Origin of the sequence: Avibacterium volantium (assembly GCF_049366555.1) — a bacterium.
Classification (GTDB): domain Bacteria; phylum Pseudomonadota; class Gammaproteobacteria; order Enterobacterales; family Pasteurellaceae; genus Avibacterium; species Avibacterium volantium_A.
The window spans coordinates 57672-106002 of record NZ_JBMMGT010000005.1; the positions used below are offsets into that span (position 1 = coordinate 57672).

The window sequence follows — 48331 nt, forward strand, 5'->3', positions numbered from 1 at the left end:
AAGCTTGCGGAGCAATAATGCGGCGGAAGGTTTGCATATAGGTCATACCAATGGTGTAACCTGCTTCCCATTGTCCTTTCGGCACAGATTGAATGGCTGCACGCACGGTTTCTGAACCGTAAGCCCCCACATTTAGGGAGAAGCCAATAATCGCCGCAGGAATGGGATCGATAAACACGCCCAGCGCTGGCAAGCCGTAAAATACCACAGAAATTTGCACCAACATTGGCGTACCGCGAATAATCGAAATATAGACTTTCGCAATCGCCAACAAAATACGGTGCAACCAGCCATTGACAGGGGTAACGCGTAATAACGCCACGCCCACCGCGATAATCATTCCAAAAAAGAAAGAAACAACAGCAAGCGGTATTGAAACCAATACCGCTGCTTTAACCATTGGGAGAAAACCATTTATCACCAGCTCAGCACGAGCATCGGTCATAAAGGGTAAGGAAGCTAAGAAATTATTTAACACTGATATCTTTACCGAAGAATTGTTCACCAAGTTTTTTCAATGTGCCGTCATTACGAAGTTCTTCAATGGCTGCACTAATTTTCGCCAGTGCTTCCTCGTTGCCTTTATTTACAACGAAGCCCGCCCCCACTTTGTCTGCGGATTCCCAAAATGGTTTTAAGCCTGAATTTGGGTTTTTCTTCAAATAATCCAATAAGGCTAAAGAATCATTAAAGGTTACATCAGCACGTTTTTGTTGAATTAGCAATAAGCCTTGTGCCATTCCATCAATCGGCACAATTTCTGCACCGTATTTCACTGCAAGCTCACCATAGTTTGAGCTGAGGGTTTGTGCTGCTTTTAAGCCTTTCACATCTTCTACTTTGTGAAGACGATCTTCATCTTGGCGAGCAAGCAACATTGCGCCCGACCAGCTATAAGGCTCAGATTTATCAAAAGTGGCTTGGCGTTCAGGGGTGGTCAATGCCACTTGGTTTACTACTAAATCGAAACGACCGCCTTTTAAGCCAGCGAGCATTGCGTCCCATTGGGTTTCTTTAAATTCTACGGTTACGCCCAATTTTTCTGCCACAGCGCGGGTAACTTCCACATCATAGCCAGTTAATTTTCCGCTTGCATCGTGGTAAGTGAACGGCGCATAAGTGCCTTCTGTCCCTACCGTGATCGTCCCTTTATTGTTAATACGTTCAATCAAACTTTCCGCTGCAACGGCTTGGCTTGCAGTAGTGATAGCGAAAAGTGCGGTGGAAAAAAATGCTAATTTTTTCAACATAATATTCTCCTTTGAATAGATTTCATTAAGTGCTAGGCATTGTAAAAGAAACAAAAGGATTTACAAATAACTTAAAGGAATATGTTATAAAAAAGTTAAATATGCAGAATTTCTTTGACTAGCACGATACTTTCAAGCCCACCCTTGATCCGCCCAAAACAATCTTTTGAGCGGATTATTTGAGATTAAATAATTCTCGAGAACTGTTGGCGTCTGGCTTGTTGTCTTGAGTAGGTGTCAAAACATAAGCAAATATTGCGAATCAGCAAATGCCCAACAGGGGAAACCTGTAATCCTTTTTCGCCGATTTCAATTAAGCCATCTGCGGCAAGGGGCGCGAGCAATTCTAAATCTTCCGCAAAATGGTTTTTGAAATCAATGCCATATTGCTGTTCAAATGGGGCGTAATCCAGTTTGAAGTTGCAAATTAGCTGTTTGATAACATCACGGCGCAAGCAATCTTCTTGGCTCATTACAAAGCCTTTATGAAGTGCGGTGCCTTTTTGCTCAATATCTGCGTAATAATGTTTTAGCTCTTTTTGATTTTGTGCGTAAGTATCCCCTAACAGGCTAATGGCAGACACGCCAAGACCAAGCAAATCGCATTCTTCTTGGGTGGTGTAGCCTTGGAAATTGCGGTGTAGCACGCCATTTTGTTGTGCTATCGCAAGTTCATCATCAGGTTTCGCAAAGTGATCCATTCCAATAAAGCGGTAGCCTGCCCCCTCTAAGGTTTCAATGGTTTTTTGCAAAATGGTGAGCTTGGTTTCAGGTGCAGGCAGCTGATCCTCTTTAATCTTAGCTTGCCCCGCAAAACGGCTTGGCAAATGGGCATAGTTAAACACGCTCAAACGATCAGGGTTTAATTCAATCACTTTTTGCAGGGTGAACATAAAGCTTTCCACATTCTGCAATGGCAACCCATAAATCAAATCCAAATTGGTGGATTGAAACCCTAAAGCGCGTGCGCGTTCTAGCAAGGCTTGAATGAAGTCTTCATCTTGCTCACGGTTTACCGCTTTTTGCACCGCTTTATTGAAATCCTGCACGCCCATACTAATACGGTTAAAGCCGATTTTCCGCAGATGATCAAGGGTTTCCAGCTCAATTTTACGCGGATCCATTTCGATACTAATTTCGGCGTTATCGGCAAAATGAAAATGCTCACGCAACATTGCCATTAAACGGCTGGATTGTTGCTCGGTGAGATAGGTCGGTGTGCCGCCGCCCCAATGCACTTGGGTTACCTTGCGATTGCGGAAAAGTGCGGCGCGATTTTTGATTTCTTTTTCCAAATAATCAAGATAAATATCTGCTTTGTGCTGATGACGCGTAATAATTTTGTTACAGGCGCAGAAATAGCACAATTTATGGCAAAACGGGATATGCACATAAAGAGAAAGCGGACGGTCCGGGTAACGCGCTGCCGCCGCTTGGAAATCTTGTTCAGTATAATTTTCGTTAAATTCTAACGCCGTTGGGTAAGAGGTGTAACGCGGCCCAGAATAGTTATATTTTTGAATTAACGCGGAATCCCACATAGTTCCAGACATTAATTTCCCCCTAAAAATTTTCAATATCCAACAATAATTGATTTAATTCCAACAAAATTTTGCTTTCAAGATCGGCTTCGGCGCTTTCACGAGTGAGATCTAAACGCATACGCTCGTTCTTTTTTAATTCCTTGCGCGCTTGATGCGTTGGCATTTCTTTCACCACATCATAAAGCTCAGCCAGCGCAGGATAAGTGGTGATTTTTAAGCCTAAGGGATCGAGCAACATTTTTAATCGAATAGCCCCTTCAGACAAATTGCAATCGCCATTTTGCATTGCCCGCGCGATAATCTCAATACTCTCTTTTAGGCGTTTTACACGCGCCAAGCGTGCATTTTCTAACGCTTGCTTTTGGCTTTTCAACGCACGCAATAATTTCACCGCATAAGCGGCCATTCCCACAATAATCAAAAGCCCGAGGGCAAGTAAAAGATAAATCCACATAAATTATTTAAACTGATTAATATCAATGGCTTCAAAAGTGCGGTATAAATCTTCCGCGTTTTCTTCTTCATCTTTAATACCAAGCTCGTCCATTAATTGAGCGATGCGATCAAGGCATTCGTCCACAAAGGCTTGATCTTTGGCATTTAAGGTTTTGCCTGCTTCAAGCTGATCCAACAAATCATTTAAACATTCGTTGTTTTCAAGCTGTTCAAGTTCCACCATAGGATCAAGGGCTTTCGGTTTTGTAACTTCCACGGGCGGAATGGTCATTCCTTTTTCAGGCTTATTGACAAACTCCACCACTAATGGAATTTTTTTGCGACTGCCTACGCGGGGATCTAACTTGGCATCTTGCTCAAGAGCTTTATTTTCTTCTTGGCGACTATGGCGAGAGCCAGCCACGAGACCTTTGTGTTTTTTCTTTCTTTTTTCTTCACGCGCTTTGGCATCTAATTCATAACGTGTCAATTTACGCCCACGCCCAGTTGGGGCGCTTTGCGCGGGTTTATCCGCCTTGCGTGTTGGCATAATATCCGTAATACGGCGTGTTTTCTTTTGACGGGACATAATTTCTCTACTATTTGGTAAAAATGAATCGGGGAGAATTGTAGCATTAAATCACCAATTCTCCGCATTATTTCTGTGATTGGTTAGAACGAATTAAAACGGCACATCTGCCGTGAAATTCATTATTTCCCCCGTTAAAGGGTGGCGAATTTGTAAGGATTGTGCGTGCAAACACAAACGTGGCGACATCGCTTTCGCTTGTGGGTGAGCATAAAACTTATCGCCTAAAATAGGGTGGCCAAGGGCAAGCATATGTAGCCTTAATTGGTGCGAACGCCCTGTAATTGGGGTGAGCTTTACCCTTGTGCTGTTATTCGGTAGGCGTTCTAAAATTTCAAAATTTGTTACCGCACTTTTGCCCAGTTCAAAACAAATTTTCTGTCTAGGACGATTTTCCCAATCGCAAATTAGTGGCAAATTCACCGTGCCGCTATCTTGCGCTAAATGCCCCCAAACGAGCGCTTGATAAGATTTCTTCGGCTCACGCTCGCGAAACTGGCGTTTGAGTTCTTTATCCGCCAGCTTGCTCATTGCAAACAGCAAAATCCCACTGGTTGCCATATCAAGACGGTGCGCCGGCTCGCAAAAGCCATATCTTTCTTTTACGCGCGACATTGCGCTGTCGTAATATTGCGGTTGGTTACCCGGCACGGAAAGCAAACCGCTCGGCTTATTTACCAATAAAATATGGTTGTCGTGATAAATCACATCTAACCAAGGCTCGCGTGGGGGATTGTAGTCAATTAATGCCATTATTTACTCTTATTGCTGATAATCACACGCAGGCTATCCAAGCGCCAAGTGGCTTTGTGCAAATGTTGTAAAATTTGCTCACGCTCGGCACTGAGTGCGTCAATTTCATCTTGGCGAATGGTTTTATTCACTTGTTTTAACGCCTGCAAGCGGGTTAATTCACTGTCCAAACGCTGCGCAGCTTGCTGCTCTGCGTGCTGAATTAATCTTTGCGCTTGTTCGCCAATTTGACGTTCACCTGCTTTTAATAATTGTTCAATATTGGCGCGCAACATTTTGATTACCTTGCTCGCCATTTGTTTTGCCATCGGTTTAAGCTGTTTTTGTAGCAGTTCAAAGCCCACTTTATCTGCCAAATTATGACCTTTGCCGTCAATTAATAAGCGCACTGGCGTTGGGGGTAAGAAACGAGTAAGCTGCAAACCGCGTGGCGCTTGGGCTTCCACAATGTAAATGAGTTCCAACCACAGCGATCCCACAGGCAATTCATTATTGATTAGCAATGATACGGCAGTTTTGCCAATCTCGCCATCAGTAATCAAATCAATGCCGTTGCGGATCATCGGGTGATCCCAAGTGAAAAACTCAACGTCTTCGCGCGCCACGGCTAAATTGCGATCAAAGGTTACCGTTAAGCCTTCTTCTTTTAAGCCCGGGAAATCTGGCACCAGCATTGTGCCTGTGGGGTGAATGACAATGCTCTTTTCGCCGAGATCTTCTTGCTCCACGCCAATAATATCGAACAAATTCAAGGTGAAATTAATTAACTCGCTTGAACCATCTTGCTCGCCAATGGCTTGTGCCAAGGCTTGGGCTTGTTCGCCACCGTTAGAATTAATTTCTAATAGGCGATCTCTGCCTTGATCAAGCTGCACTTTTAAGGCATCACGCTCGGTTCGGGTCTGAGCGACAAATTCATCAAACGCCGCATTCTGTTCATTATGCTGTAAAAAATCTTGCAATTTTGTACCGCACTTTTCAAACAAGGTTGCCCCCATCGGACTGGTTTCTTCAAATGCGTTTAGCCCTTGATGATACCATTTTGCCAACAGAACTTGCGGACTATCCGCAAAACAAGGGGCGTAAATTTCAATGTCTTGCGTTTGCCCAATGCGATCTAAGCGTCCAATGCACTGTTCCAATAAATCAGGATTATCTGGCAAATTAAACAGCACCAAATGATGGGCAAACTGGAAATTTCGCCCTTCTGAACCAATGCTGGACGTAAGCAACACCTGCGCGCCCTCTTCCTGTTGAGCAAAGTAAGCCGCGGCTTTATCCCGTTCCACAATGGACATATTTTGATGGAACACGGCGCTGCGAATGGCTTCTTTTTCGCGTAAGGCTTTCTCTAGCTGAATGGCGGTTTTGGCTTGATGACAAATCACCAACACTTTTTCTTCGCGGTGAGATTGTAAGAAATCAATCAGCCATTCCACACGCGGATCAAAATCCCACCAGGCGGCATCAGGGTTCATTTTTTGGAAGATCTGCTCGGGGTAAAATAAATCGCTGGTTTTCACTTCGCCAAGCATTTTCAGCACGCCAATCGCATTGCGATATTGCTTTGGCATTGGCAAGGTGATTTCGTGATAATGACGCAGCGGGAAGCCTTTCACGCCTTGGCGGGTATTACGAAATAACACACGACTGGTGCCGTGGCGATCGAGCAAGTTTTCCACTAAGGTTTCACGCGCTTGAACTTTTTTCTCGCTATGATGAAGATCCGCTAATAATTCGTTAATATCTTGATCAGACAGCAATTCCGCTAAATGTTTTTCTTCTTGCGTGCTTAATGGCTGCTCGCTTAGCAATCCATTCACGGCTTCAGCCACTGGTTGATAATGCTGCTGTTCTTGCACAAAAGCGCTGTAATCATAAAAGCGATCGGGATCGAGCAATTTCAAACGCGCGAAATGGCTTTCTTGCCCTAATTGTTCAGGGGTTGCCGTCAGCAATAACACGGCTGGAATATGGCTCGCCAACTGCTCGACAATTTGATAAGCCAAACTTGGCGCGTGTTCCGACCATTCAAGATGATGCGCTTCATCAACAATCAATAAATCAAATTCCGCATTCATCAGTTGTTCTGCGCGTTTAGGCTTTTGCACCAGCCAATCTAGGGCGTAAATAATTAAGGATTCTGTTTTAAACGGATTGGCTGCCACGCCCCCATCAAGCCCATCAAAATCCGCACAACGTTCTTCATCAAACAAGGAAAAATGCAAATTAAAACGGCGTAGCATTTCCACAAGCCATTGATGTTGCAAGGTTTCTGGCACGATAATAAGCACGCGATCGACCTTTTCGGCAAACAATTGTTGCTGCAAGATCATTCCTGCTTCAATGGTTTTGCCCAGCCCCACTTCGTCAGCTAACAACACTCGCGGCGCAATGCGTTGCCCCACTTCTTTGGCAATATGCAATTGGTGGGGAATTAACCCACCGCGAATACCGCGTAAGCCACGCAATGGTGATTGATACTGCGCTTGGCGTTGTTGCAAGGCACGATAACGCAACACGAATTGGCTTGCGCGATCAATCTGCCCCGCGAATAAACGCTCCTGCGGCTTACTAAAGGCAATTTGCGCACTGAGATCGGCTTCTTGCAATAGGGTTTCTTGCCCATCTTCTTTTTGCACCAAATAGAATGCCAGCCCGTTATGATCTAACACTTCAAGCACCTTGCCCTGCCAGCCCTCTTTATGACGAATTTCATCACCCACTTGAAAAACCACACGCACTAACGGGGCATTATCTAAGGCATAAATACGAATTTCTTCGGCGGCAGGAAAATTTAGCGTAACCGTACGGTGATTGACTTCCGCAACCACGCCCAAGCCAAGATCATTTTCACTTTCACTAATCCAACGCTGACCAACTATAAAGGACATAAAATTTACTCTTATTATTGTTATAGCTAAATGACGTATGCTTATAACAAGCCATTTAGCGAAGATTTTATTACGAAAAAGGGCGGCTATTTTAACGATCTTACAGTGAAAAAGAAATGAAAATATATACAACAAAAACACAACATCAATCACAGAATAAAAAGAAAAATGTAGCCTATCCTTGACTTTTAAAAAGTGCGGTGCAAAAATCGCAAGGTTTTTATTTCACTTATTAAGGATAATGCTATGCGTTTTTCTCAAACTCTTAAAAATGAATTTTTTGGCGGCTGGAAACCTTTTGAAGTTGTCTGGCTTTTCTTATTTATTGCTGCACAGCTTTACGCCTATGCACAATCGCCTGTGTCTTGGTTAGAAGCGCTCGCAGGGATTTCAGGTATCTTATGCGTAGTGTTTGTGGGCAAAGGAAAAATCAGTAACTATTTCTTCGGTTTGATTTTTGCTTATAGCTATTTCTATGTGTCGTTAGACAACAAATTTTATGGCGAAATGACCACGACCCTTTATGTTTATATTCCTGCGCAATTTATCGGTTATTTCTTATGGAAAGAAAATATGCGTAACAGCGCAGAACAAAGCGAAACGGTAATCGCTAAATTCTTGACTGTAAAAGGTTGGGTCACCCTAATCAGCCTTGTGGTACTGGGTTCTATTGCCTTTATCAGCATTTTAAAAACAACTGACGGCAATTCTATCGGCTTAGATGGCGTCACCACCGTTCTGGTTATTGCAGCACAATTATTGATGATTTTGCGTTATAGCGAACAGTGGATCTTATGGATTATCATCAATATCCTTTCTATCATTCTCTGGGCTGACACTCCAGCAATGTATTTAATGTTCGGGGCTTATTTGCTTAACTCATTATACGGCTATTACAACTGGTCGAAGTTAGCGAAAAATTCGTAAAAAATGACCGCACTTTAAAAATAAAAACTTGGCATAATTGCCAAGTTTTTTGTTTTTCAGTAACAGTTAAAGTTTTACTTTTCTATAAAAATTCTTTCTATTTATCTTTCCCCAAAAACTCCACCGCAGTATCCGGGAAATCGGTGAAAATACCTGTTGCGCCAGCTTGGTTTAATAAGGCATCGTACATTTGGTTTACGTTAGTAAAAAATGCAGGTAAGGCATCTTTGCGTACGGTGTAAGGGTGTAGTTCCATATTGTATTTTTTCAATTCTTGCACAAGTGGGGTGTAAACCACTTTGTCTTTTGTGGATTGATCTTTATCTATCAACATATACCAACCTGGCCCTACGCCGTCTGCATATTTTGCTACTTCTGCCATTGCGCCATCTTTGAACATCCAACCATAATCATAGTTTACCCATTCGCCTTGCGGATTTTTTTCTTCCGTTTCGTGCCAATCGGTGTAGGCGATAAGCTGGACTAATTTGAGATCCATTCCTAGACTCGGCATTAGCTCAGTTTTGATGCGTTTAAGTTCATTAAAGTCAAAGGTTTGCAAATAAACGCGATCGGATTTTTGCGTATAACCATATTTTTTCAGCACTTCCAAGGTCGCTTTGGCAATATCTTTCCCTTCTTTATGATGTAGCCAAGGGGCTTTGATTTCGGGGTAAATGCCGATTTTTTTGCCTGTGGATTTTTCTAGTCCTTGGATAAATTCGATTTCATCTTCAAAGGTGTGAATTTTGAAATGGGATTTCCACATTGGGAATCGATCAGGGTAAACCTGTACCTGTTTACCATCTACCACTTTGAAATTTTCGGTCATATTAAGCGATTGGATCTCCGCAAGGGTGAAATCCACCACATAATAACGTCCATCTGAGCGTTTACGATCGGGGAATTTTTTCGCCACGTCAGTCAGCCCGTCTAAAAAATGATCGTGGATCACGATTAAATGATCGTCTTTCGTCATCGCTAAATCTTGTTCTAAATAATCCGCTTTTTGTCCAAAGGCAAGGGCTTTACTTTCTAGTGTATGCTCAGGCAAATAGCCACTTGCTCCGCGGTGAGCGATAACAAGTTTTTCATTATTGTTCATTGTCGGCATTGCATTTGCTGATTGCACACAAGTAAATGCCAAGGTGGATAAGGCAACAACTTGGGCTAATTTTTTTAATTTGAATGTCATAAAAACTCCTTTTAGTAAAGTGCGGTGCTTTTTCACCGAATTTTTATCAATAAAAAAGGAAGGGCATTGCTGCACTTCCTTTCTGATTATTCACTATTTACCGTAGTGATCGCTTAATGTAGCTTTATGTTTTGCTTCTTGAATGGTTACGATTAAGAGTAATAATACAGCTAAGATGCCGCCGGTGATCATTACATAGAAACCACCGTCCCAACCGTAGTATTCCGCAGCCCAACCTACAACGGCTGAAGCGGAAACGGTACCACCGAGATAACCAAATAAGCCTGTGAAACCTGCAGCTGTACCTGCCGCTTTTTTCGGTGCAAGTTCAAGAGCGTGTAAACCAATTAACATTACTGGACCATAAATTAAGAAACCGATAGTGGTCATTAAGATAAAGTCAGTTAATTGATACGGATTTTGATACCACGCTTTGCCTGCATATTGCGCAAGTTCAGATTCTGGTGTTGCTGGGTTTAACCATAATGCTACTACCGCAATGGTGGTTAAGATCATAAAGATGAAACCCGTTAAACCACGTTTGCCTTTAAATAGGTGATCCGATACCCAACCACAGATAAGCGTTCCCGGAATCGCCGCTAATTCATAAATGGTGTATGCCCACGCCGTACCTTTGATATTGAAGTGTTTTACTTCGCCCAAATACACTGGCGACCATTTTAATACGCCATAACGAATGAGATAAACGAACACGTTAGCAATGGCGATGTACCATAACAATTTGTTTTTCAATACATAAGTAACGAAAATATCTTTGGTGCTGAGATCGTTTTCGTAGGTTTTTTCGTTGTAATCATCTGGGTAATCATTACGCCATTTTTCAATGGCAGGTAAACCACAAGATTGAGGCGTATCTTTCATTACTAAGAATACTGGAATGGCCGCAATCATTGCCGCAATACCCGGATAGTAAAGTGCTTGTTGCCATACATCTTTTGCAGTGGCTTGCACGCCGTGCTCACTGAAATAAATCGCACTGGCTAATAGCACCATTGCGCCCGGCACCATTCCCCCTAGATTGTGCGCGGTATTCCAGATAGAGACGATTGTTCCGCGTTCATTTTTCGACCACCAGTGTACCATTGTACGTCCGCACGGCGGCCACCCCATACCTTGGAACCAACCATTAAGGAAGATCATCACAAACATCACTAAAATGCCTGATGTCGCCCAAGGCATTAAGCCCATTAGGGTCATACATAAACCTGAAAGCAACAAACCACAAGGTAAGAAAACTTTCGGATTTGAGCGGTCAGAAATGGTTGCCATAAAGAATTTTGACAAACCATAAGCTAAACCTGCCCCAGTCCCGATAATACCCAGTTCAGCTTTGTTATAAAGCCCTGCTTCAATTAACCCTTTTTGTGCTAAATCGAAATTGGCACGCACGAAATAATACGCGGCGTAACCAAAGAAGATCCCTGCAAACACTTGCCAACGTAAGCGTTTATAAGTGGAATCAATTTTCTCTTTTGGCAGCTCCGCAATATGGGGAGCTGGTTTAAACGGTCCAAACATAGAAATTCTCCAAGTTGTTATTTTTTATAGATGAAAGACGTTCTTTTACGAACATTTCCAACATATCATAGCGAGAAAATAAAAAACGAAAAGCAGATAAAGTTTAAGATGTGATGTTTATCACAAAAAAATAACAAAAACTTTTCAATGACGGATAAATAGTGATCTACCTCACATAATTTAATACAAATTCGCTCATTTTATTTTCTAAAACGAACATTTATCGTATGATAGAGCTATTAATCTTATCTTTTTATTTACAAATTTGACGTGGGGGAAAAGCGATGAAAAAATCACCGCACTTTTATCAAAATGCACAGGACTTTTCGCCTATTAATACAGACGTAATCATCATTGGCGGCGGAGCAACGGGGGCAGGTATTGCACGAGATTGTGCATTACGCGGTATTGATTGCGTGTTATTAGAACGCCGCGATATTGCCACAGGGGCAACGGGGCGTAATCACGGACTGTTGCACAGTGGCGCCCGTTATGCGGTGAATGATGAAGAATCTGCGCGCGAATGTATTCAAGAAAATCTCATTTTAAAAAATATCGCTCGTCATTGTATTGAAGATACCAAAGGGCTGTTCATCACCTTACCCGAAGATGATTTGGCGTATCAAAAAACCTTTCTCACCGCTTGTGATAAGGCAGGTATTGAAGCGGTGGCAGTTGAGCCTGATCTTGCTCGCCGTTTAGAACCGTCGGTTAATCCCGATTTAGTCGGGGCGGTGGTTGTGCCTGACGGTGCTATCGATCCGTTTCGCTTAACCGCGGCAAATATGCTTGATGCAAGTGAAAATGGGGCGAAAATTTTTACCTATTGCGAAGTAAAAGGGCTAATCCGCGAGGGTGATCGTGTGATTGGAACAAAAGTTTACGATCATAAAAATAAAGTAGAACGTTTGTTTTTTGCTCCTGTTGTGGTGAATGCTGGCGGAATTTGGGGGCAAGGCATTGCCGAATATGCGGATCTTAAAATCCGAATGTTCCCAGCCAAAGGGGCGCTGTTAATTATGGGGCATCGCATTAATAATTTGGTGATTAACCGCTGTCGCAAGCCTGCCGATGCGGATATTCTCGTGCCGGGGGATACCATTTGTGTGATCGGCACAACCTCGAGCCGTATTCCTTATGAGCAAATTGATAATATGGTGGTAACGCCTGAAGAAGTGGATATTTTATTCCGTGAAGGGGAAAAACTCGCCCCTTCCCTACGTCATACCCGCGTGCTGCGTGCTTATGCAGGGGTACGCCCACTGGTTGCTACTGATGATGATCCCTCAGGGCGAAATGTGAGCCGTGGCATTGTGTTGCTCGATCACGCTGAGCGTGATGGCTTGGAAGGTTTCGTAACCATTACAGGTGGCAAATTAATGACCTATCGCCTAATGGCGGAATGGGCAACAGATTTGGTGTGCAAAAAACTCAATAAATCCGCCACTTGCACCACCGCGAGCCAACCTTTACCCGGTTCAGGCGTAACACAAGAAGAAACCTACAAACAAATTATTTCACTGCCAACACCGATTAAAATTTCTACGGTATATCGCCACGGCCAGCGCGCCACCAAATTGCTCGATCAAGAACGCTTAGATCGTTCCTTGGTTTGTGAATGTGAAGCGGTGAGCGCAGGGGAAATTCGTTATGCCGTTGATGAACTCAAGGTGAATAATTTGGTAGATTTACGCCGCCGTACCCGTGTAGGAATGGGAACCTGCCAAGCGGAACTTTGCGCCTGTCGTGCAGCAGGCTTAATGGCACGTTTTAATGTTGCCACACCACGCCAATCCACTACTCAACTGGCTTCTTTTATGGAAGAACGTTGGCGCGGCATTCAGCCTATTGCGTGGGGAGAGGCGGTGCGCGAAGCAGAATTTACCAGCTGGATTTATTACAGTTTACTTGGTTTAAATGATGTTAAACCGCTTGATGAACAAGCCACACAGGGGACAGATAGCAATGAAATTTGATGTAATTATTATCGGCGGTGGCTTAGCAGGCTTAACCTGCGCCATTGCGCTGCAACAACAAGGCAAACAGTGCGCCATTGTCAATAATGGGCAAGCGGCAATGGATTTTTCCTCTGGCTCGTTAGATTTACTTAGTCAGCTACCAAACGGAAGTGCGGTGGAAAATTTCGCCGAAATTTACTCGCACTTTGCTAAGCTGCTGCCGCATCACCCTTATACATTATTAGGCAAAGAACAGGTACTCGCCAAGGCCGAACGCTTTGAGCAATTAGCCCAATCGCTCAATTTGGATCTGATTGGCTCACATAAAGAAAATCATTTCCGTGTTACCCCACTGGGTGGCTTGCGCCGTACTTGGTTATCTGCCAACAGCGTGCCAACTTTGCCGTTATCACAAACGGAATTTCCCCATAAACGCATTGCGCTGCTAGGCATTGAAGGCTATCACGATTTCCAACCACAATTATTAGCGGATAACTTAAAACAAAATCCGCAATTTGCCCATTGTGATGTGAGTATTGGCTATTTGCACATTCCACAATTAGACCAACTTCGCAACAACGCACGGGAATTTCGTAGCGTCAATATTTCCCAAGTACTGGAGCATAAACTGGCGTTCGGCGATTTGGTGCGAGAGATCCAACAAGCCGCAGGAAACGCAAGTGCGGTGTTTTTACCCGCCTGTTTTGGAATGAGCGACAATCATTTCTTCAACAGCCTCAAACAGGCGACAGGGCTAAATTTATTTGAACTACCAACACTACCGCCTTCTTTACTGGGAATGCGTCAGCGAAAAGCCCTGCGAGATCATTTTGAAAAGTTGGGCGGTGTAATGCTCAATGGCGACAAAGCGTTGCGGGCGAATATTGAGGATCACCAAGTGAAAGCCCTTTACACGCAATTACATCAAGATGATGCACTTTATGCTGAGCATTTTGTGCTGGCTTCGGGGCATTATTTTAGCTCGGGGATTGTGGCGGAATTTGAGCGGGTTCTCGAGCCTATTTTTGATCTCGATATTATCGGCAACGGCGATTTTGACAATGGCAACCGACTTTCTTGGACAAGAGATCGCTTTTCCGCTCCGCAACCTTATCAAAGTGCGGGGGTAAAAATTAATGAAAAATGCCAAGTGCAAAAGTGCGGTGAGATTTTAGCGAATTTATACGCTATCGGCTCAGTGATTGGCGGTTACAATAATTTAGAACTCGGTTGTAGCTCGGGCGTAGCAGTGGTTACCGCACTCACCGTAGCAGAACAGATTCTTGCAGGGGGCAAATAATGAACATTCAACAATTAATTGAAAACGCAAAACAAAACGCTACCTTGCCACCTAGCCACCAATATGTGGATAACAGTTTTGAGAGCTGCATAAAATGTACGGCTTGCACGGCGGTTTGCCCTGTATCAAAACAAAACCCACTCTACCCCGGCCCAAAACAAGCTGGCCCAGATGGGGAACGTTTTCGCCTAAAAAGTGCCGCCTTTTATGATGAAGCACTGAAATATTGCACCAACTGCAAACGCTGTGAAGTGGCTTGCCCTTCTGATGTAAAAATTGGAGATTTGATCGTTCGCGCGCGTAATAACCATTTGAAAGAGCAGAAAAAATCGCTGATTCATAAATTACGTGATGCGGTGCTAAGTAACACCGATATTATGGGCAAACTCAACACGCCTTTTGCCCCAGTGGTAAACACCATTACCGGCTTGAAAGCCACAAAATTCCTACTGGAAAAAACCTTACAAGTCAGCCAGCATCGCAGCCTGCCGAAATATTCCTTCGGCTCATTCCGTCAATGGTATAAAAATAATGCCCTTGAGCGTCAGCGTTATTACAAAGACAAAGTGGCGTACTATCACGGTTGTTATGTGAATTATAATAATCCACAACTCGGTAAAGATTTAATCAAGGTTTTCAACGCCTTAGATATTGGCGTAATGTTGCTAGAAAAAGAAAAATGTTGCGGCTTGCCATTAAGCGTGAACGGATTTCCAAAACGTGCTAGACAACTTGCCGAATTCAACCTTGCTCAGCTAGAAAATACCATTATTAATCAAGAGCTTGATGTAATTGGCACCTCTTCTAGCTGTACAATGAATTTGCGTGATGAATATCATCATATTTTAGGTATGGATAACGCCAAAGTGCGTCCGCATATCAATATTGTAACCAAATATTTATATCAGCTATTCCAACGCCAAAATTCACCGCAGTTTAAATCAATGGCGTTAAAAGTGGCGTATCACACCGCCTGCCACGTTGATAAAGCAGGTTGGGCGCCTTATACGCTTTCGCTACTGAAACTGATTCCTGATTTAGAGGTGGTAATGCTACCAAGCCAATGCTGCGGTATTGCTGGCACTTACGGCTTTAAAGCTGAAAACTATGAAGTTTCTCAAGCCATTGGCAAAACCTTGTTTGAGCATATTGAAGAAGGCCAATTTGATTTTGTGATTTCAGAGTGCGAAACCTGCAAATGGCAAATTGATATGTCCACCAGCCTAACCTGCCTGCATCCAATCACGTTGTTGGCGAAGGCGATTTAATCTTCGCACCTATTATAAAAAATTGGGCAAATTGCCCAATTTTTTATTCACAAATATGCACTAACGTATTACTTGCTTCTAACAGCTGAATAATGCTCTCTGACGGTGGGGTATCGGTAAACAAATGGCTCAGCTCGGTGAGTGATCCCAAACATACCATTGCGCGGCGGTTAAACTTGGAATGATCCGTTGCCAAAATAGTGCTGCGCGAGCTTTCCATAATCGCACGTTTTACTTGCACTTCGTGATAATCATAGTCCAACAATGTGCCATCGCTATCAATGGCGCTAATGCCGAGAATACCAAAATCTAAGCGGAATTGTTTGATAAATGCCACTGTGGCTTCACCAATAATGCCGCCATCTTGACGTAGCGATCCACCCGCCATAGTGATGTCAAAACTTTTATTTTGCATCAGAATATAAGCAGCGTTCAGGTTGTTGGTCACAATACGTAAATTTTTGTGATTTAACAAGGCATTCGCCACCGCTTCTGGGGTTGTGCCAATGTCCATAAATAACGATGAACCATTGGGAATAATTTTCGCTACTTCTTCGGCAATGCGTCTTTTTTCTGTTGAAAAGAAGTGCTTACGTTCCACATAATCAGAATTTTCTGATGTGGAAGGGGAAGCCGCGCCACCATGATGACGGCTGATTAAATTATTTTCTGCCAGTTCATTCAAATCACGGCGAATGGTCTGTGGACTGACCCCAAGCAGGCTAACTAAATCTTCCGTGCTTAAATAACCATTTTGTTTCACTAGCGAAATGATCTTTTTATGACGAAGGGATTGTTTCATTGCTTCTTCCTGATGTTGTGTTTATTTTTAAATTGTTTTTTGTGGCTTGGCAAACAAGATTTTTACCCCAGCTAATACAACGCCCGTTAATAAGCCCGTGATGTGCGCGGTGTTTCCCATAGAAACGCCAATCAAGGGGCTAACAAAACCAAAGGCGATACCAACAAGAAGCATTGTAAAAAAGCCTTGCGGTAAATGAAAGGGGTGCTGACGACTAAATTTATCCAATACCAGAACATAACCTAGCACCGCATACACCACACCAGATAAGCCAAAAAATGCAGGCCCTGATGCCATATTTTGCGCAAAACCACTAATAAACGCAGAAAGCAGATACAATAGCACCAGCATTGCTGTGCCAAATTTCTGTTCAATTTTCCCAGCAAAAATCCACCACCACACTAAATTAAAAGTAATGTGCCAAGGGGAAAGGTGAACAAGGCTATGCGTGAAATAGCGCCAAAGTTCGGATTGTTCCGCATGGCTCTCTGGATAATGGGTAGCTAGCAAAATATCTTGGTTAAAACCAAGTAGCTGAAAAAGATAAATAATCAGACAAAGTGCGGTTAAAAAAACAGTAAATTTTTGTTGTTTCCACTGGGAAAACTGAGGAAATTTCCACCGCACTTTGTCTTCATCAACTTGTTCAAGTTTGCCCGTTTCCCAGCTGGCTTGTTGATACATCGCATCAAAAGGACGGCGCAGAAATTCATCGCGTTCTTGCTCTATTTGGCTTAATAATGGGCAATCTTCTGCCACATACACCGCAAGCATAATGCCATATTTTGTTTGCTCCTCTCTAACTTCAAGTGGGACTTGATATTTCTGTGCAATGTAATCACGAAAGTAAAAAGCAAAATTACTGATTTCACTACCAAATAGACGCTTCATTTGTTATATTCTTTTCTCCTGAAAAATTGAATAAATGATTGATATGAACAAACAAAAAATGCCCACTGGCTTTAGCCCTTTCACTTGGGCGCTCGCTATTTTTTGCCTGCCTATTTTGCTTTGGCCCTTGGCACTACTTATCTCGCCAAATTTACTGAAAAACCCCAGTTTAACTGATTTGCAAACTACGTTGATGTCGATTTTTTTCTGGGTTTATCCTTTTATTTTAGGCATTAGCGCAAGAATACTTTACCTCATTCATCAACGCAATGCCCAACAAGGCAAAGCCTTGCTTATCCTAAGTGCGGTGATTTTTTACGGCATTTTAGGCTATGTGGCAATGGTAGGGTTTCGGGTTGCATAGGCGTTAATTGTTTACGCATTTTTTGCCATTGCTTCATTTCTGCTTCGGAACAATTCTGCGTGCTCTAAAACCCACACGCATTCTCCACCGCACTTTATTCTTAAATAGGTAAGAAAGGCGAACCCTGTTCGCCTACTCGTTATAAAATAATTTCTAGTTCATTGTAAGCACATTGCACTTTTTTCAAGGCTTTTTCCACACTTTCATCGCGAGCTAGCACCACCCCCATTCGTCGATGGCCTTGAACTTCCCCCTTACCAAATAAACGAATATCCGTATTGGGTTCAGCCAACACTTTTTCTAAACCCGCAAATTGTACTTGGCTGGAATGCCCTTCAACCACAATGGCTTTAGATGCCGCTGGGCTAATAAGATTAATTTGTGGAATGGGCAAACCTAAAATCGCACGAGCGTGCAAGGCAAACTCAGACAGCTCTTGCGAGATAAGGGTAACCATTCCTGTATCGTGCGGACGCGGTGAAACTTCATTAAAAATAACATCGTCCCCCGCCACAAACATTTCTACGCCAAAAATCCCACGTCCGCCAAGTGCGGTAGTAATTTTCTCCGCAATTTGCTGCGCTTTGGCTAATGCCGCCGCTGGCATTGCTTGTGGCTGCCAAGATTCACGATAATCGCCATTTTCTTGACGATGACCAATCGGCGCAAGGAATGAAGTGCCACCAATATGGCGAACAGTAAGCAAGGTGATTTCATAATCAAATTTGACAAAACCTTCCACAATCACACGCCCAGCTCCCGCGCGCCCACCTTGTTGGGCATAATCCCAAGCGGCTTGTAGCTGATCAAACGATTTCACGATACTTTGTCCGTGTCCTGAAGAAGACATAATCGGCTTCACCACACAAGGAACGCCAATTTTTTCCACCGCACTTTGAAAATCTGCAAAATTATCCACAAATTGATAAGGCGAAGTAGGCAGCCCTAATTCTTCTGCCGCCAAACGGCGAATACCTTCGCGATTCATTGTTAAGCGTGTGGCTTTCGCCGTAGGAACAACATTAAAGCCCGCTTGCTCTAATTCCACCAAAGTTTCTGTGGCAATCGCCTCTACTTCTGGCACGATATAATCAGGCTGTTCTTTTTCAACCAAGGCTTTCAACGCCTCGCCATCAAGCATTGAAATGGTATAAGCACGGTGCGCCACTTGCTGCGCTGGCGCATTTTCATAACGATCCACCGCAATCACTTCCACACCTAAGCGTTGCAATTCAATTACCACTTCTTTACCCAGCTCACCAGAACCTAACATCATCACTTTGGTGGCTTTTGGTGTCAGTGCAGTCCCTAATGTTGTCATTGTGTTTTCCTTCTATCAGTGAGAATTTACTGTGCTAACAAACTTTCATCGAGTAGCAAATCTTCATTTTTGTTTACGCCTACGCCGCGTTCAAGAATGTGTTGCGCGATTTGATGGGCTTCGGGCAAGGAATGTTCGGTGTAAGTGCCGCATTGATATTCGTTTAATTCGGGAATCTCTTTTTGATCTTGCACTTGTAAAATATCTTTCATTGAAGCGAGCCACGCCTGCGCCACTTGTTGTTCATTTGGTGTGCCAATGAGGGACATATAAAATCCTGTCCGGCAACCCATTGGTGAAATATCAATAATTTCTACATTTTCGCTGTTTAAGTGATCGCGCATAAAGCCAGCGAAAAGGTGTTCTAAGGTGTGAATGCCCTTTGGTGGCAGAATTTCTTTGTTTGGGATACAAAAACGCAAATCGAAAATCGTAATATCATCGCCTTTTGGGGTACGCATTGTTTTGGCAACACGCACTGCGGGCGCGTTCATTTTGGTATGATCCACTTTAAAGCTATCGAGTAATGGCATAATTTTTCCTTTTCCTGAATAAAATGTAAATTTTTGTAAAAAAAATTCAACTTATCGTGAACTTTTCTGTTATTATTCGGTCTGACAGTATAGCAACTTGCAGTTGTTTTAATAAATTTGATTCCTTAAGTTATTTTTGCCACTCTTTATGAGTGGCTTTTTCTTTCCTTGATCAGCTAAAACGCCTTGCTCCACACCAATCTAGTATAAGCAAAGTGCAAAAAGCGAACAACCTGATTTATTTTTTGTAATTTTTTGTAAATTTTCTTAAATTTATGTTAGTATAGCGTTCCACAACAAATAGCAACTTGCAGTTGTTTAATAAAAATTGGTTCCTTAGGTTATTCGCCACCTTTCGAGGTGGCATTTTTTTACTTAAATTTGGCTAATTAATAATAACAACGTATAACGAAACAATTTCCCAATCATTATTAATAATAATGATTTCAACCAGTTAAAACGCAACCAGCCTGCCATTGCGCAAAAGGCATCGCCCACAATGGGCAGCCAGCTTAATAATAATGTCCAAATGCCATACCTCTGAATGTTGTTCAATGCCCAGCTGCGCTGCAGATTTTTTTGTTCTAATTTGGGAAACCAACGTCCAATCATATAAGTGGTCATTCCACCTAATGTATTACCAAGTACGGCAGCAACAAGCAATTCAAAAAGATCAATAGAGAAAACCGCGCCAATAAAAGGTGCGGTGAGAAAAAGGAAAATAATTTCCGAATTGCCGGGCAATACCGTGGCACTAAGAAAGGCGCTGCTAAACATTAGCCATAGACTATTTTGCGATCCCAATAGCCCATCAGTCAGCCAATCAAGCATAGTCTGCCATATATTTGTTAATATAATTTAGCCTATCTTGCTCGGTAATTTGGCGAATCACTTTGGCAGGATTGCCCACCACAAGGCTATTAGCAGGAATATCTTTGCTCACTACTGAACCGGCGCCAATCACCACGTTATCGCCGATGGTTACGCCACCTAAGATAATGGCATTTCCCCCAATCCACACATTATTGCCAATGGTGATCGGCAGCGCCTGTTCCCAATCTTGGCTGCGTAATTCCGCATCAAGGGGGTGGCCTACGGTATAAAGGCTCACATTCGGCGCGAGCATCACATTATCACCGATGGTGATGCCACCGTTATCCAACATTGTGCAATTATAGTTGGCAAAAAAGTTTTCGCCCACTTCAATAAAACAGCCGTAATCGCAAAAAAACGGTGCGTTAATATGGGGTTCATTTTTGCATTTGCCTAAAATTTGCTGAATTAGCACCGCTCTTTTTTCTGTTTCAGAAGGGCAAATTTGCGTATTGTATTGAAAAAGGCGCTTTTTATTTTCAATGCGAAGTTGCGCTAATTCCGGATCATTCGGTTTATGTGCCAGCCCTGCGAGCATTTTTTGCTTATTGGATAACATTTAATTGCCCTTAATCAGCTGATTGATACGCACATCAAACACGTCCATACCTGCTGCAAGCCCTGCTTTCACGCCAAGATCCGCATCTTCAAACACCACGCAACGTTGTGGATTCACTTTGATTAATTCCGCGCAACGCAAAAATGTATCGGGTTCTGGCTTGTGCTTTGCCACATCTTCTGCGGTAACCACGGCATCAAAATAAGCGTGTAAATCAAATTTATCGAGTAATAAATTGGTCACATTGCGGTGCGAGCCTGTTCCCAGCGCCAAAGGTTTTTGTCCAGCAAATTTCTTTACCACCTGCGCCGCTGGCAACAAGGTGGAATGCTGCATAATTAATTCAATTCCATATTGGCGTTTTAATTGGATTACTTCATCAAACAATTCCATTGGCATTGCAGCTTTTTTCATCATTTGCTCAGCAATCACTTTCACTGGCGCGCCACCCAATTGGTAAATCATCTCGCCATTTAAAGGATAACCTAAGGTTTCGCCCACTTTATCCCACGCTTTTTTATGGCTTGGCATTGTGTCGATGACAGTGCCATCCATATCAAAAATTAAGCCGTCATAATCGGCAAAAAACTCGAAATCCGTCATTCATTACTACCTTTTTTAAAATTTCCTGTATTTTGCTACAAATTTGTGATCCCTGCACTGTTTTATTTAATGAGATTTCGGTAAAGTTAAGCGTAAATAAAATTTATCGCAAAAAATCACCGCACTTTCTAACCTGAAAATGATGTCGAGGTGGCAATGAGGCTGCAACAGCAATTAACGTTTTTATTACAACGAAAATTGATCGATGAAGAAATCGTGCAATGGATGTTGCATATCCGAGATCATTTGCACACACAGTGGCACGCTGATGTGGAAAGCCCGCAAGTTTTTATGCTGTTTAATCATTTTGCAATGGCGTTAGGGCGAATTAAACGCGGTTATGCCGCCCACCCTTTAGCCCAAGAAATACTGGCTGAAATGCAAAGTGCGGTGGTTTTTCCACAAGTTTTTCAGCGTCATATCGAGCTAATGCAGCTTATTCCCCTTGCTATTCCTGATAGTGAACAAACGCATTTTATGGCAAATATTTATGCGCTGTCATTAAGCCAGCCACAGATTCTAGATTAAAAAATAATAGAAAATAAACAAAAGTAATAGAACTGTTTGGAAATAATAGTGAAAGAATATAAGAGGAATTAAAGTAGGATGGCGCACCCGAAAGGATTCGAACCTTTGACCGCTCGGTTCGTAGCCGAGTACTCTATCCAGCTGAGCTACGGGTGCGTATTTGAATGTTACTTACCAATCATTTAATCATTTTAATTTTGTTGTAGAGTTCAACAAAATGGCGCACCCGAGAGGATTCGAACCTCTGACCGCTCGGTTCGTAGCCGAGTACTCTATCCAGCTGAGCTACGGGTGCCCTGAGTAAATGGCGGTGAGAGAGGGATTCGAACCCTCGATAGAGTTTCCCCTATACACCCTTAGCAGGGGTGCGCCTTCAGCCTCTCGGCCATCTCACCGCAATCGGTTTGTGGGCGGTATAATACGGATTGCCCTCACATAAGTCAAACGATTTTTTGAAAATAATCGTTTGTTTGAATGATTTATCTACAACGAAGAATAAATATCAACTAACCTTTCAAAATCGCTCGTAAATTAGCAAGATTTTTCTTTGTTTGACTTTGTTTTTCTTCTGTGGTCATTGCTGGTTTGTCTTTTTCCCATTGCACATCATCTGGCGGTAATTCCTCTAAAAAGCGGCTGGGCGTTGGTTTAAAAATTTCGCCAAATTGTCGCCGCTCTTTACACAGGGAAAAGGTCAGCGTTTGTTGCGCGCGTGTAATGCCAACATAAGCTAAACGGCGCTCTTCCTCCACATTGTCTTCATCAATGCTGGTTTGATGTGGCAGGATATTTTCTTCCATTCCCACTAAGAAAACGTGGGGAAATTCCAGCCCTTTTGACGCGTGCAGCGTCATCAGTTGCACCTGATCGCTTTCATCATCTTCTTCTCCACGTTCTAACATATCACGCAAAGTTAAGCGCGCGACTACTTGGTTGAGTGTCATTGGCTCATTAAACTCATCGCCTTTGAGCATTTCTGCTACCCATTGGAATAAGGTCGCCACATTTTTACTTTGCACTTCCGCCATTCTTGGTGAAGTAGCGGTTTCGTAAAGATATTCTTCGTAATGCAATTGGCTCAACATTCGGCGAATAGCGTCTTCAGGCTCAGCACGCAAAATTTCATCATTGAGTTCCACAATCCAGCGAGCAAAATGCTGTAAAGCGTTATAGGCTTTTGGGGTAACACGTTGAATTAACTCAAAATCAAAAATCGCTTCAAATAAACTAATATGTTTTTCCGATGCCAACGAACCGAGCTTTTCAAGGGTTGCCGTGCCGATTTCTCGCTTTGGTGTATTAATGATGCGTAACAGCGCGGCATCATCATCTTGATTCACCAACACGCGCAGATACGCCATCATATCTTTAATTTCTGCCCTTGAGAAAAAAGATGTGCCACCCGAAATTTTATAAGGAATACGGTTTTGCATTAGCACTTTTTCAAACAAGCGCGATTGGTGGTTGCCACGATACAAAATGGCGTAATCACGGTATTTGGTTTTGCGCATAAAGCGATGGGCGATAAGTTCCCCCACCACGCGCTCGGCTTCGTGTTCTTCATTTTTTGCTTCGATCACCTGCAATTTTTCCCCTTCGCCTAAGGTGGAAAATAATTTTTTGTCAAAAACGTGATCGTTATTGGCAATCAAAATATTGGCGCAATGCAAAATGCGTCCTGTGGAACGGTAATTCTGCTCAAGTTTAATCACTTCTAGTTGCTGAAAATCATTTTTCAGGCGCGCCATATTTTGCGGTTTTGCCCCACGCCAAGAATAGATAGACTGATCATCATCACCCACTACGGTAAATCGCGCCGCTTCGCCCACCAACAATTTGATTAATTCATATTGACTGGTGTTGGTGTCTTGATATTCATCCACCAGCAAATAGCGAATTTTTGCCTGCCATTTTGACCGCACTTCTGCATTTGCACGTAACAACAAGGTTGGCTGCATAATTAAATCATCAAAATCTAGCGCATTATAAGCACGCAACTGCGTGGCATAACGTTGATAGCATTGCGCAAAGGTCTGCTCTTGCGGATCTCGTGCGGTGGCAAGGGCTTGCGCAGGCAAAATAAGATCATTTTTCCAACGCGAAATCCGCGTCATCAAGGCTTTCAACAGATCTTTATCTTCTTGTAACAGATCTTTGGTTAATTCTTTCAATAACGCAATTTGATCGGAATCATCAAACAACGTAATGGCCGATTTTAGCCCTAAATGCTTATGTTCGCGCTTTACAATGTCGAAACCAAGGGTGTGGAAAGTAGAGATCGTCAAGCCACGGCTTTGCTCTTTGCCGATGGAATGCGCCACCCGCTCTTTCATTTCGCGTGCGGCTTTATTGGTAAAGGTAACTGCGGCAATATGCTTGGCGGAATAGCCACAATTTGCGATCAAATGGGCAATTTTATTAATGATTACCCGGGTTTTGCCCGAGCCTGCGCCCGCCAAAACCAAGCAGGGGCCAGACACATAATGAACGGCTTGTTGTTGCTGTGCGTTTAATTTCATTTTGATTCTTCCGCCCACGCATAGGGCAATAATGCGGTGTCTAATAAAAAAGATAACGGCAAATCTAAAATTGGCAGCCCCCACTTTTGGGTCATTTCCCAATCGTATTTCGTGCCAGCATAACTTTCATAAGGTTCGGTAGGATCAACCAATTTTACCACCGTGCCACAACCGCTTAATAATAAAAGTGCGGTGGAAATTATCGCTATTTTTTTCATAATCAATGAGGTAAAAAATTTCGCGCATTATAGGGAATAGAACGTAAGAAATAAAATAGAAATTATCAAAATAGCTGTGTAAGCTGTGGTTTTTAATTGAGTTTAACTCAATTAATATACCCAAACCTATCTCATCAGCCATTGATTAACAAGCTCTTGTGTGGTTTCTTTGTGCACCCACATACTTTCAAAGTTTGGCTCAGGATATTTGCTGTGGTTGTAGCCGACAAATTGGTGAAAATCGAACACGGCGTGCGGGTAACCATTAATCAGTAAAAAGGCTTGGTAACCATTTTCTGACCAACAAATTTGTAGATCTCGCGGCTCAGCTAAAGAATTTTTATCAATATCACTCACTGCATACACAAAAAGGCTATCCACAACAGGCTGTGCTTTTTGGTGAAGATCAAGGGCATAAAAATAGCCTGTTTCGCCATCATCTTCAAAAATCACCAGTAAATGTTCGTGCTGTGGTGAATGTGCGCCACAACGGTATTTTTCACCAATTTTTAGCTTTTCATCAAGGACGGAATAAAGCATTGTTTCTCCTATTTTTAGGTAGTAAAAAGCCACCGAGAACTCGGTGGCTTAAGCGAATCAGGCAATAAATTACGCTTGACCTTTAACCGCTTTTAATCCTAAGAATGGCGCTTTGTCGCCTAATGCTTCTTCGATACGGATTAATTGGTTGTATTTCGCAATACGGTCAGAACGGCTCATTGAACCTGTTTTGATTTGGCCTGCTGCTGTACCCACCGCTAAATCTGCGATAGTTGCATCTTCAGTTTCACCAGAACGGTGAGAGATTACTGCAGTATAACCTGCATCTTTCGCCATTTTGATTGCTGCTAAAGTTTCAGTTAATGAACCGATTTGGTTGAATTTAATTAAGATTGAATTTGCGATACCGCGTTCAATCCCTTCTTTTAAGATTTTGGTGTTAGTTACGAATAAATCATCACCCACTAATTGAACTTTGTCGCCCAACACTTTAGTTTGGTAAGCGAAGCCTTCCCAGTCTGATTCATCTTGACCATCTTCGATAGAAACGATTGGGTATTCTTTGCAAAGCTCTTCAAGGTAGTGTGTGAATTCTTGAGAAGTGAATGATTTACCTTCACCTTTCATTTCGTACATACCATTTTCTTTGTTGTAGAACTCAGATGATGCACAGTCCATTGCAAGGGTAACATCTTTACCTAATACATAGCCTGCTTTTTCTACCGCTTCTTTGATACAAGCAAGGGCTGCTGCATTTGATTCTAAGTTTGGAGCGAAACCACCTTCATCGCCCACCGCAGTGCTTAAACCTTTAGATTTTAATACTTTAGCAAGGTTATGGAACACTTCAGCACCAATGCGTAGTGCTTCTTTTAACGTTTTTGCACCTACTGGTTGAATCATAAATTCTTGGATATCCACGTTGTTATCTGCGTGTTCACCACCGTTGATGATGTTCATCATTGGTAATGGCATTGAGTAAACGCCTGGAGTACCGTTAAGTTCTGCGATCCACGCGTAAAGTGGCAAGCCTTTAGAAGCGGCGGCTGCTTTGGCGTTAGCAAGAGAAACCGCTAAAATTGCGTTTGCACCGAATTTAGATTTGTTTTCCGTGCCGTCTAAGTCGATCATAATTTGGTCGATTTCAGCTTGGTTAGTGGCATCTTTACCCACTAAAGCTTGTGCGATTGGGCCATTTACCGCGTCAACTGCTTTTAATACACCTTTACCTAAGAAACGAGATTTATCGCCATCGCGTAATTCTAACGCTTCGCGAGAACCTGTTGATGCACCAGATGGCGCAGCTGCAAGACCTACAAAACCACCTTCAAGGTGAACTTCTGCTTCCACAGTTGGGTTACCGCGAGAGTCGATGATTTCACGACCAATAATTTTAACGATTTTCGCCATTTTATTTTCCTCTTTTAAGTTCAAAATGAATTCTTGAAAAATCGGGCTTATAGTAAAGCGTTTTTCCGAATTTGTCTTGTTAAAAATAATGCTTATTTGATCCAAACACTACTTTTTAACTATTTTTCTGATGTTCTCTTGCCGCCTTCACAAAACCTTCAAACAATGGGTGTCCATCGCGTGGGGTTGACGTAAACTCAGGGTGGAATTGACAAGCCACAAACCAAGGGTGCTCAGGCACTTCAATAATTTCCACCAGTTTTTTATCCGCCGATAATCCGGTGACTTTTAAACCCGCTTTTTCAATTTGTGGCAGTAGAGTATTGTTTACTTCGTAACGATGACGATGACGCTCTTCAATGGTTTCTGCACCATAGAGTTCACGCGCACGACTACCTTCGGCGAGATGACATTGTTGCGCGCCTAAACGCATTGTGCCACCAAGATCAGATTGATCGTTACGGGTTTCAATATTGCCTTCCGCATCTTGCCATTCGGTAATCAAACCAACCACAGGCTGTTTGCAGTCTTTATCAAACTCTGTGGAATTGGCTTCTGTTAATCCCGCTTTATGGCGTGCGTATTCAATTAACGCCACTTGCATTCCTAAACAAATCCCTAAGTAAGGAATGTTGTTCTCACGGGCATATTGCGCGGTGCGAATTTTGCCTTCTACGCCACGATAACCAAAACCACCTGGTACTAAAATACCGTCTAAGCCTTTTAGTACATCGGTGCCTTTGGTTTCGACATCTTCGGAATCAATGTATTTGATATTCACATTCAAACGGTTTTTCAAGCCACCGTGTTTGAGCGCTTCGTTCACTGATTTATAGGCATCAGGCAATTCCGTATATTTGCCCACCATACCAATGGTTACTTCACCCGTTGGGTTGGCTTGTTGATAAAGCACTTGTTCCCATTCGCTTAAATCCGCTTCAGGACAATCTAAATGGAAACGCTGACAAATAAATTCATCTAAGCCTTGCGATTTCAATAAGGCTGGAATTTGATAAATAGAGTTCACGTCTTTTAACGAAATCACCGCACGCTCTGGCACATTACAGAATAAGGCGATTTTGGCGCGCTCATTCGGTGGAACCATACGATCAGAACGGCAAATTAACACATCTGGCTGAATACCAATAGATAGCAATTCTTTCACCGAGTGTTGCGTTGGTTTGGTTTTTACTTCCCCTGCGGTTGGAATATAAGGCACAAGGGTTAAGTGCATAAAGATCGTGCGCTCACGTCCCACTTGCACCGCAAGCTGACGCAAGGCTTCTAAGAAAGGCAAGGATTCAATATCCCCCACTGTGCCGCCCACTTCGACAATCGCGACATCGTGGCCAGCAGCACCGTCAATCACACGGGCTTTAATTTCGTTGGTGATATGTGGGATCACTTGAATGGTCGCACCAAGATAATCACCACGGCGCTCTTTGCGTAACACTTCAGAATAAATTTTACCGGTGGTGAAATTGTTGCGTTTAGTCATTTTGGTGCGAATAAAACGCTCATAATGCCCTAAGTCAAGATCGGTTTCTGCTCCGTCTTGGGTCACAAACACTTCGCCGTGTTGGGTTGGACTCATTGTGCCGGGATCTACATTAATATAAGGATCCAGCTTCATAATGGTTACATTCAAACCACGGGCTTCTAAAATTGCCGCAAGAGATGCCGCAGCAATACCTTTACCTAGGGAAGAAACAACACCGCCCGTTACAAAAATATAATTGGTAGCCATAATCGAACCTAATTTGTTGAGATGAAAGTTGATAATCATTGTAATAAGACGGGACGTTAGTTTACAGCAAAGGGCAATTTAACTCAATCATTGAGGCAGATTTTTTATTTTTAAAGTGCGGTGGTTTTTTCTCAGATTTTTATAAATATTTCAAAAAATCTCACCGCACTTGTGCTAGTGTCCGACAATAAAAAAGCTACCCGAAGGTAGCTTTTGATTTTTAATGCTTAATTAATGCTGTGCATTATTTTCTAATGCAGGCTGATTTTCATCAAACTCTGGCAATGGTTTGTGTTCGCTTGCGATGTAAGTATAAATTACTGGCAAGATGAACAGGGTAAATAGCGTACCAATTGCCAACCCTGCTACGATCACAATCCCGATACTAAAGCGAGAAACCGCACCTGCACCTGTGGCGTAGAGCAATGGAATTAAGCCTGCGATCATTGCGGCGGTAGTCATCAAAATTGGACGTAAACGCACCGTGGCGGCGGCCATAATCGCTTCGCGGCGGTTTTTGTGGTGATAAAGCTGTTCTTCTTTTGCCACTTCACACATTAAGATACCGTGTTTGGTAATTAAGCCCACTAAGGTGATAAGCCCCACTTGAGAATAAATGTTCAAGGTTGCGCCTGCCACACCAAGCAAGCTGAATAAATTCAAGGCAAGTAATGCGCCACTCACGGCAAGCGGTACGGAAATCATAATCACCAATGGATCACGGATAGATTCAAATTGAATCGCTAGCACTAAGAAAATGATAATCACCGCAAGAGCAAAGGTTACCGCTAAAGCATTCCCTTCTTGTACTAACTGACGGGCTTCTCCTTTGAAATCGTAATTATAGCCTTGTGGCAAATCCTGATTCGCGGTGTCTTGTAACCATTTCACCACATCACCAATACTGGTGGTTGGTGACGGCACAGCGCCGATAATCGCCGAATTTAACTGGCTAAAGCGCGGTAATGAACTTGGTTGTGATTCAAGGGTTACAGTTAAGAAACTGCTTAACGGCACAGATTCACCATTGCTTGCTTTCACAAAGTAGTTATCCATACTTTCTGGTGCAAGGCGATCTTTACGTTTTACTTGCGAGATCACTTTATACGCACGGCCATCAATGTCCACACGGGTGATGGTGGCGGCAGAAAGATAGCTACCTAACGTCTGGCTAATTTGTTGCATTGATACGCCGTAAGTTCCCGCTTTTTCTTTATCAATGGTGATTTTCATTTGTGCAGTGTCAAATTTCAACGCTAAAGTCGTGTACACAAATTGTCCAGAGTTTTTCATTTTATCAAGAAAAGCGCCTGCCACTTCAGCTAATTCTTTATAATCTTTCGCCGTGCTAATCACAAAACTCACTGGCGGGCCTTGTTCCCCAGTTTCAATTTCTGGGAAGGCAAAGCCACTCACTGAAATTTCTGGAATCGCTTGCGCTTTTTTGTTTAGCTCAGCTAATACTTCACTTTGTTTTCGGCTACGCTCTTTCCAATCTTTCAAGGTAACTACGTTAAGTGATTGGTTAGAGGCTGGCGCACCCGAAATAACCATAGAAAAGGCAACTTCATCAGTATTTTTTAAGATCTCTTCATAGCCTTTCATTACCCCTTGTACATAATCCACATTGACATTTGCCGGCGCTGTACCCAAGGCAAGGAATGCACCTTTATCTTCCGCAGGGGTTAATTCACTAGAAAGAGAATTAAACAACATTGGCAAAGTGGCAAAAATCACTACGGCAAAGGCTAGCACGAATTTACGGCTATTCATCACGATACCAAGCACATATTCATAAGTGCGGGTCAATTTTCCTAAGGTATTTTCAATACGTTGCTCAAGTTTTGATGGCTCGGTATGCGGTTTGAGTAATTTACTACTCATCATTGGCGAAAGGGTTAATGCCACAATCCCTGAAATAAATACCGCACCTGCAAGAGTGAGGGCGAATTCTTTAAACAATGAACCAGTGATCCCACTCATTAATGCCATTGGGGAATACACTGCAATCAAGGCGATAGTCATTGAAATAACTGGCGTTGCAATTTCTCTTGTACCGATGATTGCTGCACGGAACGGAGTTTCACCCAGTTTGATATGGCGATCCACATTTTCTAGCACCACAATGGCATCGTCCACCACCAAGCCGATAGCCAAAATTAAGGCCAGCAAGGTCATCAAGTTGATGGAGAAATCAAAGGCTTGCAGCATCATTATTACCCCGATCAAGGAAATCGGAATGGTAATAACGGGGATCAAAATCGCACGGAATGAACCAATAAATAGCGTGATCACCACCAATACGATAATGGTTGCTTCTAAAATGGTTTTTACCACTTCATCAATGGAGCTGTTAATCGCAATGGTGCGGTCGTAAAGAATGTCCGTTTCAATGCTATCTGGCAAATTGCGTTTAATGCTTTCGTATAACGGACGAATATTTTCTGCCACCGTTAATGGGTTTGCCGTTGAGGCAGGATCAATGGCTAACACCACAGAATCCGAACCATTAGCCACCGCACGACTGTCATCGCTTTCTTTGTTTAATTCCACATCGGCAATATCACGCAAGCGCACCAGATTATCGCCTTTTGAATACACGATCAGATTTTGCAACTGCTCTACAGTTTTGGTGGTGGTTTCCACTTTGTTTTTATACACCGTGAAATAACCGTTATCATTCCCCGCTGCCGTTTGCACGTTATTTGCTGATAACGCCGCCATAACTTCTGGTGCGGAAAGGTTTTGCGATGCCATTTTTTGCGGATCTAACCAAATGCGCATTGCATATTGTGATGCCCCGAAAATTGACACTTTTGCCACCCCTTCTACGGTAAAGAACTGCGGTTTCACCACACGTTCAATATAGTCGGTAACTTGGCTTGCATCTAACTTGTTGGAACGGAAACTGATGTACATAATCCCCGATCCCCCAGTGGAGGAAGTAATCGCAGGGTCATCAATACCACTTGGCAAAGCAGAACGCACCGAGTTCACCTTCGCTAACACATCAGCTAGCGCGGCGTTTGGATCGGTGTTCAGTTTCATTTTTACCGTAATCGAAGACACATTTGGACGGCTTTCAGAGGACATATAATCAATATTATCCGCCTGCGCCACTGCTTCTTCTAATTTTGACGTAATAAAGGCTTGGATCAGATTGGCATCTGCCCCAGGGTAAGTAGTGGTAACATTAATTACCGTGGTGGTCATTTTAGGATATTCACGCACCGTCAATTTCGAAATGGCTTGCAGACCTAAAATCACAATCAGCAAGCTAATCGAAACCGCTAAAATGGGGCGACGAATAAATATATCTGTAAATTTCATTCGCTATTTCCTAATTAAAGATTGGTTTTCTTCACAGGTTCGCTTGTTCCCACGCCTGCTTTATCAGTAACAAATACTAAGCTACCGTTACCAATGCGTTGCTGACCGCCTGTGATGATTAAATCACCCACTTTCACATCATCACCTTTTAATTGGGCATAAATACCTTGGCGATCTTTGGTGAATACGGTGATTTGTTTGGCACGATAGACTTTATCAATATCATCTTTGTGCGGGAATTTATCGTTATCTAATAATTTTTGTTTTTCATCATCTGAAAGTGCGGTTAAAACGTAGGCGATTTCTCCGTACATATTGTAGCTCACCGCAACTTGTGGCACGACAACTTGGTTGCGCTCTGTGGGTAAGGCAATGCGTAAACGGGTAAACATTCCTGACAATAATTTTTCGCCGTTTGGTTGATCAAAGGTTGCTTGCACATCAATTAGCCCTGTTGCGCCATTGACTGCCGGCTCAATCGCCGTGATTTTTGCGCCAAAAGTTTCCCCTAAAAGGGCATCAGCCGTTGCGGTAACTTTTTGATCTAAGTGTAATTTTTCAAGGGCGTTTTGTGCCACGGAGAAATCCACTTTCATTTGACTGCGATCTTCAACACGAACAATTTCACTACCTAAAGTAACGTATTGCCCCACGTTCACTTTCACAATCCCTGCCACGCCATCAAAAGGGGCAACAATTTGACGGCGTTCAATGGTGGCTTTTAACGCATCAATATTCGCAACTAAGGCATCGTAACTGGCTTTGGCATTATCCAATTCCTGTTGCGACACGCTTTTGGTTTTATAAAGATTGAGATAACGTTGATAGGTTTGTTTCACAGAAGAAAGCTGCGCTTGCGAAGCCGATAAATTTGCCTGCTCCACTGAGCTGTCTAACTGCACTAACACATCGCCTTTTTTCACGGCTTGGCCTGATTGCACCAACACGTTGGCAACTGTGCCTGCGGTTTGCGCACTTAGCATCGCCCCTTGATTTGGACGAACTAAGCCTGTGGTTTCAATCACTGGCGTCCATTCTCTCGCTTCTACTTTCATTGCCGTAACTGGGTTGGCGGTTTCTGGCATACTTGCCAAATATTGACCAATCATTTTTCCTTTAAAGATATTTGCCGCAATCATTGCAATAAAAATTAATGCCACCACGATGAGGATCAACTTCACCCAAAAAACGTGCGAACGCTTTTGTGTTTTAGGTTGAACGGGTTGAGTATTAAGACTCATAAAAAAACTCCATAAAACAAAATCACTAAACTATTTTTGAATTGAACGCCAAGTCCTTGCGATCACTTCTTCTAACATATCGTCTTTCATTTCGGTTTTGAAAAAGGCTTGATCTAAGGCCAGATTAATCGCACTTTCTAAACCTAATGAAAACAAAATCTTATGCGGTAAATCGCATAGCCCCCCAGCTTTCTTTGCCTGTTCACAAAAGGCATACCAAAGGCTTTCTGTTTCCAGCTCCGTACAGACTTCATAAAAATCAGGTAAGGACTGATATTGGCTCATATTCACCACAATCATTGGATTGTTTTGTAAATGATGCCAGATGTTCCACCACATTTGACGATATTGTTCAAAGTGCGGTTGGTTTTCATCGTAATTTTTTTCTAATTCCTTAGAAAAAAGGGTGAACACCCTGCGAGCAAATTCCTTTAGCAATTCTTCTTTACTTTTGAAGTAAATATAAATTGTTCCCGCAGAAATATTGGCTTCTTTGGCAATTTTGTGCATCGACAAATTATGCAATCCACCTGCTGCCATCAGCCGCTCTGTGGCCAAAAAGATTTGCTCGGTCATCTCATTTTCAGATTGACGCATTGAAATAACCTTAAAAAAATTGAGAAAAAGAAGTACAAACAGTAAAAAGAATGGACTGAATGAACGTTCGTTCATTTTAATGATTTTTTATTTTAACGCAATAAATAAATCAAAAAATAAGCGAAAAAAAGCCACCTTTTGAAAGGTGGCTGATGAGATTTAATATTTTAAATTTTACATTCCAATCAACACACAAGTGGTGATTGACTTCGCCTTTTCAAGCGTCTTTTGCGTTGTTGTGCGATCCCCCACCGGACCGATTACCACACGATTCCAATCTGCACTGCTATTTACACGCGCATTAAACCCAGCTAACACAAGTTTGGCTTGAATATTTTCTGCTTGTTGACGATTTTTAAATGCGCCACATTGCAAGCCATATTTTTTCTCTCCGTTGGTATTTTTTGCGACTGCAGTTTCCACTTTCTTCGGCGCTTCTTCTTTTTTCACCGTTTCCGCTTTTTTGCTTTCTTCTTTTACTTTCACGACAGGTTTTGTTTCTACCACCATAGGCTTGCTTTCCATCACGCTGGCTTTGGCTGGCTCTGGTTTTTTCGCCGCTTCTCTGGCGGCCTGTTCTTCAGCTTTCTTGCGTTCTTCCGCTTGCTTTAAGCGCGCGGCTTCAGCGGCCTTTTGCTCTTTTTCCATTTCGATTAGCACTTTTTTCTGCTCTTCTGTTAAACGCATATTTTTTTCCAAAGATTTTGGATTATCGTCCACAGGCACAGTGCGAGTTTCTAAGGCTTTAATGTAGCTCCACACTTCTTCAGGTGGTGTTGGCAAAACACTTTTTGGGGCTTTTTTCTCTAGTGTTGCCAACACGGGTGCGATTTCATTAGATTTTTCTTTTAACAAGAATAATCCTGCCACGAAAATACCGATCACTAATGCTGCAATGCCTAAAATCAGCGATTTATTTACTTTTTTTGCTTTTTTCTTTGGTTTGCCTGTACGGCGAGCATAATCACGTTGAGCCACAATAAAACCTTATATTTAAAAGTGCGGTGGAAATTTACGCTAAATTTGCTTTCGGAAATAGCTTAATTATTAGCTATGGAAGATTGCGATTAAATTGAATGATGAATAAAAAATCAAGATCATTATTCAATAAAACGGATTAGAAAATAAATTTCCCCTAATTTCGTCCGATAAAAATTATCCCAATTCTACTGAAAAATAAGGGGAATGGCTAGCGCTAACTTAGATCTAAAGGGTCGATGTCTAAAATCCACCGCACTTGGTGAGCCTTTTGCGGAATATGCTGTTTAAACTGGCTTAACACTTGCTGTAATTTGGCTTTGGAAGTATGTTGTAACAATAATTGCCAGCGGTAAAAACCTGCTTTTTTACTAAAGGGCGCGGGCAATGGGCCGTAAATTTGCAAGCCTGCCACATTTTGTTGTTGTAGCTGTTCGGCAATGTGTTGCAAAAATTGCTCGGCCTCTTCGCTATGTCGGCTCTGCGCGCGAAATAAGGCCTGTGCGCTATAAGGCGGCAGCCCCATTTGTTGGCGTAAATGCAAGGCTTGCTGAGCAAATTCACCGTAGCCATCTTTTAACAAAGTGCGTAATAAGGGGTGATCGGGATAGTGCGTTTGCAGCACCACTTGTCCGTGTTTTTCACCGCGCCCCGCGCGCCCTGACACTTGCACATAAAGCTGAGCAAGCCGTTCTTCTGCACGAAAATCCAAAGAAAACAAGGCGTTATCCACATTCATTAAGCCCACTAAGGTAACATTAGGAAAATGATGGCCTTTTGCGAGCATTTGCGTGCCGATTAAGATCTGGCTTTTGCCTTGCTGAATATCTTGCAAATGCTGTTCTAGCTTGCCTTTGCGCACGGTGCTATCGCGGTCAATGCGCGTTACCACATAATCAGGGAAACGTTGTTTTAGGGTTTCTTCCAGCTGTTCGGTACCAAGCCCTGTGGTCATCAAATGGGTTGAACCACAATGGCCACATTGCATTGGAATGGGCTTTTGTGAGTTACAATGATGGCAGCGCAACACGCGTTGATGTTGATGATAAGTATAAGGTTTTTCACAATGCTGACATTCGGCAATCCAACCGCATTCGTGGCAAAACAACACGGGCGCAAAACCACGGCGGTTTAAAAATAACAACACTTGATTGCCTTGCTGTAAATGTTCCTGCATTTTGTTGGCAAGGGCATCTGACAAGCCATTTTGCATACGCTGATGTTTCAGGTCGATGACAAATTGTTGAAGTGCGGTGCTATTTCCTGCTCTTTTTTGCAAAATAATGTGCTGGTATTTGCCTAATTTCACGTTATTCAAGCTCTCAAGGCTTGGTGTTGCCGATCCTAATAAAATGGGAATATCCAACTGTTTGGCATACACCACGGCGAGATCCCGCGCGTGATAACGCCAGCCCTCTTGCTGCTTGAAAGAACTGTCGTGTTCTTCATCAATCACGATCAAACCAAGATCGGCAAATTGGGTAAATAGCGCCGATCTCGTACCAATGACCACCGCACTTTGCCCCGATTTTGCCCGTTGCCAAGCCTGCAAGCGTTGTGTATCGTTCAAATTAGAGTGCAGCACATCAATTTCCACATTAAAACGCGCCTTAAAGCGTTGCACGGTTTGCGGGGTTAAGCCAATCTCAGGCACAAGCACCAGCACTTGTCGCCCTTTTTTCAAGGTTTCTTCAATGCTTTGTAAATAAATTTCCGTTTTGCCCGAACCTGTTACGCCATCAATCAACCACGCCGCAAAGCCTTGATGAAATAAAATTTGCCCTAGCGCCAACGCCTGTTCTTTATTTAAGCGATGTTTATTTTGCTCATTCACAATCGGCTGTTCAATATCTTGCCAAGGGCGAATTTCCGCTAGCTGTTCTTTTTCTACCGCATAGTCTTTTTCTTTCAGGTTCTGCCAAATACTCGCAGCAAAGGGATTTTGCCCTTTTTCCATAGGCTGGGCGGCCAATAATTGCAAGGCTTCTTGCTGTTTCTTCGCGCGTTTCAACAAATTCTCATGCAAGGCTTGCTCACCTAATTCTGTAATATGGAAAAAAACTTGCGAATTTTGCACCGCACTTTCACCCTGCCGCAATTTCACTGGCAAGGCTTGAAATAATGCTTCCCCCAAGGGAGCTTGATAATAATTCGCCGCCCAGTGAATGAGCTGCCACACTGGTTCGTTAAATAAATTTTGCTCATCTAGCACGCTCAAGATCTCTTTAAGCTGTTGTGGATCGATCTCGCTTTCAGAGGGAAAATCCACCACGATCCCCACTCGTTTTTGCGTTCCAAATGGCACAACCACGCGCCCACCCAACACAGGGTTTAAACCTTCGGGTAGAAGATAATCAAAAAATTGGAACAACGGCACAGCCAGCGCCACACGAACAAGTTTCATTATGCGAGCCTTAACAAACGAAAATTGCCCTTATTATAGCGGAATAATCTCGCCCCTTGAATATTCCTTTTTTTTCGGTATAATCTGCGAGGTTAAATGAAAGATCCTGCTTATGGCGATGTGCTATAAGCGTAATATTAACCACACTCGGTGCTAAATTCAGTTTTAGAGAGCGGAGTGGCTTCAAATTGAGGTTTTCTATGCAACAAGGTATTCACCCAGAATATAAAGAAGTTACTGCAACCTGTTCTTGCGGTAATGTGGTCAAAACTCGTTCAACTTTAGGTAAAGATTTGAACTTGGATGTGTGCAGCAACTGCCACCCATTCTACACTGGTAAACAACGTGTTGTTGATACTGGTGGTCGTGTTGAACGCTTCAACAAACGCTTCAGCATTCCAAGCACAAAATAAGATTGTTGATGACAAAAAACCCTACGCAAGTAGGGTTTTTTGTTGGTTGATAATATTGAGTTGATAATATTGATTGGAAAAACATAGGCAGCGTACCGCTCAGGTTCTTTTTATCTCACTGCCTTCTCTAACCTTAATCCTATATATCCTTTCTTAAGGACACCATCAGCTGGTCAATTTTAAAATTCTCGGTGTCGATAATTTCAAATTTATATTTGTCGTATAGCACAAAATCGGTTTTTTTCGGGATTTTGCGTAGCATATACATCATAAATCCGCCGATGGTTTCGTAGTTTTCCGCATCAGGGAACGCTTCGATTTCTAAAGCGCGCATTACATATTCTAAAGGGGTTGCGCCGTCAATCAGCCACGAACTTTCGTCACGGCGGACGATTTGCTCTTCTTCACTCGACACCAATTCGCCCATTACGATGCTCATCACGTCATTTAAAGTAACAATGCCCACCACTAAGGCATATTCATTGACGATCACGGCAAAATCTTCGCCCGCAGATTTAAACAGTTCCAGCACTTCAAATAGGGATAAGGTATCTGGGATAAACAAGGGCTTACGCAGAATACGCTGATCCGTGAGAGAAACCTGCTGCTCTTGCAAATACAAGGTGAGCAAACTGTGCGATTCAATATAGCCTAAAATTTTATCTAGCCCATTATCGCAAATCAGCAATTTAGAATGGGGGTTAGATTTAATGGTTGCTATCACTTTTTCGCGATCAAAAGTGCGGTCTAAAAAAACGATATTTTCGCGCGTGGTCATTGTGGAAGTGACCGTACGTTCTTGCATATCGAAAATATTTTCAATCAAATAATGTTCTTGCGCTTTTAGCACGCCCGCCTCTGCCCCTGCGTCCATCAGCGCCACAATATCTTCGGGGGTCAGGTTATCTTCTCGCACGGTAGAAATACGCAATAAGCCAAATACGCCATTGGCAATAGCGTCAAACAGCCACACGATAGGCTTAAATAAGAAAATGCAAAACAGCATAATGCGCACAGTACGCAACGCAACAGCTTCGGGATTGGTCATTGCAAGGCGTTTAGGAATCAGATCCGCCAGCAGAATAAACGCAATGGTTACAATGGCAAAAGACAACCAAGACGCGGCACTTTGCAACCATTCTGCGTGGCTATATTGGGCAAGTAATTTTTCCAGTACAGGACTAATGGCACTTTCGCCAATCACCCCGCCTAAAATTGCCACCATATTCAAGCCAATTTGCACCACGGTGATAAATCGCCCTGGTTGTGCTTGCAGTTGCAGCACTAATCTTGCTCGCTCATCACCTTCATTTTCAAGGCTTTGTAGCTTTAACTTTCTTGCCCCTGCGAGGGAAATTTCTGCGGAAGAAATCACCGCACTTATGCCAATTAAGGCAGCCAAACTTAATATTGCTTCAAATAATCCCATTTTTATTATCCTTAGACAAAAAATGGTGCATCACAAGATACACCACTTTCACCTTATTTTTGATGCTTATCGTTCGCTATCAAACCAACCACGCACAAATTGGATTGAGAAAAACAGCGTAATCAACAAGAAGAAGTAAAACACATAAGACAAAATCGGGTAAGACGCGCCTTCATCTAACGTTACTTCTTTGATTGATGTAGCATTACGGAATTCATCAAATAACACTAAACGCCAGCCATAATATTTCACTTGCACTAATTTATGTTCCACCGCAAAACTTTGCGCTTTGGCTTGTAAATCTGCCGAACCAAATTTGAAATAGAACGGAAAGCCCCAGCGTGTATCTTCATTGCGGTACACCATAACCTTATCTTCATTCGGTTTTTGTGTATAAATATAATACACATCACGAGTTGGGCCGTCTGCTGGATTGGATTTCGTGATTGGGCCATCTTTGTCCACACGTTTTACTTCCACCCCAGTAACGCGCGTTACGTCATAATGCGGGGCAACGTAGTTCACAAGGGCAAACAAAAAACCGTGGAATAAAAAGATGATCAAAATGAAAAAATATTTAAAAAAGCGGCGCATTGTTTCTTCCTCCTACTTTAGTGATGCTTTATTGTACCTGAATTTTGAACAAACGCTCAAAATTTTGTGTGGTGATTTGGGCAAATTCCTCGCTAGAAAGCCCTTTTAAGGTTGCCACATAATCGCACACTTCTCGGGTATAAGCTGGTTGATTTTGTTTACCACGATAAGGCACGGGGGCAAGATAAGGGCTATCGGTTTCCACCAGCAGGCGATCTAACGGCACTTGACGCACCACTTCACGTAGTTCTTCGGCATTTCTAAAAGTAATAATGCCTGAAATGGAAATGTAAAAACCCAGATCAAGTGCTTGTTTTGCCATTTCCCAATTTTCCGTAAAACAATGCAAAACACCACCGCACTTTTGTGCATTATTTTCTTTCAACAGCGCAATGGTATCTTCTCTTGCGGCGCGCGTATGCACAATAATCGGCTTGTTTAACGCATTCGCCACGCCAATTTGCGCGGCGAACACTGATTGCTGTTGGGCTTTATTTTCCACACTGTAATAATAATCCAAGCCCATTTCCCCAATGGCGATAACTTTATCGTCTTGTGCCAATTTTAATAGGCGATCAGCGTCAAAGGGTTCATCATCTAAATCTAGCGGGTGAACTCCGCAAGCCAGCGAAATTTCAGAAAACGGTTTTAAGGTATCGTACATTTGCTCAAAACGTTTTAAGGTTACCCCCACCGCAAGCAAATGCTGCACGCCACGTTGCTTGGCTTTTTGCACCACATCGGCAACATTTTGGTGTAAGTTTTCATAATCTAATGCGTCTAAATGACAATGACTATCTACAATAAACATTTTACTTTCCTAATAATTTTGTTCGGGTTCAAAAACCTCTGTAATCAGGCGTGTTAAGCCATCAAGCAAGATAATTTCTTGATTCACGCCATTAATTTGTAATAAATCCGACCGCACTTGTTGCATAATTTGGCTGGCTTTTAGCAACCCTTGCGCACTCTGCCTTTGATTAAAGCGGGCAATGGCTTGTAGAAAATCCGCCAGCACCCACTGTTCAGGCACATTCAGCTTTATTTTCAACGCATCACTCAAAAAGGCACTGAGCCAATCTAACTGTTGAAATAAAATTTCTTTTTCAAAGTGAGGTAATAATTCCAGCGGCGAACGGCGCATATAAAACTGCCAAAATTGACGCAACAACTGCTTGCGCTTTTCCAATAATTCTTGCTGTAACATATCCAACGCAGAAAGAGGACGACCGTGAGAAACCTCAAGTGCGGTGCGAATTTCTTCGATTTTTCCTACATTCTGTGTTTCTAGCCAAGCCAAAGCTTCCGCTTCAGGCGGATTTGGAATAAGCCAAGGTTGGCTACGGCTATAAATTGTCGCCAACAAACTGGCTGAAAGATCTGCTTGAAGCAGGAAATAAGTTTGCTCAGTGGGTTCCTCCAAGGTTTTCAGCAACGCATTCGCCGCAGATTCCGTCAGGCGATCCACCTGTTTAATCATTACAACTTTATTGCCACCCTGCTGTGAACGCTGCGCGACTTTTTCATTCACTTCACGCACTTGGTCAATGCCAATATCCTTATTTTCAATAGGTTCAAGCAGATAAAAATCAGGGTGATTGCCTGCATTAAACAGCTGACAACTATGGCACGCGCCACAAGGTTGGTTGCCCTTTGGCGATTGGCACATTAACCATTCCGCCACGCCTCGCACCAGTTCATCGCCACCAATGCCCTGCTCTGTTTTAAACAGCAAGGCGTGATGACCATAGCCCTGTTCAAAGGCGTTGATGATTTTGTCGTAATAAGGTTGCAACCAAGGATAGCGTAACATAAGCATTATTGATGATTTTTAACGAAATTTAGCACCGCACTTTGAATATCGGCACGCACTTGCTCAATGGGCTGTTCAGCGTTGATGACAACCGCATTCGGATCTTGCTGTACCAATTCCAAATAACGGCGGCGGGTGCGTTGGAAAAAGGCGATTTCCTGTTGCTCAATGCGATCCAACTCGCCACGCCCTCTAGCTCGCGCCAAGCCGATTTCAGGATCGAGATCTAAATATAACGTGAGATCAGGCGAGAAATCCCCTAACACCGTTTGCTTTAAGGATTGCAACAGTTGTGCATCAATTTGTCGCCCGCCCCCTTGATAGGCTTGGGAAGATAAATCGTGGCGATCGGCCACCACCCATTTACCTGTAGCAAGAGCGGGTTTAATCACATTTTCCACCAGCTGAATACGCGCGGCATAAAGCATTAACAGTTCCGCCTTATCGGTTACGGGTTCTTCCGTTTCATATTTGATCAAATGACGTAATTTCTCCGCCAACGGTGTGCCACCGGGTTCACGGGTAAACACCACATCATCAATGCCTTCGCGAGTTAGTACTTCCACAATGGCATCACGCGCGGTGGTTTTGCCTGCCCCTTCTAGCCCTTCGATCACAATAAATTTGCCAGTCATATTATTTCCCACTTTTTTGTTGGCGATACCAACGCAGATATTCTTGCACTGCTTGATTATGTTGTTGCAAGGTTTGGCTAAATTTATGCCCGCCCGTGCCGTCCGCAACGAAATAGAGGAATGTGGTTTTCTCAGGGTGAGCCACTGCTTGCAAGGCGCTTTCTGTCGGCATTGCAATTGGCGTAGGCGGCAAGCCGTCAATCACATAGGTGTTGTATGGCGTGGCTTCTTCCAAATCCTTACGGCGAATATTGCCATTATAACGCTCACCCATTCCGTAAATCACGGTTGGGTCGGTTTGCAATTTCATCTTTTTATTCAAGCGGTTAATGAACACAGAAGCCACTTTGCCACGCTCATCATTCAACGCGGTTTCACGCTCAACAATGGAAGCCAAAATCAGCATTTCATAGGCATTTTTTAACGGCAAATTAGCATCGCGCGCTGCCCACGTTTTTTCTAATAAGGCTTTCATACGATCTGCCGCCCGTTTCAATAATGCCAGATCGCTCGATTTCGGTGTATAGCTATAAGTGTCAGGATACAGCCAACCTTCAATTTTATGCGGTAAATCCGCCGGCAAATCCAATAATTGATAAATTTCTTCTTCCGTTTTATCTGCCAAAGTTTGTTGCAAATAAGGGGCTTTCGCCAACGTTTTACGCCAGGTTTTGAAGGTATCCCCTTCTAAAAAACGCACATTCAGTTGCACTTCTTTACCGCTATTTAAACGTTGCAACAAATCCGCCACCGTCTTCACACCCTCAAGGGAATAGGTCCCCGCCTTGATTTTATTTAACTCGGGCTTGAGCTTTAACAACCACGGCAAATAGGTGGCATCATCAACCAGTTTTTCTTGCTCCAACAGCTTCGCTAATTTCGCCCCCGTCGTGCCACGCTCCACCGTTAATAACTGCTCCGCCTGCACATTCACAGGGTGCTGCACCCATTGCGTTAAGTGCTGATAACCCCAAAGCGCCGCCCCACCAATCAAGAGCAACAAAAACAAAAGAAAAAGGAAAAATTTTTTCATCATCGATCCATCATCAAAAAATTGATGGCAAGTGTATCACAGACGGGCAAATTTTCAGAATGTTATAAAAAAACAAGAATAGGGTAAAACAAAGTGCGGTGGAAAAATTCATAAAATTTTTCCACCGCACTTTTCTTTTTTCGTTAAGCTTAAGATTTAAAGCTTAACAAACGATTAATACAACACCCTCGCACGAATCGTGCCTTCGATTTCACGCAGTTGTTGTAACAACTCGGAGCAATCATCAGTTTCCACATCAATAACCACATAACCAATTTTCGGATCGGTTTGTAGGTATTGGGCGGCAATGTTGATATTTGCACCGACAAAAATTTGGTTGATTTGGTTTAACACACCTGGGCGATTTTCGTGAATGTGCAACAAGCGTTTTGTTCCGCTATGCCCAGGCAAGGACACTTCAGGGAAATTCACCGCAGAAAGTGTTGAGCCGTTGTCGGAATATTTCACAAATTTGCTTGCCACTTCCGTACCGATATTTTCTTGGGCTTCCGCCGTTGAGCCACCAATATGTGGGGTGAGAATTACGTTATCTAAACCGCGTAACGGTGATACAAATTCTTCATTGATAAAAGCAGGTTCAACAGGGAACACATCTAACGCTGCCCCTCGCAACTTGCCCGCTTTTAGGGCTTGTGCTAGGGCATCAATGTCCACCACCGTACCACGGGCGGCGTTAATTAAAATGCTCCCTTCTTTAAGCTGGGCGATACGCTCGGCATTCATTAAATTTATCGTAGAGGCATTTTCAGGCACGTGCAAAGAAATCACATCGCAGCTGGCAAGTAATTCTTTTAATGAGCCTACCTGCTGTGCGTTACCCAATGGCAATTTGGTTTCAACATCATAAAAATAGACATTCATACCTAGCGATTCCGCAATGATACTGAGCTGTGAGCCAATGTGTCCGTAACCAACAATCCCTAATTTTTTGCCGCGCACTTCGTGTGAGCCTGTGGCAGATTTGTTCCATAAACCACGATGCACTTCCGCATTGGCTTGCGGTACATTACGCATTAAGAGCAAAATTTCGCCTAGCACCAATTCTGCCACCGAGCGAGTATTAGAAAATGGTGCATTGAACACGGGGATACCACGCATTTTTGCTGCTTCAAGATCCACTTGGTTGGTGCCGATACAAAAACAGCCCACAGCAATGAGTTTGTTGGCACATTCCAATACATCAGCGGTTAAATGCGTGCGTGAGCGAATGCCTAAGAAATGCGCATCTTTGATCACTTCTTTTAATTCTTCTGGCTCAAGGGCTTTTTTATGATATTCAATATTAGTGTAGCCTGCGGCATTTAGCACATCAACGGCATTTTTATGTACGCCCTCAAGCAGTACAAATTTAATTTTAGACTTATCCAGTGAAACTTTGGTTGTCATTTTGCTCTCCATAATCAAAAATTATTCAATAATTTCTGTACCTTGTGGTGTGCCGACAATCACAATATCCGCACCACGCAAGGCAAAAATTCCGTTGGTAACCACACCTGCCACGTTATTTAAGGTTTTTTCCATTTCGATTGGATTTAAAATTGGGAAATTATACACATCTAAAATCACGTTGCCGTTATCAGTTACCACGCCTTCACGGTATTCTGGTGCGCCACCAAGGCTGACCAATTTACGCCCCACCTGCGAGCGCGCCATTGGGATCACTTCCACCGGCAAAGCAAAGGTTGAGCCTAGCACGTCCACTTGTTTGCTTTGATCCACAATACAGATAAATTTTTTCGCCAGTGCGGCAACAATTTTTTCTCGCGTTAATGCCGCGCCGCCCCCTTTGATCATCATTTTTTGTGGGTTGATTTCATCAGCACCATCAACATAAATATCCAAACTTGACACTTCATTGGCACTAAATACTTCAATGCCTTGTTTTCTCAACAATTCTTCTGATGCTTTAGAGGCCGCCACAGCCCCTTTAATTTCATCTTTCATTGCACCAAGGGCTTCAATAAAACAATTTACCGTTGAGCCACTGCCTACGCCCACAATCGTATCCGGTTTAACATATTGCAATGCTACTTGTGCAGCTTGCTTTTTCATTGCGAGTTGATCCATATTCTTTCCCTTCATTGATAAAATCAGTGTTCAAATTTGCTATAAGTAAACGTTTGCGAATAAGGCATCTACTTTAATCCCATTCACGGGCAGATACAAGCCCTATTCGGGTAAAAACTCTGTTAACAATTCGTTTAAAAACAACTTACCTTGCTCGGTGATTTGCCAAGTGCGGTGGTTTTCTTGAATATATTTTTGTGATTTCGCCCAATCAATTTGTTCTGCGATGACATCACAGGATAATCCCGTCAAATTCTCAAACTCAATTTTGGGCACTGGTTCAAGCAAGCGAAAACGGTTCATAAAGAATTCAAAAGGACGCTCATCAAGGGGGATTGGCTTTTCTTCATATAAATATTCCCCACGCATATAGCCTTTCGGGTGCTTGGTTTTGGAAAAACGCAAAATATCGCCATTCGGGAAAGTCAATTTTCCGTGCGCGCCACAGCCTATCGCCAAATAATCGCCAAAGCGCCAATAATTCAGGTTATGCCGACACTGATCACCAGCTTTGGCATAGGCAGAGGTTTCATATTGCCCATAGCCTGCTTGGCTTAAAAGACGATGACCTTGCTCGAAAATATCCCATAGCGCGTCATCATCAGGCAATGTAGGCGGACGATAGGCGAACATTGTATTTGGCTCAATGGTGAGCTGATACCAAGAAAGATGGCTCGGCTCAAGGGCAATAGCTTGACGCAAATCATCTAGCGCTTGCGTAAGCGTTTGATTTGGTAAGCCGTGCATTAAATCTAAATTAATGCGTTTAAAACCCGCATCTTTTGCCATTTGCACCGCGCTTTTGGCTTCCTCAGAATTATGAATGCGCCCTAAGCGTTGCAATTTTTCATCATCAAAACTTTGTATGCCTAAAGAAAGGCGATTCACTCCTGCTTCCACATAGCCTGCAAAACGGCTCGCTTCTGCCGTGCCGGGGTTGGCTTCTAAGGTGATTTCAATATTTGGCGCAAAGGGAATTTGCTGTTCAATGCCTTGCAATAATTGCGCGATGCCTTGTGCTGAAAATAAACTTGGCGTGCCACCACCAATAAAAATGGAATGTAGCGTTCGCTCACCAATGCTTGCTTGATAGCGTGCCAGATCTTGGCGTAAATCAGCCAACAAATGTGCGATATATTCCTGTTCGGGAATGCCGCCTTTTTGCGCGTGGGAATTGAAATCGCAATAAGGGCATTTTTGTACGCACCAAGGAATATGTACATAAAGGCTCAATGGCGGAAAAAGCGGCGGAAAAACTTGCATTATTTTGACCGCTCTTTGGCTTGCAAGCGTGCTTTTAACACGCCTAATGCACGTGCGCGATGTGAGATTTGTTTCTTCTCTGGCGTATCAAGCTCGGCAAAAGTGCGGTCTTTTTCAGGATAGAAAAACAGGCTATCATAGCCAAAGCCATTCTCACCTTTTTCTTCAAAAGTGATTTCACCTGCGCATTCCCCCTCCGCAATAATCGGTGAAGGATCGGTTTCGTGTTGCAATAATACAATGCAGCTCACAAACTTTGCTTGGCGTTCGCCTACTGGCACGTTAGTTAATTTTTGTAATAACTTTTTACGATTTTCAGCATCGGCTTGCTCGCCATCAACACCTGCATAACGGGCGGAATATAGCCCCGGCTCACCATTGAGTGCATTCACCACTAATCCGCTATCATCAGCAATGGCGGGCAAACCTGACATTTTGGCTGCATAACGCGCTTTCAACAAGGCATTTTCTACAAAAGTTAAGCCTGTTTCTTCGGGGCTTTCAATGCCTAAATCTGTTTGTGCGATCACTTCAAAGCCAAAATCTGCTAGCACATCGGCCATTTCCCGCACTTTGCCTTGATTACCCGTCGCAAGCACAATTTTTTGTTTCATTGTTGATCCTTATAAAATAAAAAAGGGCGACCACTAAGTCGCCCTTGTAACACTCATTGAGAGGAAACCAGATAATGATCTCCATTCAGCTATAATATGTTTATGCATATACTTAGTGTGATTAGTATAGTGCATTTTAATTGTGATCTCTATTTGCCATCTTCACTAAATGATAAAGGATCGATACGTTCTCTGTTTTTTTCTAATGTTGCTTTCCCAATGCCTTGAACCTCTAACAGCTGTTCTATCGCGGTAAATTTGCCGTGTTTCTCTCGATATTCAACAATCGCTTCAGCTTTTTTCGCACCAATACCAACCAACGAACGTTGAATATCACTCGCTGTAGCGGTATTGATATTCAATTTTTCGCCAATGAAAGATTTCTCTTTGATTGTATCCGTCAAAACTTGAGCGGTACTAGAACTGACTTTTTCATTTAGTTGAGACTGAGCCACAACAGAAAAGCTACTTAACAAGCCTATTGATAACAACAAAGAAGATAGAACTGTCTTAATTTTCATTACGGTTTTCCTTATTCATAGAAACAAAAAGTATAAATACTGAATAAATCAGTAGTGATACTTTGCATCTCAATACAAAAACTCGCAAGAAAAGCACCGCACTTTTGCGATCACGATCGTAAAAATAAACGGAATAAATAAGGTAATTTGATATAAGAAGGTGCAAAAAATAAAAAAGTGAAATCTATTTTTGATAGCTTAACAAGCCATAATAAACACGTTCGGCTTAGATTATTTAAAAAAGAAAAGGTAATGGTATTTCTATCATTGCCTTCTCCCATTAATCTGATTTATTCATCAAGTTTTGCTATTATAGATTTTTCATACTAAAAGCTAAAAATATGGAAGCATAGGAATACAAAAACTCTGATAACCATCATTTTTTTCAAATTATGATAATTTCAGAAAAGCAAAAGAAAAGAAAACTAAACTAAACTAAACTAAACTTAAAATATAATAATGAAAAAATTGGAGCAATAAGAAAAATTTGATATCTGATGGCAGGGGCGGAGAGGCTCGAACTCCCAACACCCGGTTTTGGAGACCGGTGCTCTACCAATTGAACTACGCCCCTAAATGAAGTGGCGGAACGGACGGGACTCGAACCCGCGACCCCCTGCGTGACAGGCAGGTATTCTAACCAGCTGAACTACCGCTCCGCAAAATTGATAATTGGCAGTGACCTACTCTCACATGGGGATTCCCCACACTACCATCGGCGTTATAGCGTTTCACTTCTAAGTTCGGCATGGAATTAGGTGGGTCCGCTACACTATAGCTGCCAAAAAATTTTATTTTGTTAATTTACTTAAACAAAAATAAATTAACAAAATAAAACCTGGCGGTGTCCTACTCTT

At 42.8% G+C, this 48331-nt stretch carries 44 protein-coding genes, 5 tRNA genes and 1 rRNA gene (1 of these 50 running past the window's edge); 7 read left to right on the top strand and 43 right to left on the bottom strand.

Annotation, left to right across the window (positions count from 1 at the left end; translation table 11 throughout):
* The 7 genes from ACLS0A_RS02340 to rapA all read right to left on the bottom strand — a co-directional run.
* Positions 1–445, bottom strand: partial view of an amino acid ABC transporter permease gene (locus ACLS0A_RS02340; RefSeq protein ID WP_228516272.1) — the 5' portion only. The gene continues 239 nt to the left of window position 1, outside the view; 445 of the gene's 684 nt are visible here — the first part of the coding sequence; it begins with the start codon at positions 443–445; the stop codon falls past the left edge of the window.
* A 22-nt stretch (positions 446–467) separates the two neighbouring features.
* Positions 468–1250: an amino acid ABC transporter substrate-binding protein gene (locus ACLS0A_RS02345; protein WP_416082250.1), complete on the bottom strand. Its 783-nt coding sequence runs from the start codon at positions 1248–1250 to the stop codon at positions 468–470.
* A gap of 185 nt (positions 1251–1435) precedes the next feature.
* Positions 1436–2803, bottom strand: coding sequence for an oxygen-independent coproporphyrinogen III oxidase (gene hemN, locus ACLS0A_RS02350; protein WP_416082251.1), 1368 nt, complete (start codon positions 2801–2803; stop codon positions 1436–1438).
* A 10-nt stretch (positions 2804–2813) separates the two neighbouring features.
* Positions 2814–3248: a DUF2489 domain-containing protein gene (locus ACLS0A_RS02355; RefSeq protein ID WP_416082252.1), complete on the bottom strand. Its 435-nt coding sequence runs from the start codon at positions 3246–3248 to the stop codon at positions 2814–2816.
* Positions 3249–3251: 3 nt separating this feature from the next.
* Positions 3252–3818, bottom strand: a complete 567-nt coding sequence (gene yihI, locus ACLS0A_RS02360; RefSeq protein WP_416082253.1) for a Der GTPase-activating protein YihI — start codon at positions 3816–3818, stop codon at positions 3252–3254.
* A 93-nt stretch (positions 3819–3911) separates the two neighbouring features.
* Positions 3912–4571 carry a bifunctional tRNA pseudouridine(32) synthase/23S rRNA pseudouridine(746) synthase RluA gene (rluA, locus tag ACLS0A_RS02365; RefSeq protein ID WP_416082254.1) on the bottom strand — a complete coding sequence of 220 codons (660 nt, stop codon included), beginning with the start codon at positions 4569–4571 and terminating at the stop codon, positions 3912–3914.
* The gene (gene rapA / locus ACLS0A_RS02370; RefSeq protein ID WP_416082255.1) at positions 4571–7465 is read right to left on the bottom strand and encodes an RNA polymerase-associated protein RapA; all 2895 of its coding nucleotides are present in this window, start codon (positions 7463–7465) and stop codon (positions 4571–4573) included. Before rapA ends, rluA begins: the two co-directional genes overlap by 1 nt.
* A 246-nt stretch (positions 7466–7711) precedes the next feature.
* Between rapA and pnuC the strand changes: the two genes are divergently transcribed.
* Positions 7712–8392: a nicotinamide riboside transporter PnuC gene (gene pnuC / locus ACLS0A_RS02375; protein WP_115248800.1), complete on the top strand. Its 681-nt coding sequence runs from the start codon at positions 7712–7714 to the stop codon at positions 8390–8392.
* A 97-nt stretch (positions 8393–8489) separates the two neighbouring features.
* On the opposite strand, the gene glpQ is transcribed toward pnuC, so the two are convergent.
* Together glpQ and glpT are read right to left on the bottom strand one after the other, a co-directional pair.
* Entirely contained in the window at positions 8490–9587 is a 1098-nt protein-coding gene (gene glpQ, locus ACLS0A_RS02380) for a glycerophosphodiester phosphodiesterase (RefSeq protein WP_416082256.1), read from the bottom strand.
* Between the two features lie 93 nt (positions 9588–9680).
* Positions 9681–11126, bottom strand: coding sequence for a glycerol-3-phosphate transporter (gene glpT, locus ACLS0A_RS02385; protein WP_416082257.1), 1446 nt, complete (start codon positions 11124–11126; stop codon positions 9681–9683).
* 284 nt (positions 11127–11410) lie between these two features.
* Here glpT and glpA point away from each other — a divergent pair, with 284 nt between their 5' ends.
* The 3 genes from glpA to glpC are packed head-to-tail and all read left to right on the top strand — an operon-like array spanning position 11411 to position 15652.
* Positions 11411–13102 (top strand): anaerobic glycerol-3-phosphate dehydrogenase subunit A, encoded by a 1692-nt coding sequence (glpA, locus tag ACLS0A_RS02390; RefSeq protein ID WP_416082258.1) that lies wholly within the window; start codon positions 11411–11413, stop codon positions 13100–13102.
* Positions 13092–14384: a glycerol-3-phosphate dehydrogenase subunit GlpB gene (gene glpB / locus ACLS0A_RS02395; RefSeq protein ID WP_416082259.1), complete on the top strand. Its 1293-nt coding sequence runs from the start codon at positions 13092–13094 to the stop codon at positions 14382–14384. The genes glpA and glpB overlap by 11 nt, the downstream gene beginning before the upstream one ends.
* Positions 14384–15652 (top strand): anaerobic glycerol-3-phosphate dehydrogenase subunit GlpC, encoded by a 1269-nt coding sequence (gene glpC / locus ACLS0A_RS02400; RefSeq protein WP_416082260.1) that lies wholly within the window; start codon positions 14384–14386, stop codon positions 15650–15652. The genes glpB and glpC overlap by 1 nt, the downstream gene beginning before the upstream one ends.
* A gap of 43 nt (positions 15653–15695) precedes the next feature.
* On the opposite strand, the gene ACLS0A_RS02405 is transcribed toward glpC, so the two are convergent.
* Complete coding sequence (locus ACLS0A_RS02405) at positions 15696–16454, bottom strand: DeoR/GlpR family transcriptional regulator (protein ID WP_103854240.1); 759 nt, start codon at positions 16452–16454, stop codon at positions 15696–15698.
* A 27-nt stretch (positions 16455–16481) separates the two neighbouring features.
* A complete protein-coding gene (locus ACLS0A_RS02410) occupies positions 16482–17345 on the bottom strand; it encodes a rhomboid family intramembrane serine protease (protein WP_416082261.1) in 864 nt (287 codons plus the stop codon).
* Positions 17346–17388: 43 nt separating this feature from the next.
* Between ACLS0A_RS02410 and ACLS0A_RS02415 the strand changes: the two genes are divergently transcribed.
* On the top strand, positions 17389–17709 hold the full coding sequence (locus ACLS0A_RS02415) for a DUF5389 domain-containing protein (protein ID WP_416082262.1): 321 nt from the start codon (positions 17389–17391) through the stop codon (positions 17707–17709).
* 139 nt (positions 17710–17848) lie between these two features.
* Here ACLS0A_RS02415 and purT read toward each other — a convergent pair whose 3' ends face one another.
* The 5 genes from purT to ACLS0A_RS02440 all read right to left on the bottom strand — a co-directional run bounded on the left by purT (position 17849) and on the right by ACLS0A_RS02440 (position 21598).
* The gene (gene purT, locus ACLS0A_RS02420) at positions 17849–19030 is read right to left on the bottom strand and encodes a formate-dependent phosphoribosylglycinamide formyltransferase (RefSeq protein WP_416082263.1); all 1182 of its coding nucleotides are present in this window, start codon (positions 19028–19030) and stop codon (positions 17849–17851) included.
* 26 nt (positions 19031–19056) lie between these two features.
* Entirely contained in the window at positions 19057–19563 is a 507-nt protein-coding gene (gene luxS / locus ACLS0A_RS02425) for an S-ribosylhomocysteine lyase (protein ID WP_103854243.1), read from the bottom strand.
* Positions 19564–19938: 375 nt separating this feature from the next.
* Complete coding sequence (locus ACLS0A_RS02430) at positions 19939–20394, bottom strand: YqaA family protein (RefSeq protein WP_103855834.1); 456 nt, start codon at positions 20392–20394, stop codon at positions 19939–19941.
* Complete coding sequence (locus ACLS0A_RS02435) at positions 20387–20995, bottom strand: sugar O-acetyltransferase (protein WP_265755212.1); 609 nt, start codon at positions 20993–20995, stop codon at positions 20387–20389. The genes ACLS0A_RS02430 and ACLS0A_RS02435 overlap by 8 nt, the downstream gene beginning before the upstream one ends.
* Positions 20996–21598 carry a beta-phosphoglucomutase family hydrolase gene (locus tag ACLS0A_RS02440; RefSeq protein WP_416082264.1) on the bottom strand — a complete coding sequence of 201 codons (603 nt, stop codon included), beginning with the start codon at positions 21596–21598 and terminating at the stop codon, positions 20996–20998.
* A 156-nt stretch (positions 21599–21754) separates the two neighbouring features.
* Between ACLS0A_RS02440 and ACLS0A_RS02445 the strand changes: the two genes are divergently transcribed.
* The gene (locus tag ACLS0A_RS02445) at positions 21755–22126 is read left to right on the top strand and encodes a hypothetical protein (protein ID WP_126373563.1); all 372 of its coding nucleotides are present in this window, start codon (positions 21755–21757) and stop codon (positions 22124–22126) included.
* Between the two features lie 79 nt (positions 22127–22205).
* Here the strand turns inward: ACLS0A_RS02445 and ACLS0A_RS02450 are convergent.
* The 13 genes from ACLS0A_RS02450 to priA all read right to left on the bottom strand — a co-directional run bounded on the left by ACLS0A_RS02450 (position 22206) and on the right by priA (position 37071).
* Positions 22206–22282, bottom strand: a tRNA-Arg gene (locus tag ACLS0A_RS02450).
* 62 nt (positions 22283–22344) lie between these two features.
* Positions 22345–22421, bottom strand: a tRNA-Arg gene (locus tag ACLS0A_RS02455).
* Between the two features lie 10 nt (positions 22422–22431).
* Positions 22432–22521 (bottom strand) — tRNA-Ser (locus ACLS0A_RS02460).
* A 111-nt stretch (positions 22522–22632) separates the two neighbouring features.
* Complete coding sequence (rep, locus tag ACLS0A_RS02465) at positions 22633–24645, bottom strand: DNA helicase Rep (protein ID WP_416082265.1); 2013 nt, start codon at positions 24643–24645, stop codon at positions 22633–22635.
* Positions 24642–24863, bottom strand: coding sequence for a YceK/YidQ family lipoprotein (locus tag ACLS0A_RS02470; protein WP_103854250.1), 222 nt, complete (start codon positions 24861–24863; stop codon positions 24642–24644). The genes rep and ACLS0A_RS02470 overlap by 4 nt, the downstream gene beginning before the upstream one ends.
* A gap of 126 nt (positions 24864–24989) precedes the next feature.
* A complete protein-coding gene (locus ACLS0A_RS02475) occupies positions 24990–25403 on the bottom strand; it encodes a DUF2251 domain-containing protein (RefSeq protein ID WP_416082266.1) in 414 nt (137 codons plus the stop codon).
* A 69-nt stretch (positions 25404–25472) separates the two neighbouring features.
* On the bottom strand, positions 25473–26774 hold the full coding sequence (gene eno, locus ACLS0A_RS02480; RefSeq protein ID WP_103855589.1) for a phosphopyruvate hydratase: 1302 nt from the start codon (positions 26772–26774) through the stop codon (positions 25473–25475).
* Between the two features lie 115 nt (positions 26775–26889).
* Positions 26890–28521 (bottom strand): glutamine hydrolyzing CTP synthase, encoded by a 1632-nt coding sequence (gene pyrG, locus ACLS0A_RS02485; RefSeq protein ID WP_416082267.1) that lies wholly within the window; start codon positions 28519–28521, stop codon positions 26890–26892.
* A 231-nt stretch (positions 28522–28752) separates the two neighbouring features.
* Entirely contained in the window at positions 28753–31851 is a 3099-nt protein-coding gene (locus ACLS0A_RS02490) for an efflux RND transporter permease subunit (protein ID WP_423105255.1), read from the bottom strand.
* A gap of 14 nt (positions 31852–31865) precedes the next feature.
* Entirely contained in the window at positions 31866–33092 is a 1227-nt protein-coding gene (locus ACLS0A_RS02495; protein ID WP_416082269.1) for an efflux RND transporter periplasmic adaptor subunit, read from the bottom strand.
* 30 nt (positions 33093–33122) lie between these two features.
* Positions 33123–33689 carry a TetR/AcrR family transcriptional regulator gene (locus ACLS0A_RS02500; RefSeq protein WP_416082270.1) on the bottom strand — a complete coding sequence of 189 codons (567 nt, stop codon included), beginning with the start codon at positions 33687–33689 and terminating at the stop codon, positions 33123–33125.
* Between the two features lie 174 nt (positions 33690–33863).
* Entirely contained in the window at positions 33864–34667 is an 804-nt protein-coding gene (gene ftsN, locus ACLS0A_RS02505; protein WP_416082271.1) for a cell division protein FtsN, read from the bottom strand.
* A gap of 217 nt (positions 34668–34884) precedes the next feature.
* On the bottom strand, positions 34885–37071 hold the full coding sequence (priA, locus tag ACLS0A_RS02510; protein WP_416082272.1) for a primosomal protein N': 2187 nt from the start codon (positions 37069–37071) through the stop codon (positions 34885–34887).
* Positions 37072–37271: 200 nt separating this feature from the next.
* Between priA and rpmE the strand changes: the two genes are divergently transcribed.
* Entirely contained in the window at positions 37272–37484 is a 213-nt protein-coding gene (gene rpmE, locus ACLS0A_RS02515; protein ID WP_416082273.1) for a 50S ribosomal protein L31, read from the top strand.
* A 139-nt stretch (positions 37485–37623) separates the two neighbouring features.
* Here rpmE and ACLS0A_RS02520 read toward each other — a convergent pair whose 3' ends face one another.
* From ACLS0A_RS02520 to rrf, 14 genes are all read right to left on the bottom strand, one after another.
* Positions 37624–38913, bottom strand: a complete 1290-nt coding sequence (locus tag ACLS0A_RS02520; RefSeq protein ID WP_416082274.1) for a hemolysin family protein — start codon at positions 38911–38913, stop codon at positions 37624–37626.
* Between the two features lie 66 nt (positions 38914–38979).
* Positions 38980–39507, bottom strand: a complete 528-nt coding sequence (locus tag ACLS0A_RS02525; protein WP_416082275.1) for a DUF1523 family protein — start codon at positions 39505–39507, stop codon at positions 38980–38982.
* 28 nt (positions 39508–39535) lie between these two features.
* A complete protein-coding gene (locus ACLS0A_RS02530) occupies positions 39536–40318 on the bottom strand; it encodes a TatD family hydrolase (RefSeq protein ID WP_103855584.1) in 783 nt (260 codons plus the stop codon).
* A 9-nt stretch (positions 40319–40327) separates the two neighbouring features.
* On the bottom strand, positions 40328–41320 hold the full coding sequence (locus ACLS0A_RS02535; RefSeq protein ID WP_416082284.1) for a DNA polymerase III subunit delta': 993 nt from the start codon (positions 41318–41320) through the stop codon (positions 40328–40330).
* 5 nt (positions 41321–41325) lie between these two features.
* Positions 41326–41955, bottom strand: coding sequence for a dTMP kinase (tmk, locus tag ACLS0A_RS02540; RefSeq protein ID WP_416082276.1), 630 nt, complete (start codon positions 41953–41955; stop codon positions 41326–41328).
* 1 nt (position 41956) lies between these two features.
* Positions 41957–42988: an endolytic transglycosylase MltG gene (gene mltG / locus ACLS0A_RS02545; protein ID WP_416082285.1), complete on the bottom strand. Its 1032-nt coding sequence runs from the start codon at positions 42986–42988 to the stop codon at positions 41957–41959.
* A gap of 174 nt (positions 42989–43162) precedes the next feature.
* Positions 43163–44395, bottom strand: coding sequence for a phosphoglycerate dehydrogenase (serA, locus tag ACLS0A_RS02550; RefSeq protein WP_416082277.1), 1233 nt, complete (start codon positions 44393–44395; stop codon positions 43163–43165).
* Positions 44396–44416: 21 nt separating this feature from the next.
* On the bottom strand, positions 44417–45076 hold the full coding sequence (gene rpiA / locus ACLS0A_RS02555) for a ribose-5-phosphate isomerase RpiA (RefSeq protein ID WP_416082278.1): 660 nt from the start codon (positions 45074–45076) through the stop codon (positions 44417–44419).
* A gap of 102 nt (positions 45077–45178) precedes the next feature.
* On the bottom strand, positions 45179–46339 hold the full coding sequence (hemW, locus tag ACLS0A_RS02560; RefSeq protein WP_416082279.1) for a radical SAM family heme chaperone HemW: 1161 nt from the start codon (positions 46337–46339) through the stop codon (positions 45179–45181).
* Entirely contained in the window at positions 46339–46953 is a 615-nt protein-coding gene (gene rdgB, locus ACLS0A_RS02565) for an RdgB/HAM1 family non-canonical purine NTP pyrophosphatase (protein ID WP_416082280.1), read from the bottom strand. Before rdgB ends, hemW begins: the two co-directional genes overlap by 1 nt.
* A gap of 149 nt (positions 46954–47102) precedes the next feature.
* The gene (locus ACLS0A_RS02570) at positions 47103–47474 is read right to left on the bottom strand and encodes a ComEA family DNA-binding protein (protein ID WP_416082281.1); all 372 of its coding nucleotides are present in this window, start codon (positions 47472–47474) and stop codon (positions 47103–47105) included.
* Positions 47475–47972: 498 nt separating this feature from the next.
* Positions 47973–48048: transfer RNA gene (locus ACLS0A_RS02575), tRNA-Trp, on the bottom strand.
* A gap of 8 nt (positions 48049–48056) precedes the next feature.
* Positions 48057–48133: transfer RNA gene (locus ACLS0A_RS02580), tRNA-Asp, on the bottom strand.
* 11 nt (positions 48134–48144) lie between these two features.
* Positions 48145–48260, bottom strand: a 5S ribosomal RNA gene (gene rrf, locus ACLS0A_RS02585).
* Between the last annotated feature and the right edge of the window lie 71 nt (positions 48261–48331).

Excerpts from the sequence above, each read along its gene's own strand:
- ACLS0A_RS02345 (WP_416082250.1), bottom strand. The coding sequence starts at position 1,250 with ATGTTGAAAAAATTAGCATTTTTTTCCACCGCACTTTTCGCTATCACT.
- hemN (WP_416082251.1), bottom strand. The coding sequence starts at position 2,803 with ATGTCTGGAACTATGTGGGATTCCGCGTTAATTCAAAAATATAACTAT.
- ACLS0A_RS02355 (WP_416082252.1), bottom strand. The coding sequence starts at position 3,248 with ATGTGGATTTATCTTTTACTTGCCCTCGGGCTTTTGATTATTGTGGGA.
- yihI (WP_416082253.1), bottom strand. The coding sequence starts at position 3,818 with ATGTCCCGTCAAAAGAAAACACGCCGTATTACGGATATTATGCCAACA.
- rluA (WP_416082254.1), bottom strand. The coding sequence starts at position 4,571 with ATGGCATTAATTGACTACAATCCCCCACGCGAGCCTTGGTTAGATGTG.
- rapA (WP_416082255.1), bottom strand. The coding sequence starts at position 7,465 with ATGTCCTTTATAGTTGGTCAGCGTTGGATTAGTGAAAGTGAAAATGAT.
- pnuC (WP_115248800.1), top strand. The coding sequence starts at position 7,712 with ATGCGTTTTTCTCAAACTCTTAAAAATGAATTTTTTGGCGGCTGGAAA.
- glpQ (WP_416082256.1), bottom strand. The coding sequence starts at position 9,587 with ATGACATTCAAATTAAAAAAATTAGCCCAAGTTGTTGCCTTATCCACC.
- glpT (WP_416082257.1), bottom strand. The coding sequence starts at position 11,126 with ATGTTTGGACCGTTTAAACCAGCTCCCCATATTGCGGAGCTGCCAAAA.
- glpA (WP_416082258.1), top strand. The coding sequence starts at position 11,411 with ATGAAAAAATCACCGCACTTTTATCAAAATGCACAGGACTTTTCGCCT.
- glpB (WP_416082259.1), top strand. The coding sequence starts at position 13,092 with ATGAAATTTGATGTAATTATTATCGGCGGTGGCTTAGCAGGCTTAACC.
- glpC (WP_416082260.1), top strand. The coding sequence starts at position 14,384 with ATGAACATTCAACAATTAATTGAAAACGCAAAACAAAACGCTACCTTG.
- ACLS0A_RS02405 (WP_103854240.1), bottom strand. The coding sequence starts at position 16,454 with ATGAAACAATCCCTTCGTCATAAAAAGATCATTTCGCTAGTGAAACAA.
- ACLS0A_RS02410 (WP_416082261.1), bottom strand. The coding sequence starts at position 17,345 with ATGAAGCGTCTATTTGGTAGTGAAATCAGTAATTTTGCTTTTTACTTT.
- ACLS0A_RS02415 (WP_416082262.1), top strand. The coding sequence starts at position 17,389 with ATGAACAAACAAAAAATGCCCACTGGCTTTAGCCCTTTCACTTGGGCG.
- purT (WP_416082263.1), bottom strand. The coding sequence starts at position 19,030 with ATGACAACATTAGGGACTGCACTGACACCAAAAGCCACCAAAGTGATG.
- luxS (WP_103854243.1), bottom strand. The coding sequence starts at position 19,563 with ATGCCATTACTCGATAGCTTTAAAGTGGATCATACCAAAATGAACGCG.
- ACLS0A_RS02430 (WP_103855834.1), bottom strand. The coding sequence starts at position 20,394 with ATGCTTGATTGGCTGACTGATGGGCTATTGGGATCGCAAAATAGTCTA.
- ACLS0A_RS02435 (WP_265755212.1), bottom strand. The coding sequence starts at position 20,995 with ATGTTATCCAATAAGCAAAAAATGCTCGCAGGGCTGGCACATAAACCG.
- ACLS0A_RS02440 (WP_416082264.1), bottom strand. The coding sequence starts at position 21,598 with ATGACGGATTTCGAGTTTTTTGCCGATTATGACGGCTTAATTTTTGAT.
- ACLS0A_RS02445 (WP_126373563.1), top strand. The coding sequence starts at position 21,755 with ATGAGGCTGCAACAGCAATTAACGTTTTTATTACAACGAAAATTGATC.
- rep (WP_416082265.1), bottom strand. The coding sequence starts at position 24,645 with ATGAAATTAAACGCACAGCAACAACAAGCCGTTCATTATGTGTCTGGC.
- ACLS0A_RS02470 (WP_103854250.1), bottom strand. The coding sequence starts at position 24,863 with ATGAAAAAAATAGCGATAATTTCCACCGCACTTTTATTATTAAGCGGT.
- ACLS0A_RS02475 (WP_416082266.1), bottom strand. The coding sequence starts at position 25,403 with ATGCTTTATTCCGTCCTTGATGAAAAGCTAAAAATTGGTGAAAAATAC.
- eno (WP_103855589.1), bottom strand. The coding sequence starts at position 26,774 with ATGGCGAAAATCGTTAAAATTATTGGTCGTGAAATCATCGACTCTCGC.
- pyrG (WP_416082267.1), bottom strand. The coding sequence starts at position 28,521 with ATGGCTACCAATTATATTTTTGTAACGGGCGGTGTTGTTTCTTCCCTA.
- ACLS0A_RS02490 (WP_423105255.1), bottom strand. The coding sequence starts at position 31,851 with ATGAAATTTACAGATATATTTATTCGTCGCCCCATTTTAGCGGTTTCG.
- ACLS0A_RS02495 (WP_416082269.1), bottom strand. The coding sequence starts at position 33,092 with ATGAGTCTTAATACTCAACCCGTTCAACCTAAAACACAAAAGCGTTCG.
- ACLS0A_RS02500 (WP_416082270.1), bottom strand. The coding sequence starts at position 33,689 with ATGCGTCAATCTGAAAATGAGATGACCGAGCAAATCTTTTTGGCCACA.
- priA (WP_416082272.1), bottom strand. The coding sequence starts at position 37,071 with ATGAAACTTGTTCGTGTGGCGCTGGCTGTGCCGTTGTTCCAATTTTTT.
- rpmE (WP_416082273.1), top strand. The coding sequence starts at position 37,272 with ATGCAACAAGGTATTCACCCAGAATATAAAGAAGTTACTGCAACCTGT.
- ACLS0A_RS02520 (WP_416082274.1), bottom strand. The coding sequence starts at position 38,913 with ATGGGATTATTTGAAGCAATATTAAGTTTGGCTGCCTTAATTGGCATA.
- ACLS0A_RS02525 (WP_416082275.1), bottom strand. The coding sequence starts at position 39,507 with ATGCGCCGCTTTTTTAAATATTTTTTCATTTTGATCATCTTTTTATTC.
- ACLS0A_RS02530 (WP_103855584.1), bottom strand. The coding sequence starts at position 40,318 with ATGTTTATTGTAGATAGTCATTGTCATTTAGACGCATTAGATTATGAA.
- ACLS0A_RS02535 (WP_416082284.1), bottom strand. The coding sequence starts at position 41,320 with ATGTTACGCTATCCTTGGTTGCAACCTTATTACGACAAAATCATCAAC.
- tmk (WP_416082276.1), bottom strand. The coding sequence starts at position 41,955 with ATGACTGGCAAATTTATTGTGATCGAAGGGCTAGAAGGGGCAGGCAAA.
- mltG (WP_416082285.1), bottom strand. The coding sequence starts at position 42,988 with ATGAAAAAATTTTTCCTTTTTCTTTTGTTTTTGTTGCTCTTGATTGGT.
- serA (WP_416082277.1), bottom strand. The coding sequence starts at position 44,395 with ATGACAACCAAAGTTTCACTGGATAAGTCTAAAATTAAATTTGTACTG.
- rpiA (WP_416082278.1), bottom strand. The coding sequence starts at position 45,076 with ATGGATCAACTCGCAATGAAAAAGCAAGCTGCACAAGTAGCATTGCAA.
- hemW (WP_416082279.1), bottom strand. The coding sequence starts at position 46,339 with ATGCAAGTTTTTCCGCCGCTTTTTCCGCCATTGAGCCTTTATGTACAT.
- rdgB (WP_416082280.1), bottom strand. The coding sequence starts at position 46,953 with ATGAAACAAAAAATTGTGCTTGCGACGGGTAATCAAGGCAAAGTGCGG.
- ACLS0A_RS02570 (WP_416082281.1), bottom strand. The coding sequence starts at position 47,474 with ATGAAAATTAAGACAGTTCTATCTTCTTTGTTGTTATCAATAGGCTTG.